Origin of the sequence: Pseudomonas sp. TKO26 (assembly GCF_003225665.1) — a bacterium.
Classification (GTDB): domain Bacteria; phylum Pseudomonadota; class Gammaproteobacteria; order Pseudomonadales; family Pseudomonadaceae; genus Aquipseudomonas; species Aquipseudomonas saponiphila.
In genome coordinates this window covers 400421-449859 of record NZ_QKLN01000002.1, presented here as the reverse complement: position 1 = coordinate 449859, position 49439 = coordinate 400421, and the positions used below count along the sequence as shown (strand labels likewise).

The following is a 49439-nucleotide window of genomic DNA, read 5'->3' as shown; positions in this document are numbered from 1 at the left end:
GCTCTGGGCCCGCTACGCGCCCCGCTGCCCGCCCTCAACGGGGCGCGTAGCGGGCCCAGAGCTCGTTGAACTCCTTGAGGTAACTGGCCACCAGTTGCGGGTGGTCGATCACCAGCAGGTTTTCCTCGTTGCCGGTGGTGGCGCTGCGGGTCCAGTTGAAGCTGCCGTTGAGCAAGGTCCGGCCATCGAACACGGCGAACTTGTGGTGCATGTGGAACGGCGTGTCGTCGATCCGCACCGGTACGCCGGCCTCGCGCAACGCAGCGATATCGCTGCCGACGTCGTACTGTTTTTCGCTGTCGCTGATCACCCGCACGGCCACGCCGCGCTGGTGGCAGGCGCGGATTTCGTCGCTCAGTTGATCGTCGGAAATGGTGAACACGCAGATATCCACCGAGCTTCGCGCCTGGCGGCACAGGTCGCGGATCTTGCGCCGGCAATCCTCGCCGGGGCTGAAGTGGGCGCTGGCCATGTCGCGCACCGGGGCGCTGTGGGTGTCCAGGGTCTTGATCACCTGCTCCAGCCATTTCAGCGCCGGCAGCACGTTGGCGCTGTCCGCCAGCGCCAGTTCGCGCACCAGATCAAAAGCGCGGTTGCGCAGGTAGCGCACCTGGTCGCTGCCCAGTTCGCTGCCCAGCTGGCGCAGTTCGTCGCGTTCTTCGTTGCTCAGTTTCAGGTCCTGCAGGCTGTCGCGCAGTTGCTGGTCCAGGTGGGCAAAATCCATGTGCTGATCCTTGGCTGTTCGCCGGCAAGCCGGCTCCTACTATTGGGGGTCCTTGAGGGTGGGCACATCGCCGTGGCTGAGCATGCGGCTCAACTCATCCACACGCGTGGCGATGTCACCGATGCGCTGGTGGCTGTGCAGGTCGACGTCGATCTTCTTGTGCATGACCTTGAGCAGCGGCAGGAAGCTGTTCTCCAGATGCTCGGAGAGGTTTTCCAGCACCTCGCGCATGCCCTGCTGCTGCGCCGGCCGGGCCAGGCCGCGCACGCCTTCCACCAGGTCGTTGAGCTGGGCCACCACCCGGGTGCCGACGTCGCTGTCACTGCCGCCCATGGAGCGGTTGCGCACGAAGTCGCGCTTGATCTGGGCCCAGCGCTCGCTCTGTTCCGGGGTCTGGTTGCCGCGCAGCTCGGCGAGCTTGAGCAGGTTTTCCTCGGCGCCGGTGGTCAGCAACTGGGATTCGCCCTGGTAGTGGTCGGCCAAGAGTTGCAGCAGCTCGGCGTCGTTCATCACCGCCGAGATCTTCTCGGCCATCTTGTTCATGTTGCGGTAGCTGCCCTGCAGCTTGAACGGCGGTTCGCTACGGTACTGGTCGGCCTGGGCGGCGCTAGCGATGTACTGCTGGTTGACCCGCAGCACCACGTCGCGCACCTGCATCAGGCGTTGCAAGGTGGTGGTGATTTCGTTGATCTCGGCGCCGCTGTAGCTGTGGCTCAGCTCGTTGCTGGAGAAGGCCTTGCCCTCGGCCTTGGCGACGAAGCGGTAGACGTCCGCCATGTCGCGGGTGGCCAATGGCGCCAGCACCGGGTTGGAAGTCAGGCCGTTCTCGATGTAGCTCAGGGCAAAGGCTTCCTGCATGCCGCCCAGGGTGTCGCCGAGGTTATAGATGTCGGCCCGGTTGGCGAGCATGTCGGGGATCTTGAACACTTCGCCGGACTCGGTGTACGGGTTGCCGGACATCACCACGCAGAACTTCTTGCCGCGCATGTCGTAGGTCTTGGTGCGGCCTTTCCATACGCCTTCGATGCGCCGGGTGCCGTCGCACAGCGAGATGAATTTCTGCAGGAATTCGGGGTGGGTATGCTGGATGTCATCGACATAGAGCATCACGTTGTTGCCCATTTCCAGGGCCAGGTTGAGCTTCTCCAGCTCCTGGCGCGAGGTGGCGTCCGGGGCCTGGGCTGGGTCCAGGGAACGGACCTGATGCCCCAGGGCCGGGCCGTTGATCTTCATGAAGATCAGGCCCAGGCGGTGCGCCACGTATTCCATCAGGGTGGTCTTGCCGTAGCCGGGTGGCGAAATCAGCATCAACAGGCCCATCAGGTCGGTGCGCTTGTTCTCGCCCACGGTGCCCATCTGCTTGGCCAGGTTGTCGCCGATAAAGCCCAGGTACACATCGTTGATCAGCTTGTTGCGCACGAACGAGCTCAGCGGCCGCGGCTTGAATTCGCTCAGGCGCAGGGCCGAGCGTTCGCGCTGAATGATGCCCTGGCGCAGGCTCTGGTAACGCTGCAGGCCGGGGAGGAATTGCTCGCGATGGGCCCGCAGACGGGCGAAGAAGCCATCCACGGTCAGGGACAGGCTGCGCTCCTGGATGCGCGGGTGTTCGCCCATCAGGTTGTCGACCTTGAAGCGCAGGTCGACTTCGGTGATGCGCTTGGCAAAGTCGTCCTGCAGCAGCGACAGCGCCACAGCCTCGGGTACGTAGTCGGCCCATGCGGCGAACTCGCCCTCGGCGCACAGGGCCGACAGCCAGTTATCGGTCAGTGCCCACTGTGCAGCGGGGCGCTCCGCCAGGCGGGCCAGGGCCTGCTGGTAGTCGTCCCACATGCGCGCGCCTTGCAGGCGCAGGGTCAGGGCTTCCTGCAGTTGCTTGGCGTACTTGCTGAAGGTGAATTCGATGCGTTCTGCGGCCAGTTCCTGAACCAGGTACTCGGCCGCCTCGGGCAAGAGTTCGGCGGCCAGGGTGAAGGCGTGCTGCTGGTGCCAGTCCTGCAAGGCCAGGAAGATTTCTTCCTGCAACTGCAACAAGCCTTCACGACGCCCAAACAGTTGCTGGATATGCCGGCTGGTGCGGGCCCGCTCGACCCACTGCTGCGGCTGCGGCTGGTGCTGCTGGCGGTCCCAGAACAGCACGGCAAAAGCCCGCGCCGCGGCGCCAAAGCGCAACAGCCCGGCACTGTCGCGCAGCGGCAGCAGTTGCAACAGAATCGCCGCCGCATCGTGATCGTGGATGCCTTTTTCGTAGCCTTCCTTGTAGCGCGGCGCGGCGAAGTCGCGGATCACCCGCGCCAGTTCATCAGGCTGGGCCAACAAGGGTTTGAGGCTGTCCAGGCTGAGGCCCTCACGGCCTTGATCAGCGGCGTCCAGCACCTGCCCGGCCAGGTATTCGGCGCGGTACAGCTGGGCCGATTCCGACTCCAGGGCCACCTGCCAGAAGTCCCGCAGGGCTTCCAGCTCGGGGTCGCGCAGGGGTTCGAGGAAATCGGTGCCGGTCAGGTGCAGGTGCAGTTCATCGCCCCGAGGCATCAGGGTCAGGTCCAGCTCCTGGGTGTTGACGCTGAAACGGTGGCGTGGCCCGAGCTTGATGACGTTGCCGCCCTCTTCGAACAGCTCGGTCTTGTCCCGCAGGGCACGCACGGCCTGATCCCGGGCGCCCTTGAGGCGCGACTCGACATCGTCGGCCTTGACGCTGTCCTTGAGCTCGCGCAGGCGCTCGGCCAGCTCTCGCAGCTTGAGGATCAGCGGGTCGGCGGCGAAGAACGCGTTGAGTTCTTCAGCCTGGGTGAACTTGGCGGTGCGCCGGCCGAGGCTGTCGAGGATACGCCGCGCCGCGTCCAGCAGGCCCTGGGCCTTGCGCTGACGCTCGTCGAGCAGCGATTGCTTGTGGGCCTCGAAGGTTTCCAACAACTCCTCGCGCTTGCCGAGGATGTCGCCAAGGAACTGTTCGTGATCGCCGAAACGGCTTTCCAGCTCCTCCAGTTGCACCAGCAGCCGCGACAGTTGCTCGTCGCAACGCTCGGGGTCCTGGGCCTGGGCCAGGGCGTTGGTGATGCCCTGGCTGAAGAGTTTGAACTGGGCACCGAACTGCGCCACGGTTTCGGTCGAACCCAGGCCCTTGCGCCGCTGTTCGGCGCGGGCCTTGGCCTGATTGAGGCGGGCGTAGATCTGCGAGATGGATTCGATGATCCGGGTGCGCTGGGTGGCGTCGTCGATCTGCAACGAGGCCATCAGGCTCGACAGCATGTCCAGGTCGCCGGCCATGGCTTGCAGGGCGCCCAGCGGCTCGTTGAGCTGGGCCACGGTTTCGGCTTTCTGCGCCTGGGCGTCGAGGGTTTCCAGCTGGCTGACGAAGGGTTGCAGGGCCTGGTCGCTGGCGAGGAAGGTCGCGGTGCCGGCGGCGGTGCGTTCCTGGGCCTTGAGCAGCTCGGCGTCCATGGCGTCGATGCGCGCCACGTCGATGTAGCGGTAGTCGCGAATGGTCAGCAGCAGGCCGCGCTGGGCGGTGATGCCGTTCAGCGCATCGACAAAGCTCTGCACCTGATCCCAGCTGTCCACCAGCAGGCTGTCGAGCAGGGTTTTCTGCTTGGCCTCGGCGGCCACCATGGCCTGGTCCGACTGGCGACGGATGCTTTCGACTTTCTCGTATTCGTCGAGCACCAGCTCCGAGGTGGACGCCACCTCGCGCAGCAGCGGCGCCAGGCCGTCCAGCTCGGCGCTGCCCAGCCAGTGGTACACATCGAACAGGCGCCGGGTGTTCTGGCACAGCAGCGAGTAGCGCTGCACCGACACCGCCGGGGTGTCGATCTCGCGGCACAGGTCGTAGAGGTCGGACACGCTGCGCACCAGTTCGGCATTGCCGATGCGCCCGAGGAAACCGCTGCGGGTCGGTTGCCGCGCGGCGTATTCCTCGGTGAAGAACGGGGTCTGCCAGACCTGCATCGGGTGCACCCGGGTCGGCTCGTCGCCTTCGGCGGCGAAGATCACCATGCGCCCGTCTTCCAGGCGCGCATAGCCGTGGCCGAACAGCGGGTTCTGCAACTGGCGGTTGATCATGTTGTAGGTCAGCAGCACCGAGCGACCCTGCTCCGGGTGGTAGAAGATGTACTGCACATCTTCACCGTTGGGCGAGCGCACCGAACGCTTGAAGCGCATGCCGTCCATGGACTGCTCGAAGGTCTTGTACTCGCCGCTTTGCAGGTAATAGCCGCCGGGGAAGATGATCCCGTGGTCTTCCGGCAGTTGCACGCAGGCCAGGCCGATGGCGTCGATGCGCTCGACCTGGCGGGTCAGGCTGTTGAACACCAGGTAGCGCCACTGCTCTTCGCGGTACGGCAGGACCTTGAGCAGGATCAGGCTGCCCAGGCGGGCGAATTCGATCTGCGAGTCGTCCAGGGATTGGGTCTTGTCCAGCACCTCTTCGCGGTAGATGCCCAGACCCGATTCAGTGTTGTTCTCGACCTTGATGGTCAAGTCGCCGCCGATGGTTTCGACGAACACCGTGTCGAGGATGTTCAGGTGCGGGAAGCGGCCTTCGACCACCATCTCGCGGGTGGCTTTCTTCCATTCGAAGTCGAAGGGCGCCGGCAGGGCAATGTCCCGTTCGCCACGGTTGTCGATGTAACGGACTTCGCGCCCGTCCACCGAGATCGACCAGCGGAACACCCGCACATCGGTGACGCGCTCGCCGATCTGGAAACTCGCCAGCAGCTTGCCGTCACGGATCGCCAGTTGCAGCAGGCGGGTGTTCTTGTAATAGGTGTAGAGCTCGTTGAAATCGTTGAGAAAGCCCTGGGCAGACAGGAAGCTGCCTTCCAGGGGCACGGGCTCGGCTTCGTAGCCTTCGCCCTCTTCCACCAGCCGGTAGAGGGAAAACACGTCGGCGACGCTGGTTTCCTTTTTCAGGCCGATGAACACGTTGTAGCCGAACAACAGGCAGTCGCCGACCTGGACGATGTCCCGGGCGATGCAGTTGTTCTCGGTACGGATGCGCACCCGCCCGACCACTTCCATGCGGCTGTTGCCGAACTCGTCGAGACGCCTCTGGTTGAGGTCGTCGGTGGTGGCCCGCAGGCGCTGGCCCTGGTCCAAGAGGCGCTTGTGCAGCACCTCATAGGCGCCGCCTTCGGCGACGGCCTTGTCCAATACGTCCTGCGGGGGAGTTGCGACTTGAGCGTCCGACATCGTGGCCTTCCTGGATCTACGGCGGTGTGCAAAAAAAGCGGGCTCCTCACACCTGGAGCCCGGTGCCCGACACAAGCCCTGTAGCCGTTACCAGCGGCTGCGACAGGCGCTTGAGGACCTCAAGGTCTTCAAGCGCTGCGCCTCCTGCGGAGTCGGTCATAGCCTTCGGCTGCGGCTACAGGGGTGCCGAGAGTGGGTCAGGCTTCGGCAGACGGTGCGTCGGCCTTGCGCGAGACGGCTGCGGCGGCCAGTTCAGCGGCAACCGCCGGGGCGCCCTTGCCATTGAGCAGGCGTGCCAGGACGTCCTGGACCACCGGGCTCTTGCCCACCACGCCCTCGATGGCCTTGCCCACCGACAGCGACTTGGCGAAGGAGTTGAAGAAGTCGCCTTCGCCGCCGACGATCTCGATCTTGGCCTTGCTGAGGGCCGCGGACAGCACTTCGGCCTGCTCCTTGGCGATGTCCTTGTTGGCGGCGATGGCGGCCATCGCTTCCTCGAAGTTCTTCTCCAGTTGCATACGGAACTCTTCGTGAGCGCGTGCGCTGTCGCTGAGGGAATCCAGGGCGCCGAACTTCTTGCCCAGGCCTTCGGCTTCGGCGTTCAGGCGTTGCAGCAGCACTTCGGCTTCGGCCGAACCCAGGTCCTTGGTGGCCTTGGCCTTGGCTGCGCCCAGTTGCTCTTCGCCACGGGCCTGAGCCCCGAGCTTCTCTTCCATGACCTTGGCTTCGGCCAGGCCGTCCTTCTCCTTGGCCGCTGCCTGGGCTTCCATGATGCGGGCGTCGGCCAGGCCTTTTTCCTGCTCGCCACGGGCCTCGGCAATCAACTGCTCGGCGCGCACGCGGGCTTGCGCCAGGCCTTCTTTTTCCTGGGCTGCGGCGGTGATTTCCAGCACGCGGGCATCGGCCAGGCCAGGCGCGGCGCGCTCGGCTTCCAGGCCTTCGGCCAGGCGCTTTTTGGCTTCGGCCTGCTTGGCCGCGGCTTCCAGCTCGGCCTGGGCCAGGTTGTTGATTTCCACCGCCTTGTGCTTGGAGCGGGTTTCGTCGGCTTCGGCCTGTTTGACCTGGCGCACCAGATCCTGCTCGGCTTCGGCCTGGGCCTGGATCACCACCACCTGCTTGAGACGCTCGGCTTCGGAAATTTCGCGCACTTTCTTGATCCGCTCTTCTTCCTGGGCCACGGTCTTCTCCACCGCGACTCGCTCACGGATCACCGTGGCGATGTTCTTGCGCTGCTCTTCCAGGGCTTTTTCTTTCTCGATGCGCTGCAGTTCCACTTCACGCTCGCGGGCCACCACTTCCAGGTCCTTGGCGCGGGTGACTTTCTCCACTTCGATGACCACCGCGCGCTGGCGGTTCTGCTGGGCCACTTCGACTTCGCGCTGATGGTTCTCGGTGCGCACGTCGATTTCCTGCTGCGACTGAATCCGTGCCTGCTCGGCCTTCAGGCGTTCTTCTTCCTTGACCTTGGCAGTCTCGGCTTCCTCGCGGGCGCGGATGGTTTCGATCTCGCGCTTCTGCCGCGCTTCGGCATCGGCCTGCTGGCGTTCCAGCGACAGCGAGGCTTCGCGAGTCTCGACGTTCTTCTTCTGGATCGCCAGTTCCTGGTTGCGCTCCAGCTCGTTGGTGATGACGTTCTGCGCCGCGGTCAGCTCGGTGATCTTGCGGATACCCTCGGCGTCGAGAATGTTGCTCGGGTCCAGGGAGTGCTTGGCGGTCTGCTCCAGGTAGTCGATGGCCACGTCTTCCAGCACATAGCCGTTGAGGTCGTTGCCGATGATCTCGATGATCCGGTCGCGGAAGTCCTGGCGGTTTTCGAACAGCTGGACGAAGTCGAACTGCTTGCCCACGGTCTTCAGCGCCTCGGAGAACTTGGCGTTGAACAGCTCGTTGACCGCCGCGCGGTCGGAAGCTCGGTCGACACCGATGGCCTTGGCCACCTTGAGCACGTCTTCCTGGGTTTCATTGACCCGCAGGTAGAAGGCCACGGTGATGTCGGCGCGCATGTTGTCGCGGCAGATCAGACCATCCTTGGCCCGACGGTCGACTTCCAGGGTGATCAGCGAGATGCGCATGAACTCCTTGAGGTGGATGACCGGGTACACCAGGGCGCCGGTGAAGTGCACCTTGGGGGTCGAGGACATGTCGTTGACGATCAGCGCCGTGCCTTGGGGGACCTTGATGTAGAAGGCCTTGAACAGGGCCAGCAGGCCGAAGACCACCAGGACGACGAGGCCGATCCCGAGCAGGATGGGCAGCAGCGACGGTAAATTCATGCAATCAATCTCCTTTGATTCTGAGGAAGCCCGGGCTCAGAGGCCGCGAAACTCGTCCTCGGTAATGACCCGATAGGCGTGTTGCGCCTCCAGATACTCCAGTAACACGACGCGATCGCCGCGTTTGAAAGCTCGTGCCTCGTCGGCACGCACACGCAGGATCAGGCCCGCGCCGCCGTTCTCCAGCACGGCTTCGCCGTGTTCCAGAGTGACTCTGCCGCTGCGTACCACAGCGGTCTGCCCCAGCACCGACTGGCTGCTGGTGGCTTCCATCTTGTGAAACAGCGGACGCAGCGGGCGGCAGATGGCCGCGCTGATGGGCGCCGCCAGAAACAGCGCAACCACGGCCAGCAGCAGGCCCAGGGGATAGCGCAGCCAGCCCAGGGGCAGGTGGCTGAGGACGTAGAGTTCGGCGAAATAGGTCAGGAACCAGCTGAAGAACATCAGCAGGGTCAGCACCAGGGTGACCGGCACCCCGTTGAGCTTGAACTTGATCAGCAACCCGGCCAGGCCTTCGCCGGCATGGGCGCTGTCGAGCAGCGAGTCGGCCTCGAAGTCCAGCAGGTCGACTTCAAGCATGCCCATGGCCACCACGGCCCAGTAGATCACGGCCAGGCAGAGCATGAAGCTGAACAGCACTGTGGGGAACGACAACACTGTCTGCAGGAAGATTTCCATTGCTTTCCTATCCCTGAAAAAGCCGGGCAAGGCCCGACGGCCCCGCCCCTACAACATCACGATGAATCAGGACTTGCTGCGGTCCTTGAGGCGCGCCAGCACGCTGTCGGCGCTGGTGCCGCCGGCGACGATCCCGGCTTCGCGCAACTTGGCGTCCAGGGCGTCGTCCGGGTTGCTGGTGCTGGCCAGTTCCGCTGCGGCTTCCATCTTCGCCGCGCGTTCGGCCTGCTTCTGCTTGATCCGCTCCAGGGACTCCACTGCGGTGTGCAGCTTGCTCTGCGAGCCGCCGTAACGCTGGGCCACGGCCTGCTGGGCCTTCTGCACGCTCTCGGTGGCCTTGACGGTATCCACCTGTTGTTTCAGATGCTTGATATTGCCTTCGGCCTGGGTCACGGCCTTGCGCAGTTGGGCCACGCTGGCGGCAAACCCATCGGCCTGCTCGCGCTCGATCGCCAGGTCGTTTTCCAGGTTGGCGATCTTCTGCGCCACTTCCTGGGCGAGCTGTTCGTTCCCCGACTCCAGGGCCTTGAGGGCATAGCTTTCATATTCGGCGACCTTGGCCGCGCTGCTGTCGGCGCGTTCGGCGGCGAGTTTCTGCCGGGCCATGATCTCGGCCAGGGCTTCCTTGGATTTGCGCAGTTCCTGATCGGCGTCGCGGATTTCCTGATCGAGAATCCTCAGGGCCTGGCTGTCCACCAGGGCCTCGCCCGCTTCGTTGGCACCACCGCGCAGGGCGGTGAGCAGCTTGCTCCATACGTTCATGTGCATTCCTCCAGGTCAGGCCTGAGCCTTCAGGTAGCCTTCGTAGGCCTCGGTAGCCCTGATCACGTTGCTGGCCAGGGTTTCGATCTCGTAGATCACGTTGGAGAGGATCGAGGTGGCGCTGAGCGCACCGAACATCATGTAGAAGCGCTCGCCGCCAAAGCGGGTTTCCAGGCCAATGCTCGACAGCGGGAACAGCTGTCGGCTGAGCAGCACTTCTTCATTGAAGGCCGGCACGTCGGTCACGTCGCTTTGCGGCCAGAGCAGGGCTTCGACCAGGATCTGCTCGCCGGACAAGGCGACGAACAACGGCAGGTCGCCGTATTCACGCATGGTCACGTGCAAGCTCGGTTCGGCGCCTTCCAGCAGTTCAACGCTGGCTTCGCCGCTGCTGAACAGCTCGGTAGCCATCAGGGCCTGGCACAGCGATCGGGCATTCCAGATCTGCGGCATGCTCATTTCTCCATCCTTTTCCACAGGAGCCAGCCCTTGGACGGGCTGACGCAGTTTGCGTTCAACCGCCAGCAACGCCTGGGCGTTCTCCGGCAGTATCCAGACTTCCTTTTTCACCAGGCCTTGATCACGCAGGCGCTGACGGAATAAACGTTGGTAATGGGCTGAGGATTTGTTTTCCATGGCGCACAGACTAGAACATCACATGTAAGACTTTCAATTCATTACATGTAAGTTTTTGATCGGGTATTTGTAACGAGATTTATCAGGCATCTCGCTCAGACAAGAGCAAAAAACCGTCACTGACATAGACCAGATTGCGTCCTTTGCAAGCGCTTTTTCTCGAAAGGCGTCATTAAACCCGTCACCAAAGGGAATGAGAAGCACAATTATCTTGGCGCGCACCTGGGAATCATCAATGAAGGCCAGTGCCGGACGCTGCCTTAATCACCAGCAATGGTCTAGGCTAGGCGGATTTTCCTGCCCAGCGGATGCCCCATGAACAGTCTCAGCAAGCCCCTCGCCGGATTGAAAGTGATCGAACTCGGCACCCTGATCGCCGGCCCCTTCGCCTCGCGCATCTGCGCCGAGTTCGGTGCCGAGGTGATCAAGGTCGAGTCTCCGGACGGCGGCGACCCGTTGCGCAAGTGGCGCAAGCTGTATGAGGGCACTTCGCTGTGGTGGTTCGTCCAGGCCCGCAACAAGAAGTCCCTGACCCTGAACCTCAAGCACCCCGAAGGCCTGGCGGTGCTCAAGCAGCTGCTGGGCGAAGCGGACATCCTGATCGAGAACTTCCGCCCCGGCGTGCTGGAAAAACTCGGCCTGGGCTGGGACGTGCTGCACGCCCTGAACCCGAAACTGGTGATGGTGCGCCTGTCCGGTTTCGGCCAGACAGGACCGATGAAGGATCAGCCGGGCTTCGGCGCGGTGGGCGAATCCATGGGCGGCCTGCGCTACATCACCGGCTTCGAGGACCGCCCGCCAGTGCGCACCGGGATCTCCATCGGCGACTCCATCGCCGCCCTGTGGGGCGTTATCGGCGCGCTGATGGCCCTGCGTCATCGCGAGGTCAACGGCGGCCAGGGGCAAGTGGTGGACGTGGCGCTGTATGAGGCGATCTTCGCCATGATGGAGAGCATGGTTCCGGAGTTCGACGTGTTCGGCTTCATCCGCGAGCGCAGCGGCAACATCATGCCCGGCATCACGCCTTCTTCGATCCACACCAGCGCCGACGGCAAGCATGTGCAGATCGGCGCCAACGGCGACGCGATCTTCAAGCGCTTCATGCACCTCATCGGCCGCGACGACCTGGCCAACGACCCGGCCCTGGCCAGCAACGACGGGCGCGACAGCCGCCGCGACGAACTCTACGGGGTGATCGACCGCTGGGTGGCGTCCCTGCCCCTGGAACGGGTGCTGGAGCAACTGAACCAGGCCGAAGTCCCGGCCAGCCGGATCTTCAGCGCTGAAGACATGTTCAACGATCCGCAATTCCTCGCCCGGGAAATGTTCCTCCAGGCCAAGCTGCCGGACGGCAAGGCCTTCAAGATGCCCGGCATCGTGCCGAAACTCTCGGAGACGCCCGGCTCCGCAGACTGGGTCGGCCCGGAACTCGGCGAACACTCCAGCGAAGTCCTGGCGAGCCTGGGCTACAGCAGCGAACAGATCGAAAACCTGCGCAACTCTGGGGCAATCTAAGCTGAAACCGCCGTCTCACACCCATACACCACCACCGGTACATCGCCGCCCGAGGCTCGCTCCTGGCCGACTGACCTGGGTCCTGGCGGCCTGCCTGCTGTGGCTGCCCTGCACGCCCGGCCACGCCGGTGAAATGCTCACCTGGCTGCTGCGCGACCTGCCACCGCTGAATATCTTCGAAGGCTCGCAGAAGGACCGTGGCGTGGTCGATCTGCTGATGCCGCAATTGATCGCCAGCCTGCCGGAGTACCAGCACGAACTGGCCCGGGTCAATCGCGCCCGAGGCATGCAGATGCTGCGCGACCCCAGCTTCACTTGCGACCCGGCGCTGATCTGGAGCAAGGAGCGCGCGCAGTGGATCGTCTTTTCCATCACCAGCTTTCGCGTATTGAGCAATGGCCTGGCGATCCGCCGCGCCGACCGCGAACAGCTCACCCGCTTCATCCATGACGGCAAGGTCGACCTGCATGGCCTGCTCGAAAGCGGCAAGGAACTGATCGGCGTGGTGGCCGAGCGCAGCTACGGACAACAGCTCGACAGCCTGTTACAGCAGGTTCCACCCGAGCAGATTCGCGCCCACTACGGCAACGATGCCCTCGGCAGCCTGCTGCAGATGCAACGCCTGGGCCGCCTGCAATTGCTCCTGGGCTACTGGCCGGAAATCCGCTACCAGGCCGAGCAACAGGGAATCGCCCCAGAGGATCTGGAGTTCTATCCGATCGAAGGCATCAGCCAGTATCAGGAAATCCACGTCGGCTGCTCCGACACCCCACAGGGCAGACAGGCCATAGCCAAGATCGACCAGACCCTGCTCAAGCTGCGCGAAGAGCGCCTGGTGGAGCTGTACGCTGCCTGGCTGGACCCCGGGATGCGCGACCAATACCGCGCTGACGCCCGCGCCTATTTCCAGGGCCTGCGGGACCACTGACGAATTCCGGGCAAAAGAAACCCCGAGAAGTGGGGAGACGACTCGGGGTTAAACGCGGTCTTTGACGACCGGTACCAGCCGGCTACAAGCACCGGAGCACAATGCCTGATCCTGCTGATACCGAGTCTGACTGATGCACGGGCGGGAAGGTTCCGTAAAAATTTGCATCAGCGGTGCTGATCGAACACCTTGCCTTGGGCGGCGTGGCGCAACGCCGCGATGACACAGGGCTCCAGCCGGCCTTCGGCGATCAGCAGGTCACGATGCAGACCGTCGACCACATCGGTGAGCAAGCGCTTGTCGGTGAGCTGGGCCTGATTGACCTCACGCTCCAGCACGATGGCGCCAGCGCTGTTCTTCAGTGTCACCAGGCATTCGCCGCGGCTGCCACAAGACATCAGCGTGACCTGGTAGGGACTCAACGACTCACTCAACAAAAGACTGATACTTTCCATCTAGATCACCACTCAATAGCTCGAATTAGAGGTTCGAAAACAAAAATGCCGGTAGCTTTCTGACATTCAAGTGACCATCGCTCAGAGAAGAAAGTTCGCCACACCTACTGCTGCCGACCTGAGTCAATCGAGCATGCACGGGTAACATGACAGATATAAAACGACCAACCAGGCGCAACCCACGCCGCCGTTGCATTGGAGCCCAAGCTTTGAAAGCAATGTCGAACAACAGAGTGCGCATCATCCTTGCCGACGACCACCCGATCTTCCTGATCGGCCTGCGTGCCGTGCTGGAGCAAAACGACAGCTTGATGATCGTCGGTGAAGCCAGCTCCCCCTCCGCCCTCGTGCAATTGCTGCAGGACACGGAATGCGATGTGCTGGTAACGGATTTCATGATGCCCGAGGAGCAACAGAACGACGGCCTGCGCCTGCTCGAACAACTGCGCCGGCATCATCCCGAGCTCCCCATCGTGGTGGTGACCATGCTCAACCACGCCGGACTGTTCCGCTCGATCCTCGATCTCGGCGTGATGGGCCTGCTGAGCAAGGCCAGCCTGGCCGATGAGTTGCCGTCCGCCATTGCCCGGGCGCGACAGCACAAACGCTATATTGCCCAGGCCATCAAGCGGGCCCTGAGCCTTGCCGGCGAAGTAGGCCCGGATCGGCTGGTATCCACCGATCAACTGTCCCCCCGGGAACTGGAAGTGATCCGCCTGCTGGCCGCCGGACATGCCGTGGGGGAAATAGCCACCCGGCTCAACCGCAGCAAACAGACCGTCAGCGCGCAGAAAGTCAGCGCCATGCGCAAACTGGGTCTTTCCAGCGAAGCGGCGCTATACATCTACGTTCAGGAACATGGGCTGTCCTAGGCACACAAACCGGCCACCTGCTCATCAGCTCCGTTGCAATCTGCCCCTGGAGTCTGCGCCAGCCATTGACGCATCTCGGCGGCGCTCATCGGTGGCGCGATAAAACAACCCTGCAGATGAACCGCCCCCAACGCCCTGGCCGCCAAACAGTCGGCCTCGCTCTCGATGCCCGTCACGACCACCGCCAGGGACATGCGCCGCGCCATGCTCGTCGCGCCAGCGACCAGTGCCAGCTTGCGTTCATCGCCAGCCATGCCTGCAACAAACACCGGAGGGATCTTCAGCTCGGTAAAAGGCAACTCCAGCAGGCGCTGCAGACTGGTACCGCCAGTACCGAAATCACCTATGGACAACTTGCAGCCCAGCATCCGCAGGCGCAACAGTGCTTCGACATGGGCGGTATCGGTTTGCAATTGGGTGGTGTCGACCAGCTCCAGGGTCAACATCCGCGCCGGGACTTCGAAGCGCCTGAGCAAGGCCTCCAACTGACGAGGGAACAGTGGCCGCTCAAGGATGCCGGTGGGAATGTTCACGGCAATCGGCAGCCAGTAGCCCAGCACCAGCTTCACTCCGGCCACCAACTCAAGTGCCTGCTCCAGCATGTGCCAGGTGAAGAGCTCTTGCAGGCCGGCGAACTCGATCAGGGGAAGAAACTCGCCAGGCATCAGCAAGCCCCGCTCGGGGTGCTGCCAGCGGGCCAGTGCCTCGACCCCCTGCAGCCCGCCCTGCGGGTGGATGACTGGCTGAAAGTGCGCCACACCGCAGCCCAGCACCGCCGCCAGCCCCTCGTCCACGGTCACGGCCTGGCGAACAAAGGGTTCAAGGCACAGCAAGTCCCGCAGCAGTGCCTGATTCAACTCGGGGCCATCAGCTCTGGCGTGCAGCTGATAGGCACACAGCAAGTCACCAATCACCGCGGCCGAAGCCGGCTTGGGCAAGCATGCGAGCACTTTCAGGCCCAACTCACGGGCCATGTCGGACGCGCCTTCGAGCACGTCCGGCTCTGCATCGCTGAGAATGATCAGGGCCTTGGCCTGCTGCCGCTGGGCCAGATCGCGGATCAGTTCCAGACCATCAGCCTGCTCCAGGTACAGATCGCAGATGGCGATATCCACCGGCCCCTTGCTGTCCAGCGAACGCCGCGCGGCTGCCACGCTCTCAGCCGCCAGCACGTTGAAAACGCCATTGGCGTTGAGCATCTGGTGCAAGGCCATCAACTGGAACGAGTTATCTTCGAGAATCAGCACGTTAAGCGTATGCATGGGGCAACCTCCGAGACGGCGCAAGTGAGAACAATCCACTAGGAGCCGACACGGTAATCAGACATATCCGAAGCACACATAGGACAAGTCTTATTCGCCCAACGCCGCCTGAATGTCGCTGCGCAACACCCTCATCACGTCCTGCAACTCCGGCCATTGGCTGGCAAGCGCTTCTGCCTGCTGCCCCTTGACCAGCTCTTCCAACGCAATACAGGCCTTGGCCAGGGGCAAGGCGTCAATCAGGCAACACACCCCCTTGAGCCGGTGCAAGGTGCCTCCCAGCCCCCTCCAATCCTGTGCCGCCAGGGCCTCCTCCAGCGCTTGCTGCTCCTGGTCAAGATTACGCAGCAACTCCTGCAACATTCGCTGCAGCACCGGTTCATCGGCCTGAGTCATCCCGCGCAAGGTCTGGATATTGAATGACAGCGCAGGCAGAAAACGGGCAAGGGACTGGGCCAGTTGATCCAGGGTCACAGGTTTGACCAACAACTGATCCATGCCGGCGCGCTCGCAGCGCTCTCGTTCGTCTTCGAAGGCATTGGCGGTACAGCCGATCACCGGACAGCGCTGGCGCCCCTCTTGCGCCTCGATCCGGCGGATGGCCTCGGTCAGTGCATAGCCACTCATCTGCGGCATGTTGCAATCGGTCATCAGCACATCAAAGGCCCCGGAGCGCCACTGCTGCAGTGCCTCCTGAGCATTGTCACAGGCCACGACCCGATGCCCGAGAAACATCAACTGCTGGCTCAGGACCATGCGATTGGCGCTCAAGTCGTCCACCACCAGCACCTCGATGCTGCGGCTTGGCGGGCGTTCGGCAGACGGTGACGCTTGCGGCTCAAGATCGTCGCTGACCCGTTCCAGATACAGCTCGATGCTGACCACGGTTCCGGCACCCGGCTCGCTCGACAGGTGAATGCGCCCGCCCATCAACTCGATCAGTTGCCGACAGATGCTCAGGCCCAACCCGGTGCCACCATAAGTCGAGGACGTCATGGCATCGGCCTGAACAAAGGGCGTGAAAATGTTCGCCTGCTGCTCGGCACTGATGCCCGGGCCGGTGTCGGCAACACTGATGCGCAGGCACTCGACACCCTGCTCGTCAGGCTGACGCTCAACCGTCACCCGCACCTCACCTTCAGCGGTGAACTTCAGGGCGTTGCTCAGCAGGTTGTGCAGGACCTGGCGCAGGCGCAATGGGTCGAAAACATAACGGCCCTGGGCGGCTGCGCTGAACAGCAACTGCAGATGCACCCCCTGGTTACGCGCCGTTACTTCGAACAACTGCCGGACACTTTCAAAAAATGGCTTGAGGGCGGTGACCTGTGGCACCAGTTGCATGTGTCCCGCTTCGATCTTGGCTAAATCCAGGCTATCCCCCATCAGGCTGATCAGCTCCTGGGCAGACTGATAAGCCACCCGCAACGCCTCGGAAAACGGCACGCCGCGAATCCTCGCCTGCTCCTTTTCCAGCTCAAGCAGGCCAACGATCGCAGTCATCGGCGTGCGGATCTCATGGCTCATGGTGGAGAGAAAAGCACTTTTCGCGGCGTTGGCCTGATCCGCCGCCTGGCGCGCATCCAGCAACTGATTCTCCAGATGCTTGCGCTCGGTAATGTCGATCCAGCCACCCAACAGGCCCTGCAGGTGCCCCTCGGCACTGTAGAACGGCACAGTCCATTGATAAGCGTGTATCAGACCGTGGCGCGTCTGCACTTGCCGGTCGGCGAACACCGATTGCTCCGAAGCGAGCAACTGCATGATCTCGGCATGTATCAGGCGCGCCGTCTCGGGGGGCAGCAGATCAAGTTCGGTCAATTGCCGCCCCCGAATCAGCTCCAGGCTCGTGCCCAATTGCTGCTCATAGCTCTTGTTGCAGGTAATCAGGCGTCCCTCCAGGTCTCGGACAAAGATCGGGTTGGGGATGCCATCGAGCAACGCGCGCATGAACGCCAACTGATCGTTGAGCCGCTTCTCGGCATTCAGGCGCTGCTGAATCTGCAGCTTGAGGCGACTGCTCCAGGCCAGGGACGCCAGTCCGAACAACAGGGCCGTGGCAACAGCCCAATACACCCAGGTCGGCACTCGCTGCCAGGCCGGCATCGGCACCGGCGTGGCCCCCAGCCATTTGAGACGGATGGCGCTGAGCTCCGCGACTGGCAGCGCCTCAAGCGACTTGTTCAAGATGCTCAGCAGTTCGGGCTGATCCTTGCGCACCGCAAACTCGTCGGCAGACCAGGTGCCTTCGACACTGCGCCCCACTCGCAGTCCGTCGTCAGCCAGGTTCAAACCCTGAACCTGAACCTCGTTCTGAATGGTCGCCCGGGCCTCACCGCTACTCACCAGGGCCCGAGCCTCTTCATAGTTGGAGACGCTGCGCAAGCGGATGTCGGGGTAGTTACGGCGGATAAAGCTTTCAAGGGTATGGCGGGCCGGCAGCGCCAGTACCTCGCCGGCCAGCTGTTCCAGGCTGCTCAGGCGTCGATCCTCGGAACGCACGACAAACACCCAGGCAGCACCGCCAAAGGCATGGGAAAAATTCAGAAACAGCCGCCGGTCCTCACTGGCGGTCAAGGTGGAGTTCATCTGCGCCTGCCCGCTCTCCAGCAACTCCAGGGTCTGTGCTGTAGAGAGGCTCTCCTTGTGCACAAAATGCAGACCGGTCATGCGCGAGATGCGGTTGAGCAAATCGATGTTCAGACCCGCCCAGCGCCCCTCCTTGTCCTTGAACACGCTGGGCGGATACTGCTGGGACGCGACCATCACATGGGGGTGCTGGAGAATCCAGGCCTGCTCCTCGGCGCTGAGCTCGATGCGCTCACCCGATATGTTCGCTCCCAGCCCGGTGGTCCAGCGGGCCTGTATTTCCCGCTGCAAGGATTCATCGATGCTCTGCAGCGCCTGCTCCAGCAGGCCTGCCAGCACGGCGTTGTCATCACGGGTGGCAAAGGCGAAGCCCGTCGGTGGCAAACGGCTTTCATCCTCAATCCGCACCGCCAGGTAAGGACGCAGGGCCTTGTAGGCACGCACGATGATCTCATTGCCGATGAAGGCGTCGGCGTCGCCCTGGTTCAAAGCTTCCAGGCCGCTGTAAAGATTGGGCGAGAGCATGATCTGACTGTTCGGGTACGCCGCATGCACTTGTTCGGCGTTGGCATAGCCGTCCAGCAGCACCAGTTTCTTGCCGGCCAGATCATCACTGGGGCTCGAGCCGTCGCGGCGTACCACCACCACGGCCCGGTCGGGCATGTAGTCACTGGTGAAGCGCAGCCCCGAGAGGCCGCGCTCATAGCCATTGGCGCTGGTCAGCACATCGATGGTGCCATTGCGCAGCGCTTCGACCGCCTGCTCGCGCTCGGAAAACCCCAGGACTTCCATCTTCACGTCCAATCGCTCGCCCACCAGACCGAGGTAATCAGCGCTGATGCCCTGATAACGATTGCGGTCCCGGGTGATATCGATGGGCTGGTAGTCATCAATGGCGATTCCCACCCTGAGACGTGGATGGGCCGCCAGCCATTGGCGCTCGGCGGGGGCCAAGGTCAGGGGTCCCAGATCGGCGAATGACGGCACCAGCTTGAAGGGCAGATTCTTCACCGTGCTGGCCAGCGCAATACTCCAGAGCAGGGCCCAACCCAGCAGGCCCGCCACCAGCAGGCCCAGGACACGCCGCCCCCTGTAAGTTTGACGAAGCATCATCCAGGCCTCCCTGCCCCTGGCGGGCCAAGCTTGCACATGAAAAAACAAAGCCCGTCAGGAGACGGGCTTCGTGGACGACAAGACCAAGGGATCAGAGTGGCTTGCCACGATTGCCGTGCTGGCTGACAAAAGCCTGCACCGCTTTCAGGTCGTTGGCCAGGACCGTGCAACGCTCTTCACGCTGGAACAGGTCGGACAGGTGCGCCGGCAGTTCCAGAGCCTTGCCGACACCGGCCTTCTCCACCGCGTCCGGGAACTTCACCGGGTGCGCGGTGCCCAGGATTACCATCGGCGTGTCCAGGCTGCGGCGGCACTCACGGGCGGCCTTGACGCCGATCGCGGTGTGCGGGTCCAGCACTTCGCCGGTCTGGGCGAAGACTTCGGCGATGGTTTCGCAGGTCTGCTCATCGTTCACCGCCAGGGAGTCGAACAGCTTGCGCGCTTCGGTCCAGCGGTCCTGCTCGACGCTGAAACCGCCACCTTGCTTGAAGCTGTCCATCAGGCCGGCCAGGGCGGCGCCATTGCGACCGTGCAGGTCGAACAGCAAGCGCTCGAAGTTCGACGAAACCATGATGTCCATGGACGGCGACAGGGTCGCGTGCAGGGTTTCCTTGACGTACTGATTGCCGCTCATGAAGCGGTGCAGGATGTCGTTGCGGTTGGTGGCGACGATCAGTTGGCTGATCGGCAGGCCCATGTTGCGCGCCAGGTAGCCGGCGAAGATGTCGCCGAAGTTGCCGGTAGGCACCGAGAACGCGATGGAGCGCGCCGGGCCGCCCAGCTGCAGGGCCGCATGGAAGTAGTAGACGATCTGGGCCATGATCCGCGCCCAGTTGATCGAGTTCACCGCCACCAGGCGCGTGCCCTTGAGGAAGCCCTGGTCGGCGAAGCTGGCCTTGACCATTTCCTGGCAGTCGTCGAAGTTGCCTTCGATGGCGATGTTGTGGATGTTCTCGCCGAGGATGGTAGTCATCTGCCGGCGCTGCACTTCCGATACACGGTTGTGCGGATGCAGGATGAAGATGTCGACGTTGTCGCAACGCTTGCAGCCTTCGATGGCCGCCGAACCGGTGTCACCGGAGGTGGCGCCAATGATCACCACGCGCTCGCCGCGCTTCTCCAGCACGTAATCCAGCAGGCGACCCAGCAATTGCAGGGCGAAGTCCTTGAACGCCAGGGTCGGGCCGTGGAACAGCTCCAGCACCCACTCGTTGCCGTTGAGCTGACGCAGCGGCGCGATGGCGTTATGGGAGAAGGCCCCGTAGGTTTCTTCGAGGATCTTCTTGAAATCGGCATCCGGAATGCTGCCGGTGACGAACGGGCGCATGACCCGGAACGCCAGCTCGTGATACGGCAGGCCGGCCCAGGAAGCGATTTCTTCCTGGGTGAAACGTGGCAGGTTCTCCGGTACGTAGAGACCGCCGTCGCTGGCCAGGCCGGCCAGCAGCACATCTTCGAAATTCAGGGCCGGTGCCTGGCCACGAGTACTGATATAGCGCATGGGGACAAACCTTCGGTTTGAGCTGCAAGTTGCAAGCTACAAGCGACAAGTCAGAGCAGTTGCGCTTCTGGCTTGCCGCTTGGCACTTGCAGCTTGCCGCTGCTTCAATTGAGATGTTCGACGCGGATGCGGACCACTGGGCCGACGACGCCCTGCAGGGCCTCCAGCGCAGTAATCGCGTCGTTGATGTGCTGCTCCAGAACGCGGTGGGTCAGCAGGATCATCGGCACCAGGCCGTCCTGCTCTTCCACTTCCTTCTGCATGATCGATTCGATGTTGATGCCGCGCTCCGAGAGGATGCTTGCCACCTGGGCCAGCACGCCCGGGTGATCCTTGGCCTGGATGCGCAGGTAGTAGGCGCTCTCGCAGGACTCGATCGGCAGGATCGGGTGATCGGACAGGGAGTCCGGCTGGAAGGCCAGGTGCGGCACGCGGTTTTCCGGGTCGCTGGTCATGGCGCGAACCACGTCCACCAGGTCGGCCACCACCGAGGAAGCGGTCGGCTCCATGCCGGCGCCAGCGCCGTAGAACAGGGTCGAACCGGCAGCGTCGCCATTGACCATGACCGCGTTCATCACGCCGTTGACGTTGGCGATCAGCCGATCGGCCGGGATCAGGGTCGGGTGCACCCGCAGCTCGATACCCGCCTCGGTGCGACGCGCCACGCCCAGGTGCTTGATGCGGTAGCCCAGGGCTTCGGCGTAGTTCACGTCGGCGGTGGTCAGCTTGGTGATGCCTTCGGTGTAGGCCTTGTCGAATTGCAGCGGGATACCAAAGGCGATGGACGCCAGGATGGTCAGCTTGTGCGCGGCGTCGATGCCTTCGACGTCGAAGGTCGGATCGGCTTCGGCGTAACCCAGGGCCTGGGCCTCGGCCAGCACGTCTTCGAAGGTGCGGCCCTTCTCGCGCATTTCCGAAAGGATGAAGTTGCCGGTGCCGTTGATGATCCCCGCCAGCCAGTTGATGCGGTTGGCCGACAGGCCTTCGCGGATCGCCTTGATCACCGGGATGCCACCGGCCACGGCAGCTTCGAAGGCCACGATCACGCCCTTCTCCTGGGCCTTGGCGAAGATCTCGTTACCGTGCACGGCGATCAGCGCCTTGTTCGCGGTGACCACGTGCTTGCCGTTCTCGATGGCCTTGAGCACCAGCTCACGAGCTACGGTGTAGCCACCCACCAGCTCGATGACGATATCGATCTCGGGATTGGTGGCCACGGCGAAGACATCGTTGGTAATCGCAATACCGGTCGTTTGGAACTGCGGCTTTGGCGTACGGGTAGCAATTTGCGCTACTTCGATTCCACGCCCGGCACGGCGGGCAATCTCCTCGGCGTTGCGCTGAAGTACGTTTAGGGTACCGCCACCGACAGTACCCAGCCCACAGATGCCTACTTTGACCGGATTCACTCTGAACTCCCCATAAAACGGCCGACTCAAGGCCGGCCGTAGAATACAGCCGCAACCTGCGCGGCTCTCTATTAATGGTCCGCAGGCTTGCGCCGGCGGACCATGATCGTCAAAGGCTAGCGTGACGATGCAGGATTATTTCGCACCCAGCGCCAGTTTGGCGATCTGCGGTGCCGGCTGGTAGCCGGGAATTACCTGACCATCGGCCAGAACGATGGCCGGCGTGCCATTGACACCGATCGACTGACCCAGGGCGAACTGCTTGGACACCGGGTTATCGCACTTGGCGGCCTTGATTTCCTTGCCGTCGACCATCTTGTCCATCGCGGCTTTCTTGTCCGCCGAGCACCAGACCGCCTGCAGCTGTTCGTCACCCGGCGAGCCCAGGCCCTGACGCGGGAATGCCACGTAGCGCACTTCCACACCCTGCTTGTTCAGCGCCGGGATTTCCGCGTGCAGCTTGTGGCAGTAAGGGCAGGTGGTGTCGGTGAATACGGTGATGTGGGTCTTGGTTTCGCCAATGGCCGGATAGACCACAGTTTCTGCGACCGGAATGCCGTTGATCAACTTGGAAATGCCCAGACGCTCGGTTTTTTCCGTGAGATTCACCGGCTTGCCGTCCTTGAGCTGGAACAAATAGCCCTGAACCACGAACTGGCCGTCGGCGCTGGCGTAGAGTACGCGACTGCCCTTGAGCTTGACCTCATACAGGCCCGCCAGGGGGCTGGCGGTGATGCTCTCCACCGGCACTTCGAGCTGCAGCGTTTCGAGGCTCTTGCGGATGGCTTTCTCGGCACTGTCATCGGCCACGGCGAAGGTGCTGAGCAACGCCAGGGAGGCGGCGGCAATAATCTGGGTCAAACGCATGGGAACTCCTGAAGGCGGGCAAATGGGCAAACGCCAAGGCTGGTCGGGATCAAACCCGGGCAAACACCCTTTTTGCAAACCGGCAAAGCCTATCACATCTGTTTGCCGGCACCGACTACGGGCGACGCAAAGCGCCACTCGGGAGCCAAATCAACCCCGCGGGTGATGCTTGGCGTGCAGATCCTGAAGGCGGGCACGGGCCACATGGGTGTAGATCTGGGTGGTGGACAGGTCGCTGTGGCCCAGCAGCATCTGCACCACCCGCAGGTCGGCACCATGATTGAGCAGGTGCGTAGCGAAGGCATGGCGCAGGGTATGGGGCGACAGCGCCTTGCCGATCCCGGCGACCTTGGCCTGGTGCTTGATCCGGTGCCAGAAGGTCTGTCGGGTCATCTGCTCGCCGCGCTGGCTGGGAAACAGCACATCGCTGGGCCGCCCGCCGAGCAACTCGGCACGGCCATCGCGCAGGTAGCGCTCGACCCAGACAATCGCTTCCTCGCCCATGGGCACCAGGCGCTCCTTGCTGCCCTTGCCCATGACCCGCAACACGCCCTGGCGCAGATTGACCTGTTCCAGGGTCAGGCTGATCAGTTCGGTGACCCGCAACCCACAGGCATAGAGCACTTCAAGCATGGCGCGGTCGCGCTGGCCGATGGCCTCGCTCAGGTCCGGGGCGGCCAACAGCGCCTCGACATCCGCTTCCGACAGCGACTTGGGCAACGGCCGCCCCAGTTGCGGCATGTCGATCCGCAGGGTCGGGTCGACCTCAATCAGCTTTTCCCTGAGCAGATAGCGGTAGAACCCGCGCAGGCCGGAAAGAAACCGCGCCGTCGAACGGGGCTTGTAAGCCTGTTCCACGCGCCAGGCGAGGTGATCGAGGATCAACTCGCGACCGGCTCGCGGCAGTTCCAGCCCCTGCTCCTGCAGCCAACCGTTGAACAGCGCCAGATCGCTGCGATAAGCGTCGCGGGTGTTGTCGGACAAACCTTTCTCCAACCACAAGGCATCGAGAAAACGGTCGATCAGGGGGTGGTCGATGGCGGGCATAAAGACTCGAAAGGCGCGACCCAGGGGGCACGGGCAAAAAAATAGTGAACTGCACAGAGGGTCGCTAGTCTTTCATAGCCAGCCATTTCAAGGAACAGGGTGCATTGATGAGCGAACAACAGATTCTGCTGGCCTTCGGCGGCATCGGCGTGGCGGCACTGTGCTGCCAGTGGCTGGCCTGGAGGCTGAAACTGCCGGCCATTCTGTTCCTGCTGCTCAGCGGCATCCTGGCCGGGCCGGTGCTGGGCTGGCTCGACCCGCAGGAAATGTTCGGCCCGCTGCTGATGCCCCTGGTGTCGCTGGCGGTAGCGCTGATCCTGTTCGAAGGCAGCCTGACCCTGCATCTCTCCGAGTGGCGCGAGATCGGTAGCGTGGTCCACCGCCTGGTCACCCTCGGCGCGCTGTCCACCTGGGCGGTGATCACCCTGGCCACCCATTGGCTGCTGGGCTTCGACTGGATGCTGGCTTTGCTGTTCGGCACCCTGACCCTGGTCACCGGACCGACGGTGATTGTGCCGATGCTGCGGGTGGTGCGCCCCAAGGCCTCGATCGCCAACATCCTGCGCTGGGAAGGCATCGTCATCGACCCGATCGGCGCCCTGCTGGCAGTGGTGGTCTACAGCTTCATCATCGCCAGCGCCGCCGGCGAGGGCCTGAGCCATAGCCTGCTGACCTTCGGCGGAGTGATTCTCTGCGGCAGCCTGTTCGGCATCGCCGGCGGCTGGGTGCTGGGCAGCATCATGCGCCGCCAGTGGCTGCCGGAATACCTGCACAACCTGGCGACCCTGGCCGCGGTGCTGGGGATATTCATTGCCTCCAACCAGGTGATGCATGAATCCGGACTGCTGGCCGTGACCCTGATGGGCATGTGGATGGCCAATATGAAAGGTGTGGATGTCCGGCACATCCTGCACTTCAAGGAAAACCTCAGTGTGCTGCTGATTTCCGGGCTGTTCATCCTGCTGGCGGCCCGCCTGGACCTCAAGGCGCTGATCGCCCTGGGCCCGCTGGTGCTGATCCTGCTGCTGGTGATCCAGTTCATCGCCCGCCCGTTGAACGTGCTGCTGTCCACCGCCGGGTCGAATCTCAACTGGCGCGAACGCGCCCTGCTGGCATGGATTGCCCCACGAGGGATTGTTGCCGCGGCGGTATCGGCGATCTTCGCCATCCGCCTGGACGAGGCCGGCCACCAGGGCGCGTTGCTGCTGGTGCCACTGACCTTCGCCGTGATCATCGGCACCGTGGTCCTGCAAAGCGCTACCGCCCGGCCCTTGGCGCGCCTGCTGAAGGTCGCGGAACCCGCCCCCAGCGGCTTCCTGATTGTCGGCGCCAACGGCCCGGCACGCACCATCGCCAAGGCTTTGCAGCAGTTGGGCAGCCGGGTGCTGCTGACCGACTCCAGCTGGGAGAACATCCGTGCAGCGCGCATGGAAGGCCTGCCCACGTATTTCGGCAATCCGGCCTCGCAGCACGCCGACGCACACCTGGATCTGGTGGGTCTGGGGCATCTGCTGGCGCTCTCGCCTTCAGGCGAACTCAACACCCTGGCTGCCATGCGTTTTCGTCATGACTTCGGCCATCAGCGCCTGTTCGCCCTGGCCAACAGCCAGGAAAGCCGACGCACCGACAAGCACCGCGCCAGCCACGAACACCGCGGCCAACTGCTGGGCAGCGAGGCCCTGACCTACACCAAGCTGGCCAGCCTGCTGGGCCAGGGCGCGGAGCTGTACAGCACACACCTGACCGAAACCTTTGACTGGGACGACTACCAGGCCTTGCACGGTGAACGCGCGACCTTGCTGTTCGCCCGCGACAGCAACGGCTGGGTGCATGTCGTCACCCCGGAAAGCGGCCTCAAGCCAGCGCCGGGCTGGACCCTGCTGGCGCTGATCCAGCCGGAGTCCCTGTAACCGAGCTCCCCTGTAGGAGCTGGCTTGCCAGCGAAACGGCCCGAGCCCCCCGTTCGCCGGCACACCGCCTGCTACGCTGCAAACCCCGGAAGCACCGGCACTGGACGCTTGTCGTCATCAATGGCGACGAAACTGAACAGGCCATGAATGGCCTTCTCCCTTCCGTCGCAGCTCATGCTTTCGACAAATACCTCGACTTCGACCTTGAGGCTGGTGTTGCCCACCGTCACCACCCGCCCGACCAACTCGACGATCGAACCCGCGGCAATCGGATGCTTGAAGTCAATGCGGTCGGTGGACACCGTCACCAGCGGCAAGCGACAGAAACGCGTGGCCGCAATGAACGAAACCTCATCCATCCAGGCCAGGGCCGTGCCGCCGAACAGGGTGTTGTGATGGTTGGTGGTGGAGGGGAATACCGCCTTGGTCACGCGGGTCACCGAAAGCTCGGTACGGCGCTGGATTTCTTGCTCGCGAGGGGACATCGGTCAACTGCCTGAAACATTGATGAGGGATAAATGACGGGCAACAAAAAAGCAGCCCGTAGGCTGCTTTTTTCTGCATCGGAAGCTGGACTTAAGCCAGTTTTTCCTTGATGCGAGCTGCTTTACCCGACAGGTCGCGCAGGTAGTACAGCTTGGCTTTACGCACGTCACCGCGACGCTTGACAGCCATGCTGTCGATCTGCGGGGAGTAGGTCTGGAAAGTACGCTCTACGCCAACGCCGTTGGAGATTTTACGTACGGTGAACGCGCTGTTCACACCGCGGTTGCGCTTGGCGATAACTACGCCTTCGAACGCCTGCAGACGGGAACGATCGCCTTCCTTCACTTTCACCTGAACGACAATGGTGTCGCCCGGGGCAAAGGCTGGGATCTCTTTGGTCATCTGCTCTGCTTCGAGTGCAAGGATGATTTTGTTGGTCATGCTGTGCTCCTAAGGTAAATCGTCGGATCTACCATCGATACGTTGTTAACTATCGTCCCGCTCGCGGAGATATTCCTCGAGCAGCTTCTTCTCTTCTCCAGAAAGCGAGCGGCTTTCCAGAAGATCGGCGCGTCGTTCATAGGTCCGACCAAGGGACTGCTGTAAACGCCAACGCCGGATGTGTGCGTGATTGCCGCTTAGCAATACGTCGGGAACACGCTGATCCGCATACACCTCCGGTCGGGTGTAGTGCGGGCAATCCAGCAGACCGTCCGTGAAGGAATCTTCCTCCGCGGAATCCACATGCCCTAAAGCTCCGGGCAGCAGTCGCGTAACCGCATCAATCAGGACCATCGCCGGCAGCTCGCCACCGGAGAGTACATAGTCGCCAATCGACCACTCTTCATCGACATGAGCTTCAATAAACCGCTCGTCAATGCCTTCATAACGACCAGCAATCAGGATCAATGCATCCTCATTCGCCAACTCGCGCACCGCCGACTGATTCAGTTGACGGCCTTGGGGCGACAGGTAGATCACCTTCGCACCCTCCCCGGCTGCGTTTCTGGCCTGAACCAGTGCATCCTCCAGGGGCTTGATCTTCATCACCATGCCAGGGCCGCCGCCAAACGGGCGATCGTCCACAGTGTGATGTCGATCCGTGGTGTAGTCTCGCGGATTCCAACAGGTCAGCTGCAACAGCCCCTGTTTCACCGCGCGGCTGGTTATGCCGTACTCACTGATGGCGGAAAACATCTCGGGAAACAGACTGATCACTTCTACGCGCAAGTTAGCCACGCTTAGAAATCCGCGTCCCATTCCACCTTCATCTCGCCCGCTGCCAGGTCGACGGCCAACACGCATTGCTCGGTATAGGGCAACAGGCGTTCGCGATCATCCAGGCTGCCAGCGCAAGGCTTGACCACCATTACATCGTTCGAGCCGGTCTCCAGCAGGTGATCGATCTGCCCGAGCAGTTGCCCGAGGGTGTCGATGACCTTGAGACCTTGCAGCTGGTACCAGTAGTACTCGCCGTCGGTCAGTTCAGGGAACAGGCTGCGCGGCACGCAGATCTCGTAACCGGCCAGAAGACGTGCTTCTTCGCGATCATCAAGACCCTTGAGCTTTGCGACCAGGAACTTGTCGTTCCCGCGTCCGCTGACCAGCTCAACCTGTTTCACGCTACCTTCGCGCTTGAGCGTCCAGGTTTTGTAGTCCAACAGGTTTTTAATCGGATCAGTAAAGGAAAAGACCTTCACTTCGCCGCGAACGCCATGAACAGAGTAGATTTTGCCGATAACGATCAAATCATCAGCAGGAGCTGGCGTCGCGTTCATAGGGTTCAGGCTGCAGCCTTAGCCGATTCCTTCAGCAACTGAGCAACGCGCTCAGAAGGCTGTGCACCCACGCTCAGCCAGTAGGCTACGCGCTCTTGGTTCACGGACAGGCGTACTTCTTGACCACGAGCGATCGGGTTGAAGAAGCCAACTTGTTCTTTGTGCGAACCGTCACGTGGGTTACGGCTGTCGGTCACGGTCAGGTGGTAAAACGGGCGCTTTTTGGAGCCGCCAAGGGCAAGACGGATTGTTAGCATGTGAACATCGTTCCTGTAGTCGGTGCTGCAAATCTAAATGCACAGCGGGCATGGGTGCCCGAAAGGCCGCATATTCTAAGGAATATCCGGACTTTTGCAAATGACTTTTTCCGGCGCCCATCGGCTGCCACTCAGATTTGCCATGAAGCCGTCGCAAGCGACAGCGAGCGGGCTCACCCCAAACGAGGGTTTACCCTGGATTCCACGTCCCCGTGGAAAAAGCGCCGACATGACTGCCGGCGCGGATTCTTCAGATCTTCGGCATGCCGCCGCCGGGCAGCATGCCGCCCATGCCGCGCATCATCTTGGCCATCCCGCCCTTGGCGGAGAACTTCTTCATCATCTTCTGCATCTGCTTGTGCTGCTTGATCAAGCGGCCGATGTCCTGCACCTGGGTACCGGAACCCATGGCGATCCGGCGCTTGCGCGAACCGCTGATCAGCTCAGGGTCGCGGCGCTCGGCCGGGGTCATGGAGTTGATGATGGCTTCCATCTGCTTGAACTGCTTTTCAGCGGCGCTCTGTGCGTTACCCATCTGCGCCAGATTGACCCCGCCGATGTTCGGCAGCTTGTCCATCAGGCCGCCCAGGCCACCCATGTTCTTCATTTGTTGCAGCTGGTCGCGAAAGTCTTCGAGGTCGAAGCCCTTGCCCTTCTTCAGCTTTTTAGCAAGCTTGTCGGCCTTTTCCTTGTCGAGGGTCTGCTCGGCCTGCTCGATCAGGCTGAGCACGTCGCCCATGCCAAGGATCCGCGAAGCGATACGCTCAGGATGGAACGGCTCCAGCGCCTCGCTCTTCTCGCCCATCCCGATGAACTTGATCGGCTTGCCAGTGATGGCCCGCACCGACAGCGCAGCACCGCCACGGGCGTCGCCGTCGACCTTGGTCAGGATCACCCCGGTCAGCGGCAGCGCGTCACCAAAGGCCTTGGCGGTGTTGGCGGCGTCCTGGCCGGTCATGGCGTCGACCACGAACAGGGTTTCCACCGGCTTGATCGCCGCGTGCAGCGCCTGGATCTCGTCCATCATCTCGCTGTCGACGTGCAGGCGACCGGCGGTGTCGACAATCACCACGTCGATGAACTTGAGCTTCGCTTCCTTTATAGCCGCTTCGGCGATGGCCACCGGCTTCTGGCTCAGATCGGACGGGAAGAAGGTCACGCCGATGTCGTTGGCCAGGGTTTCCAGCTGCTTGATCGCCGCCGGACGGTAAACGTCGGCGGACACCACCATCACGCTCTTTTTCTTGCGCTCTTTAAGAAAGCGCGCAAGCTTGCCGGCGGTGGTGGTCTTGCCCGCGCCCTGCAGACCGGCCATCAGCACCACGGCTGGCGGCACGGCACTGAGGTTGAGGTCTTCGTTGGCCGCGCCCATCAGGCTTTCCAGCTCGGCCTGGACGATCTTCACAAAGGCCTGGCCCGGGGTCAGGCTGCGGGACACTTCGGTGCCGACCGCACGCTCCTTCACCGAATTGACGAAGTCCTTGACCACCGGCAACGCGACGTCAGCTTCGAGCAGCGCCATGCGCACTTCGCGCAGGGTGTCTTTGATGTTGTCCTCGGTCAGCTTGGCCTTGCCGGTGACATGGCGCAGCGTCTGCGAGAGACGGTCGGTTAGGTTTTCAAACATGCTCGATCCTTTCAGGCCCAAGGTAGACCGGGGTAATGGCGGCCCAGAGCGTGATAAACAAGTGCTCGATGAGCCTGCGGCGTGGGCAGGTCGCGGATTATAGCGAAGACTGTGCGTGGCGGACACCTCGCCGTCTGCTTGGGTGGACTTTCAGGGCTGTGGGTTCTATGCCAAACTCAGCGACTTTCGGGCCTGCCTAACAGGATTTATGCTCCCCTTGTCACCCAGCTTGCTACCCACCCTCGCCGCCGCCGTCCTTTATGCCGCTGCGACCTTCTATCAAGGCTCTCGCCTGGCCACCGGCGCCAAGGCAAACAAGCGCCTGCTGGTTACGCTGGGCATCCTGGCCCTGCTCGCCCATGGCATCAGCCTGCTGACCCACCTGCTGACTCCGGCGGGCCTGGGCCTGGACTTCTTCAGCGCCGCCAGCCTGATCGCCGCGGCGGTCATCGCCCTGACCCTGCTGGCCTGCTGGCGGATCCCGGTGGAAAACCTGCTGGTGCTGCTGTTCCCCCTGGGCGCCCTGACGGCCCTGCTGGCGCAGTTCGTGCCAACCGGCACCGTGCCGGTGATCGATGAGGAGCCAGGGATTCTCGCCCACATCCTGTTGTCGATCCTGGCCTACGGCATGTTCACCATCGCGGTCTTCCAGTCGTTGCTGCTGCTGGTGCAGGACCACCAGTTGAAGAACAAGCACCCTTCCGGCCTGATCAGGAACTTCCCGCCGCTGCAGACCATGGAAAGCCTGCTGTTCGGCTTTCTCTGGGCCGGCTGGAGCCTGCTGTCACTGTCGCTGATCTCCGGCTGGCTGTTCGTCGAGAACCTGTTCGCCCAGCACCTGGTGCACAAGACCCTGCTGGCCTGCCTGGCCTGGGTGGTGTTCAGCGTGCTGCTGTGGGGCCGCAACCGCCTGGGCTGGCGCGGACACAAGGCGATTCGCTGGACCCTCGCGGGTTTCTGCCTGCTGATGCTGGCGTACTTCGGCAGCAAGCTGGTTCGTGAATACATCCTGCACATCTGACGACCGGCCATGACCGACTCCCTGCCCTCCGGGCCCATGCTCGCGGTAATCGCCCTGCTGATCGTCTGGTCGGGGCTGTTCACTGCCATCGACGCCGCGCAACAGCACCTGCTGACCCAACGCAACGGCTCGCGCTCCGGCGACAAGCCGACAGCGCGACTGGCCTTCCCCAAGGAAAGCCTGATTCTGTGCAATACCCTGTGCCGGGTCCTGGCAGTGATCATCAGCACCTTGCTGGCGCTGTTCTACTGGGCGGAAGAAGGCCCCTGGCTGGCCTGCCTGATCAGCACCAGCGGCTTGCTGGTGCTGGCCGAGTACCTGCCCCGCACCCTGGCTCTGCGCTATCCGGAAGGCACCCTGAGCTTTGGCAACAGCCTGCTGGCCATCCCCATGAAGCTTGTCTATCCCCTGGCCTGGCTGCTCAACGCCATCGGCCAGCTGCTGTTGCGCCCGTTCGCCGCCAAGGCCAGCGCGGTCAAGCACAGCGACGACGATCCGGCGCTGCTGGACGATGAGCCCGCCCCTCAGGAACACCACGCCCTGTCCGGCATCCACGCCCTGGACAACATCACCGTCAACGACATCCTGGTGCCCCGCAGCGAAGTGCAGGGCATCAACCTCGACGACCCGATCGAAGAGATCATTGCCCAACTGCGCCTGAACAAACGCACCCGGCTGCCGGTATTCCACAGCGATATCAATCAGGTCGAAGCGGTGCTCAGCACCCGGCAGATCCGCCACCTGCTGCCTGACGCCAGCCTGACCAAGGAAGCCCTGCTGGCCGCCTGCCACGAACCCTACTTCGTCCCGGAAAGCACCCCGCTGCAACTGCAACTGCTCAACTTCCACAAGCAGCAACGGCGCCTGGGCATGGTGGTGGACGAATACGGCGAGGTGCTGGGCATCGTCACCCTGGAAGACATTCTCGAAGAAATCGTCGGCGAGTTCGAAAGCGAGCACAGCCTGGACAACCCCCACATCCATCCACAGGCCGACGGTCGTTATGTGGTGGAAGGCGCGGCCTCGATTCGCGAACTGAACAAGAGCCTGGGCTGGCACCTGCCCAGCGACGGCCCCAAGACCCTCAACGGCCTGGTCACCGAAGCCCTGGAAACCATTCCCGACAGCGCCGTGTGCCTGAAGATCGGTCGCTACCGCCTGGAGATCCTCGAAACCGAGGAAAACCGCGTCAGCCGCGTGCTGCTCTGGCACACCAGCAGCCCTCCCGCCCGGACCTGACTCGCAGCCGATACCCCACAAGCGCTGTTGCCTGCTCCCTGGCCCTGCGCAACGGGCCCTCGGGCCTGATGCAGTCATGCAAACCCGGCAACCACCACAACCCTTGTTGGATCGTTAGCAGCCTTTCTATAATCGCGCTGCTTACCCAAGCCCCGCAGATCCGCGTGCTACCCGCATCGAAGACGATCCTGCCGGCATCACCCGCCACCGTTCGACGTCACTCCCATCCCGAGTGACGAGCGCGCCAAACCCACATCCCTGGGTGCTCGACCCTAATAATTCGCTCCACAGGAGCACTGACTGTCAGGGATATCCGCATGACGACCAGCACCACCTACGGCGCCTCCGCGCCTGCCCAACCGAGCAATTCAGCCTCTCGGGTGGCCACCGCCAGTTTTATCGGCACCGCCATCGAGTTCTACGATTTCTACGTCTATGCCACCGCCGCCGCCCTGGTGATCGGGCCGGTGTTCTTCCCCCAGAGCTCCGGCACCGCGCAGATGCTCTCGGCCTTCTTGACCTTCGGCATCGCCTTTCTCGCCCGCCCCCTGGGTTCGGCGCTGTTCGGCCATTTCGGCGACCGCATCGGGCGCAAATCGACCCTGGTCGCCTCGCTGCTGCTGATGGGGATCTGTACCACCCTGATCGGCGTGCTGCCGGGCTACGACAGCATTGGCGCCTGGGCACCGATCCTGCTCTGCGTGTTGCGTTTCGGCCAGGGCCTGGGGCTGGGTGGTGAATGGGGCGGAGCCGCCCTGCTGGCCACGGAAAACGCCCCGCCAGACAAACGCGCCTGGTTCGGCATGTTCCCGCAACTGGGCCCTTCCATCGGCTTTCTCGCTGCCAACGGCCTGTTCCTGACCCTGGCCATGGGCCTGGACGACGAACAGTTCCGCGCCTGGGGCTGGCGCATTCCGTTCCTGCTCAGCGCCGCGCTGGTGATGGTCGGGCTCTACGTGCGCCTGAAGCTGCACGAAACCCCGGTGTTCGCCAACGCCATGGCGCGCCAGGAACGGGTGAAGATGCCGCTGGTGGAGCTCTTCAGCCAATACTGGATGCCGGTGCTGCTGGGCGCCGCCTCGATGGTGGTGTGCTACGCGCTGTTCTACATCTCCACGGTGTTTTCCCTGAGCTACGGCGTCGCCACCCTGGGTTACAGCCGTGAAACCTTCCTCGGCCTGCTGTGCTTTGCCGTGCTGTTCATGGCCGCGGCCACGCCGCTGTCGGCCTGGGCCAGCGACCGTTTCGGGCGCAAGCCGGTGCTGGTGGTTGGCGGCGTGCTGGCGATTCTGTCCGGCTTCACCATGGAACCTTTACTGACCCAGGGCTCCACCACCGGCGTGGCGCTGTTCCTGTGCATCGAGCTGTTCCTGATGGGGGTGACCTTCGCCCCGATGGGCGCGCTGCTGCCAGAGCTGTTTCCGACCCACGTGCGTTATACCGGGGCATCGGCGGCCTATAACCTGGGCGGGATAGTCGGCGCCTCGGCGGCACCGTTCTTTGCTCAGAAACTGGTGGCCATGGGCGGGTTGAGCTGGGTTGGCGGGTATGTTTCGGGGGCGGCTATCTTGAGCCTGATCGCGGTGCTGTGCCTGAAGGAAACGCGGAACAACGATTTGAATCGGGTCGTTTGAGCAACCGCTTCGCGAGCAAGCTCGCTCCTACAGGTTCAATCCGGACCTTGTAGGAGCGAGCTTGCTCGCGATGCTTCTCAGAGTTCGACCACTACCGCTTGCGCAGCACGGGTCGCCTTGGCCCGGGCGGCCTCGATCGACTCATCACGAGCCAGGGCCACGCCCATGCGCCGCTGGCCGTTGACTTCCGGCTTGCCGAACAGGCGTAACGCGGTGTCCGGCTCGCTCAGGGCGGCGCCGAGATTGGCGAAGGCGGTCTGGGTGGACTTGCCTTCCACCAGGATCACCGCCGAGGCCGAAGGCCCGAACTGGCGGATCTGCGGGATCGGCAGGCCGAGAATCGCCCGCGCGTGCAGGGCGAACTGCGACAGATCCTGGGAAATCAGGGTCACCAGGCCGGTGTCGTGAGGGCGTGGCGACACTTCGCTGAACCACACCTGATCGCCCTTGATGAACAGTTCCACGCCGAACAGGCCGCGGCCGCCCAGGGCTTCGGTCACTGCCTTGGCCACGCGCTCGGATTCGGCCAGGGCTTTCGGGCTCATGGCCTGGGGCTGCCAGGATTCCTGGTAGTCGCCCTTCTCCTGGCGATGACCGACCGGCGCACAGAAGGTGGTGCCGCCCACGTGACGCACGGTCAGCAGGGTGATCTCGTAGTCGAAGTCGATAAAGCCCTCGATGATCACCCGACCCTTGCCGGCACGCCCGCCTTCCTGGGCGTAGTCCCAGGCTTTCTGCACGTCGTCGACGCTGCGCAGCAGGCTCTGGCCCTTGCCCGAGGAGCTCATCACCGGCTTGACCACGCACGGGAAGCCCAGGTCTTGCACCGCCTTGGCGTAGTCTTCGAAGGTGTCGGCGAAGTGGTACGGCGAGGTCGGCAGGTCCAGCTCTTCGGCGGCCAAGCGGCGGATGCCTTCGCGGTTCATGGTCAGCGAGGTGGCACGGGCGGTCGGGATCACGGTGAAGCCTTCAGCTTCCAGCTCCACCAGGGTCGCGGTGGCGATGGCCTCGATTTCCGGAACGATGAAGTGCGGCTTCTCGGCTTCGATCACCGCCCGCAGCGCCGTGCCATCGAGCATGTTGATCACGTGGCTGCGATGGGCCACTTGCATCGCCGGGGCGTTGGCGTAGCGGTCCACGGCAATCACCTCGACACCCAGGCGTTGCAGCTCGATCACCACTTCCTTGCCCAACTCACCACAGCCACAAAGCAAGACGCGGGTCGCGGTTGGCGACAATGGAGTTCCGATACGAGTCATCTGAAGGTCCTCAAAGGAGCGAATCATCGAGGGCCGAGCGCCAGGCGGACGACCCAAGGGGGAAAGAGCGCGGCATTTTACATGAACCGCGGCCTTTGGCTCAGCCGGCGCACGCCGCTTTGCGCAAACGCCAGGCCATGGCCAGCCAGACCACGGTGACTCCGGCGAACTTCGAGCCCAGGGCGGTGAGGATCACTCCCGGGGTCATGGCATCGATCATGCCGTAGAAGATGAAGGTATCCAGGGGAATGCTCAGCGCCGAACTGATCCACAGCCGATCATGCAGGGGCCGCTTGGTGACGCTGAACACCAGCCAATCGATGCATTCCGAGACGGCGAATGCCGTGGCGCTGGCCAGGGCGATGGTCGGGTCGGAGGTGACATAGGACAACACCAGGGCCGCCAGCATGGCGACGATGGCGCCATGACCAAAGCGCGTCTGCACCATGTCCCGCAGGACAAACACCAGCCCGCCCCAGGCCGACCAGACGATATCCAGCTGCGGCGCGACGGAAAAGGCGTAGTTGATCAGCACGACACTGCTGATATAGGTGATCAGGAAGAGCATGGGCTGAAGGGCACCTGTCGGGAAGGCGCACAGGTTACTGCAGGCCCGAGGTTGGGCCAAGAAACCCTTTCGCCAGCAAGCTGGCTGCTACACAGGATTGCAGGAACCGGCTTGCCGGCGAATGGCCGGATCAGCTCGCCGAGCGGGAGCCGATCATCCACAGCAAGCCACTGGACTTGGCCCGCTCATGGCACAGGGCCAGGACTGCGCGGCGCTCGTTGTTGTCCATGCGACTCCAGCGAGTGATTTCCTCCACCGTGCGCTGACAGCCGGTGCAGATGTCTTGCTCATCCAGGGCACAGATGCTCACGCAAGGCGAGGCGACGGGTCTTTCAGGGGCAGTCATTGTTCTTGCTCAACCAGATCTCGGGCATACCGCTGGCCATTATGAACGTAGTGGGCGGCGCTGGCTTCGAGCATTTTCTTCTGTGCCTCGGTCAGTTCGCGCACCACCTTGCCGGGCGAGCCCATGACCAGCGAGCCATCGGGGATTTCCTTGCCCTCGCCGATCAGCGCGTTGGCGCCGATGATGCAGTACTTGCCGATCTTCGCGCCATTGAGCACCACCGCATTGATGCCGATCAGACTGTAGTCACCCACGGTGCAGCCATGCAGTATGGCGTTATGGCCGATGGTCACGCCGGTGCCCAGGGTCAGTGGAAAGCCCATGTCGGTGTGCATCACGGCACCGTCCTGGACGTTGCTGTGCTTGCCGATCAGGATCAGTTCGTTGTCGCCACGCAACACGGCGTTGAACCACACACTGGCGCCTTCTTCGAGCTTGACCTTGCCCACCAGGGTAGCGTTCGGGGCCACCCAGCTCTGTGGATGGGTGTCGACTCGGGCGTCGCCCAGACGGTATTTCATCTTGTTGTCCTTATGGTTCTGGCAGCCGGGGGTTCATGCCACGCACAAAGCCATGGCTTCAGGTGTCGATAAAGGTTTTCGGCGGGTGATGCAGGCTGATATCGGCGTCGTACAGCAGGTTGACCAGTTCGACCACCATGATCGCGGTCAGACCCCAGATCTTGTACCCGCCGAAGCGGTAGCTGGGGACATACCAACTGCGGCCCTGGTAGTCGATACGGTGGGTGTGTTCGCGCGGGTCCTGGCGGAAAAAATCCAGGGGCACGCTGAAAACAGCGGCAATCTCGGCGTCGTTGGCCCGGTATTCGACGTAGTCGGGAATCACCCCGACGTAAGGCGTGACCTTGATTCCATGCAGGGAAATCAGTGGGCTCAAAGGGCCGATGACTTCCACCAGTCCCGGTGGCAGGCCGATCTCTTCTTCGGCCTCGCGCAGGGCGGTGAAGATCAGGTCCGGGTCTTCCGGATCGCGCCGGCCACCGGGGAAGGCCACTTCACCGCCATGGGTCGACAGCCCGCTGGCACGCAAGGTCAATACCAGTTCCGGTTCGTCGCTGCGGGTGATGGGCACCAGCACCGCAGCCTCGGGGAAACGTCGGTCGGTCTCCAGGGTTCGTGGCGTGTAATGGCTTACCCGATGAAGTAGCTCGTCCAGCATGAGGCATCTCGATCTGTTGGCTACCGTGCATCATGCACCAATCCAATCGGTGGCCCAACCCCCGCTCCCGGGCATGTCGCTTAACGACAACTTGCCGACAACCGGGCGGCGCGCCAAGATAGCCCCAGCCTTTGCGGATACCCCTCATGAAATTTTGCAGCCAGTGCGGCAACCCAGTGACCCAGCGCATACCCGACGGCGATTCGCGCCTGCGCTTCGTCTGCGATCACTGCCAGACCATCCACTACCAGAACCCCAACATCGTTGCCGGCTGCCTGGCGACCTGGGAAGGCAAGGTGCTGTTGTGCCGCCGCGCCATCGAACCGCGCCTGGGCTACTGGACCCTGCCGGCGGGCTTCATGGAAAACGGCGAGACGGTGGAACAGGCGGCCATCCGCGAAACCTTCGAGGAAGCCTGCGCCCGGGTGCGCAACCTGAATATCTACACCCTGATCGACGTGCCACATATCAGCCAGGTGCATGTGTTCTTTCGCGCCGAGCTTTCGGACCTGGACTTTGCCGCCGGTCCCGAGAGCCTGGAGGTGCAGCTGTTCGAGGAAGCCGATATCCCTTGGTCCGAGCTGGCTTTCCGCACCGTCGGTCGTACCTTAGAATGCTTCTTCGCTGACCGGCGGGCACAGGCTTATGCCGTGCGCTCCGAATCCATTCCGCCGCTCTCTCAGCCTGCCATCAGTTAAACAATAAAAACGTGCACGGATTCCGTGCGCGCCTGGGGAAATCGTGTCAATGCGCTGGTTGCTTGCCCTGCTGTGCTGTTCCGTCGTCACTCTGTCTCAGGCCTCCACGGTGGAAACCCTGGACGGCAAGGTCATCGAAAAGGTCCTGGTGCTCAAGTCCGCCCATCAACTGCAGTTGATCAATGGCGGCAAGCCACTGAAAACCTACCGTATTTCCCTGGGCAAGAAGCCCAAGGGGCCCAAGCTGATGGAGGGCGATAAACGCACCCCGGAAGGCCTCTACTGGCTCGACTGGCGCAAGACCAGCGACCGCTACAACCTGGCCATGCACATCTCCTACCCGAACATCACCGATGCTGCCCGCTCACGTCGCGAAGGGGTCGATCCCGGCGGCATGATCATGATCCACGGCACCCCGGACACCGAAGAGTTTCCCGAGCAGTACTTCCACACCCTGGACTGGACCGATGGCTGCATCGCCATGCGCAACGTCGACATGCGCGAGGTCTGGGGCCTGGTGAAAGACGGCACGCTGATCGAAATCCGCCCTTAACCGCCTCCCGGCAAAAAATATTTCTCCCCCCGCCGCCCTCCCCGGGCGCGCATACCACTTGGCGACCCGCTGCGGGTCGCCACCTCGACCCATGGCCTTCGCGGCCAGACCTGCCTAATACCACTTCAATCATTTATCCTGTCACGCACCCCGAAAGCGCCGGATTTACTGCACTTCAGCCCGATAGGTGGCGTTGACATGGTATTTAAGTGGTATTAGTTTTCGGCATTACCGGGCGACAACAACCTAATAACCGCATCGGAAAACCTACAGATGAATCACCTCCTGACCCTGCGTCCCGACGACTCCCAGCCAACCCCGCTGTACCTGCAACTGGCCCGCAACCTGGAAGCGGCGATCCACTCCGGCCAATGGAAAGCCGAGCAGGCACTGCCTTCGGAACGCAACCTCAGCGAACTGCTGGGCATCTCCCGGGTGACCGCGCGCAAGGCCCTGGAAGTGCTTTTCGAGCGCGGCCTGATTCGTCGCAGCCAGGGCTCGGGCACCTTCATCACTCCACGCCTGGAACAACCCCTGTCGCGCCTTTCCGGCTTCAGCGAGATGCTGCGCCTCAAAGGCTTCGTCCCCGGCTCGCAGTGGCTGGAACGCACCCTCACCCCACCGACCCATGAAGAGCTGATCCGCCTCGGCCTGTCGCCCAACGACAAGGTGGCGCGGCTCAAGCGCCTGCGCAAAGCCGACGATGCGGTCATGGCCATTGAGATGAGCACCCTGCCGGCCAGCATCATCGCCAAGCCCGAGGCGGTCGGTGATTCGCTCTACGAATACCTCGATAGCATCGGCCGCCCCGTGGTCCGGGCCCTGCAGCACATCCAGGCGATCAACGCCTCGGACGAGTTTGCCGCCCTGGTGGGCATTGCCCCCGGCACCGCCATGCTGCTGATGACCCGGGTCGGCTACCTGGAAGACAACACGCCGATCGAAGTCACCGATACCTATTGCCGCAACGACTACTACGACTTCGTCGCCGAGCTGCGACGCTGAATCCGCCCCCTGGAGCCAGAGAAACGCCCATGTCCGAAGACAACATCCTCACGCCCCAAGGCTGGGTCCGTGGCCGCCTGGTCCATGAGCACGGCAAGGTCGTCGCCATCCAAGGCAGCCCCTGCGACCCGGCGGACAATGACCTGCCCTACCTGCTGCCGGGCTTTATCGACCTGCATGTCCACGGCGGTGGCGGCCAGGACATCATGCAGGGCCGCCCGGCCTTCGAAACCATCACCCGTACCCATGTGCGTTTCGGCACTACCTCGCTGCTGGCCACCACCATGACCGCCCCCAGCGCGGAAATCAGCCAGGTCCTGGGCGAGCTCGGGATCTTCGCCGAACAGCGCCCCGAGGGCTGTGCCCGGGTGCTCGGCGTGCACCTGGAAGGCCCCTACATCAACCCTGGCAAGCTCGGCGCCCAACCCAACTTCGCCCACACCGCACTCATGGCCGAAGTGGAGAAGTACCTGCAACTGGCGCCCATCCGGGTGATCACCATCGCCCCGGAAATCGCCGGCCACGACGCGCTGATCCGTGAACTCAGCGCCCGCGGCGTGCGCATGCAGATCGGCCACACCCTGGGCAGCTACGAAGAGGGCGTGGCCGCCCTGGCCGCCGGCGCCACCAGCTTCACTCACCTTTACAACGCCATGAGCCCCCTGCATCACCGCGAGCCGGGCATCGTCGGCGCCGCCCTGGCCCACGCCCAGTACGCCGAACTGATCCCCGACCTGCTGCACGTGCACCCCGGCGCCATGCGCGTGGCGTTGCGCTCGATCCCGTGCCTGTACTGCGTCACCGACTCCACCGCCGCCGCCGGCATGCCCGACGGCGAATACCAGCTGGGCAGCCACACCGTGACCAAATGCCTGGGCGGCGTGCGCTTGGCGGACGGCACCCTGGCCGGCAGCACCCTGACCATGGATCAGGCTCTGCGCAATCTGGTGAAGATCGGCCTGCCCCTGGCCGAAGCCTCCCAGCGCCTGTCGCAATTTCCCGCCGACTACCTCGGCATCCCTGAACGCGGCCGCCTGCAACCCGGCAGCTGGGCCGACAGCGTGCGCCTGGATCGCGCACTCACACTGACCGCCGTCATGGTCGAAGGAGAAGACATTGACTTCAAAAATGCTTGAAGAGGCGCAGTCCTCGCACATCGCCGTCAGCAGCCAGCTGCAGCACCTGGACCCTTCCCTGATCGAGGTTGCCGGCCGCCTGCGACGCCAGCCGCCACAAGTGGCCATGACCGTGGCCCGGGGCAGCTCCGACCATGCCGCCAGCTACTTCGCCTACCTGGCCATGCAACAAGTGGGCATCCCGGTGGCCTCGCTGCCGATGTCGGTGGTGACCATGCAGCAAGCGCCCTTGCGGGTCAGCGGCCAGGCGGTGTTCGCCTTCTCGCAATCGGGCCAGAGCCCGGACCTGGTGAACAGCGTGCGCCTGCTGCGCAAGCGCGGGGCCCTCAGCGTGGCCATGGTCAATGCGCAAAACAGCCCCCTGGAGGCCGCCAGCGAATTCTCCCTGCCGCTCTACGCCGGCACCGAGCAGAGCGTGGCCGCGACCAAGAGCTTTATCGCCACCCTCAGCGCCAGCGCCCGGCTGATCGCTCACTGGAACGAGGACAGCCACCTGCTGGAGGCCGGCCTGGCTCTGCCCGAAGGTCTGCAACAGGCCGCGACCCAGGACTGGAACCTGGCGGTCAACGCCCTGCGCGATTACCAGCGCCTGATGGTGATCGGCCGTGGCGCCGGCTTCGCCATCGCCCAGGAAGCGGCGCTCAAGCTCAAGGAAACGTCGGCGATCCAGGCCGAAGCCTTCAGCAGTGCCGAGGTGCGCCATGGCCCGATGGCCCTGATCGACCACGACTACCCATTGCTGGTGTTCGCTCCCAGAGGCGCCGAACAGGGCGGCCTGCTGAGCCTGGCCGCCGACATGCGCCAGCGCGGCGCCAAGGTGCTGCTGGCAGCGCCGGATGACATCGGCGAGCGCGACCTGACCCTGAGCCGCGCGGAACACCCGGTGCTGGACCCGATCCTGGCGATCCAGAGCTTCTATGTGATGGCCGCCGGCCTGGCCGAAGCCCGCAGCATGGACCCGGACCAGCCGCGTCACCTGAGCAAAGTGACCCGCACGCACTAAGCCCCTTTGATCGATGAGTACTGCGCCATGCACAACAACAATAACGACCTGACGCTCAGTGCCCCCCTCAGCGGGCCTGTCCTGCCGCTGCACAGCGTCCCCGACCCGGTGTTCGCCAGTGGCGCCATGGGTGACGGGGTTGCCATCGACCCGCTCAACGACACGCTGCACGCGCCCTGCGCCGGGCAAGTGATACAGATCGCACGCACCGGTCACGCGGTGACGCTGCGGGCCGCCAACGGTGCCGAATGGCTGCTGCACCTGGGCCTGGACACCGTCGAACTGCAAGGCGAAGGCTTTGCCCTGCTGGTGGAACAAGGCCAGCAGGTCAGCGCCGGCCAGCCCCTGCTGCGGGTCGACCTGGACCATGTGGCGCAGCACTGCCGGAGCCTGATCAGCCTGATGATCCTGACCAACGGCGAACACTTCGACCTGCGTCACTTGAACCTGTCCTCGGTCAAGGTCGGCGAGCCGTTGCTGCATGTCAGCCGCCGCACGGATGCCCCCAGGCCCGAGCTTTCCCGGGCCGATTCCAGCGAACAGGCCAGCGCCCTGATCAGGGTCGCCCACCGCGGCGGGCTGCACGCTCGTCCAGCCGCGCTGGTGCGGCAGGCCGCGGCGGCATTCAACAGCCACTCACAGCTGACCTTCAACGACAAAAGCGCTCCCTGCACCAGCCTGATCGCCCTGATGGGCCTGGGCATCGGCGAACAGGATGAAGTACGGGTCAGTTGCCAGGGCGATGATTGCCAGGCCGCCTTGCAGGCGCTGCTCAAGACCCTCGGCAGCGCCCTGGCGGACGATGCCCACGCCCCTGCGCCGGCCGCGCTCCAAGTGCCGCGCCCGGCCAGCGAGGATGGCGTGTTGCAGGGTGTCTGCGCGGCACCCGGGCTGGTTTGCGGCCCCCTGGTGCGCCTCAGCGCCATGGAGCTGCCCGAGGACAGCGGCCAGCATCAACCCGAGTCACAACGCCTGGCGCTGAGCACGGCCCTGGAGCAAGTGCGCGGGGACATCCTGCGCACCCTGGAACAGGCCCGGCAACGCCGGGATCAGCAGGAACAGGACATCTTCAACGCCCATCTGGGATTGCTGGAAGACCCGACCCTGCTGGACGCCGCCGACGCAGCCATCGCCCTGGGACGCGCCGCCACCCATGCCTGGAGCGCAGCGATTGCCGAGCAGTGCCAGATACTGCAACAACTGGGCAATCCGCTTTTGGCCGAGCGCGCCAACGACCTGCGGGACCTGCAACAACGGGTGCTGCGGGCCTTGCTCGGCGAAGCCTGGCAATACCAACTGCCCCCGGGGGCCCTGGTCGCCACCCAGGAGCTGACCCCGTCCGACCTGCTGCAACTGAGCGCCCAGGGCGTGGGCGGCCTGTGCATGGCCGCCGGCGGCGCCACCTCCCACGTGGCCATCCTCGCCCGCAGCAAGGGCCTGCCGTGTGTGGTGGCCCTGGGCCCGGAGCTGCTTGAACTGGACCACCTCCCGGCAGTGGTGCTCGACGCCGATGGCGCGCGCCTGGAACTGGCACCGGATCCGCAACGCATCGCCCAGGTGCAAGAGGCCGTTGCGGCCCGCAGACAGCGCCGCGAGCAGCAACGCCAGCAAGCCCGTGACCCGGCCCTGACCCGGGACGGCCAGCCGATCGAGGTGGCGGCCAACGTCGCCTCCAGCGCCGAAGCCCGGGACGCGCACCAGGGGGGCGCCGATGGCGTCGGCCTGCTGCGTACCGAGTTCCTGTTCGTCGATCGGCAGACCGCCCCGGATGAAGCCGAACAACGCCAGGCCTATCAGGCAGTACTGGACGCCATGGGCGACAAGCCGGTGATCATCCGCACCATCGATGTCGGCGGCGACAAGCAACTGGATTACCTGCCATTGCCGGTGGAAGCCAACCCGGTGCTGGGCCTGCGCGGCATCCGCCTGGCTCAGGCAAGGCCGGAACTGCTGGACCAGCAATTGCGCGCGCTGCTACAGGTCAGCCCGGTGCAACGCTGCCGGGTGATGCTGCCGATGGTCACCGAAGTGGCCGAGTTGCTGCACATCCGTCAGCGCCTGAATCAGCTCGCCACCGAACTGGGCCTGACCCAGCAGCCGGAGCTGGGGGTGATGATCGAAGTGCCGGCCGCGGCGCTGATGGCCGAGCACCTGGCGAAGCACGCCGACTTCCTGTCCATCGGCACCAACGACCTGTCCCAGTACACCCTGGCCATGGACCGTGATCATGCCGGACTGGCGGCACGGGTCGACGCTCTGCACCCGGCCCTGCTGCGCCTGATCGCCCAGACCTGCAGCGGCGCCGAGCGCCATGGACGCTGGGTCGGGGTTTGCGGCGCCCTGGCTTCCGATCCACTGGCCACCCCAGTGCTGATCGGCCTGGGCGTGCGCGAACTGTCGGTGAGCCCGCCGCAGGTGGGGGAAATCAAGGACCGGGTGCGCCAGCTGGATGCCGCCGAATGCCGCCGGCTGAGCCAGCCGCTGCTCGACCTCCCGGGTGCCGTCGCGGTGCGAGAAGCCTGCGCCCGGCACTGGCCTCTGAACCCATAACAAGAACTCCAGGAGAGACGCCATGTACCAGTACTTCATCGAGGGCCTGCAACGCCTCGGCCGCGCCCTGATGCTGCCCATCGCCATCCTGCCGATCGCCGGCCTGCTGCTGCGCCTGGGCGACACCGACCTGCTGAACATCGCCATCATCCACGATGCCGGGCAATCGATCTTCGGCAACCTGGCGCTGATCTTCGCCATCGGCATCGCCGTGGGGTTTGCCAAAGACAACAACGGCACCGCCGGGCTGGCCGGGGCCATCGGCTACCTGGTAATGATCTCGACCCTCAAGGTGCTGGACGCCAGCATCAACATGGGCATGCTCGCCGGGATCATCAGTGGCCTGATGGCCGGTGCGCTGTACAACCGCTTCAAGGACATCAAGCTGCCGGAATACCTGGCGTTCTTCGGCGGCCGGCGCTTCGTGCCCATCGCCACCGGCTTCAGCGCCGTGGGCCTGGGGCTGGCGTTCGGCCTGATCTGGCCGCCGATCCAGCATGGCATCAACAGCTTCGGCCAGTTGCTGCTGGAAAGCGGCAGCTTCGGCGCCTTCGTCTTCGGCGTGTTCAACCGCCTGCTGATCGTCACCGGCCTGCACCACATCCTCAACAACATGGCCTGGTTCATCTTTGGCAGCTTCACCGACCCGAGCACCGGCGCCGTGGTCACCGGCGACCTGACCCGCTACTTCGCCGGGGACCCGAAAGGCGGCCAGTTCATGACCGGGATGTTCCCGATGATGCTGTTCGGCCTGCCCGCCGCCTGCCTGGCGATGTACCGCAACACCCTGCCGGAACGGCGCAAGGTGATGGGCGGGATCTTCCTGTCCATGGCCCTGACCTCGTTCCTCACCGGGGTCACCGAACCCATCGAATTCGCCTTCATGTTCCTCGCCCCGCTGCTGTATCTGGTGCACGCGCTGCTCACCGGCCTGGCCATGGCCCTGACCAACCTGCTGAACATCCACCTGGGGTTCACCTTCTCCGGCGGCGCCATCGACATGGCCCTGGGCTGGGGACGTTCCACCAATGGCTGGAAAGTGTTTCCGGTGGGGCTGCTGTACGCGGTGGTGTACTACCTGGTGTTCGACTTCTGTATCCGCCGCTTCAACCTCAAGACCCCGGGGCGCGAAGACAGTCCGTCCGGGGACAAGAGCGAACTCAATGCCGATCAACGCGCCGCCGCCTATATCAAGGCCCTGGGCGGTGCGGCCAACCTGATCACGGTCGGCGCTTGCACCACGCGCCTGCGCCTGGAGCTGGCGGACCGCAACCTGGCCACTGATGCCGAATTGAAAGCCCTGGGCGCCCTGGCCGTGGTGCGCCCCGGCAAGGGCGGCAGCTTGCAGGTGGTGGTGGGACCGATGGCCGACAATATCGCCGACCAGATTCGCCTGGCGCTGCCGGCGGCCCAGGTCGCGGCACCAGCGGCAGCTGTCGAGGCGCCCCAGTCGATTGAAGTCTCCACCCAGGAAGCCCAGCAGTGGCTCAATGCCCTGGGCGGTCGGGACAATCTGTTGCAGGCCGATTGCGTCGCCCTGACCCGGTTGCGGGTGCAACTGAGCGATAGCCGCAGCCTCTCGGAGTCGGCACTCAATGTCCTGGGCTGCCAGGGAACCCGGCGGCTGGAGGGGGATGTCTGGCATGTATTGATCGGCGAGAAGGCCGGGGGCTTGCAGGCTGCTCTGCAAGCGCTGCTGCACAAGAAAGTGGGGGCGAGAGTCTGAAGACGCCTTCGCCGGCAAGTCGGCTCCTGCAGGCGAAGGTCCACAAAAAAACCCGCTGACCGTCTCCGGTGCAGCGGGCTTTTTATCGGTGGATAACCTCAGAACGCTTCGAGGCGCCAGACTTCATAAGCCGGCGTCTCGTAAGGGTGGCTCTGCTTGAGGGCCGCCACCGCATGGGCGATCAGTTCATCGGCCACCACCAGCTCGACTTTCCATTCCTCCACCTGCTCGACCTGGCCGGTCTGCCCGAGAAACGGCTGACTGCCGTCCAACGGGCGAAACTGGCCCTGGCCAAGCACCTGCCAGGCGCATTGGTCATAGGCGCCGATACGTCCGCCACCGGCGGCGAATACGGCGCTCTTGACCTGCTCCACATGGCTGGGAGGCACGAAGAAGCTGAGCTTGTACATCAGCCTCAGTTCACCCAGGCACGCGCGTTGCGGAACATGCGCATCCACGCCGCGTCTTCGTTCCAGTCGTCCGGACGCCAGGAGTTCTGCACGGCACGGAACACCCGCTCAGGGTGCGGCATCATGATGGTGACGCGACCGTCGCGGCTGGTCAGGCCGGTGATCCCGCGCGGCGAGCCGTTCGGGTTGGCCGGGTAACGCTCGGTGACCTTGCCGTGGTTGTCGACGAAACGCAGGGCCACGCAGCCAGACAGATCGGCTTCCAGCAGGGCTTCTTCACTTTCGAATTCCGCATGGCCTTCACCGTGGGCGATGGCGATCGGCATCCGCGAACCGGCCATGCCCTGCAGGAAGATCGAGTTCGACTCCTGGACCTGGACCATGGCCACACGGGCTTCGAACTGCTCGGAACGGTTGCGCACGAAGTGCGGCCAGTATTCGCTGCCCGGGATCAGCTCGTGCAGGTTGGACATCATCTGGCAACCGTTGCACACACCCAGGGTGAAGCTGTCGGTCCGCTCGAAGAAGCCCTGGAAGGCATCCCGCGCGCGGCTGTTGAACAGCGCCGACTTGGCCCAGCCTTCACCGGCGCCCAGTACGTCGCCGTAGGAGAAGCCGCCGCAGGCAACCATGCCCTTGAAGTCGTTGAGGTCGACACGACCGGCGAGGATGTCGCTCATGTGCACGTCGATGGCGTTGAAGCCGGCGCGGTCGAAAGCCGCGGCCATTTCCACCTGGCCATTGACGCCCTGCTCACGCAGCACCGCCACCTGGGGACGCACGCCCTTCTTGATGTAAGGCGCGGCGATGTCCTGGTTGACGTCGAAGCCCAGCTTGACGCTCAGGCCCGGGTTGTCTTCTTCCAGCAGGACGTCGAATTCCTGTTCGGCGCAATCGGCGTTGTCCCGCAGGCGCTGGATCTGGTAGCTGGTTTCTGCCCACTGACGCTGCAGCAGGCGGCGCTGGCCGGTGAATACGCTTTCGCCGTTGTAGGAGATGGTCACTTCACCGTTGTTGATCGGCTGACCGATCACCGCCACGCAGTCGCCCAGGCCGGCAGCGCTGAACTGGGCCAGCACGTCCGGGGTCGCGTCCTGACGCACCTGGATCACCGCACCCAGTTCTTCGTTGAACAGGATGGCGGCGATTTCCGCGGCGTTCTCCGCCACGGCGTCGAGGGTCAGGTTCAGGCCGCAGTGACCGGCGAAAGCCATTTCCACGGCGGTAACCAGCAGGCCACCATCGGAACGGTCGTGGTAGGCCAGCAGGTGGCCGTCGGCGTTGAGGCCCTGGATCACCGCGAAGAAGGCTTTCAGGTCTTCGGCGTCATCGACGTCCGGAGCCTGCTTGCCGAGCTTGCCGTGGGTCTGGGCGAGGATCGAGGCGCCCATGCGGTTCTGTCCACGACCGAGATCGATCAGGATCAGGTCGGTGGTGCCCTTGTCCATGCGCAGTTGCGGGGTCAGGGTCTGGCGGATGTCCGTCACCGGTGCAAAGCCGGTGACGATCAGCGACAGCGGCGAGGTGACGCTCTTGTCCACGCCCTCTTCATTCCAGCGAGTGGCCATGGACATGGAGTCCTTGCCCACCGGGATGGTGATGCCCAGCTCGGGGCACAGTTCCATGCCCACAGCCTTGACCGTGTCGTACAGACGCGCGTCTTCGCCCGGGTGGCCGGCGGCCGACATCCAGTTGGCGGAGAGCTTGATGTCGCTGATCTTGTTGATCCGCGAGGCCGCGATGTTGGTCAGGGTTTCGCCGATCGCCATGCGCCCGGACGCCGGGGCATCCAGCAGGGCCAGCGGCGTGCGCTCGCCCATGGCCATGGCTTCACCGGTGTAGACGTCGAAGCTGGTGGCGGTCACGGCCACGTCGGCCACCGGCACCTGCCATGGACCGACCATCTGGTCACGCGCCACGAGGCCGGTGATGGTGCGGTCGCCGATGGTGATCAGGAAGCTCTTGCTGGCCACGGCCGGGTGGTGCAGGACGCGCTCGATGCTCTCGGCGATGTCCAGGGTGCTTGGATCGAAATCGTCACCCAGCTCGGCTTCCCGCACGGCCGAACGGTGCATGCGCGGGGCCTTGCCCAGCAGCACTTCCAGGGGCATGTCCACCGGGCTGTTGCCGAAGTGGCTGTCGGTCACGGTCAGTTGCGGCTCGGCGGTGGCTTCGCCGACCACCGCGAACGGGCAGCGCTCGCGCTCGCAGATGGCCTTGAAGCGTTCGAAATCCGCCGCGCCCACTGCCAGGACATAACGCTCCTGGGATTCGTTGGACCAGATTTCGTGCGGGGCCATGCCCGGCTCGTCGTTGGGAATGTTACGCAGTTCGAAGCGACCGCCACGGCCGCCATCGTTGACCAGTTCCGGGAAGGCGTTGGACAGGCCGCCGGCGCCGACGTCGTGGATGAAGCTGATGGGGTTGTTGTCCCCCAGCTGCCAGCAACGGTCGATGACTTCCTGGCAACGGCGTTCCATCTCGGGGTTTTCACGCTGTACCGAGGCAAAGTCCAGGTCCGCCGAGCTGGTGCCGGTGGCCATGGAGGAAGCAGCGCCGCCGCCCAGGCCGATGAGCATCGCCGGGCCGCCGAGGACGATCAGCTTGGAGCCGACGGTGATCTCGCCTTTCTGTACGTGCTCGTCACGGATGTTGCCCATGCCGCCCGCCAGCATGATCGGCTTGTGGTAACCACGAACTTCATCGCCACGGGGGGTGTTGATGGACTGTTCGAAGGTACGGAAGTAACCGGTCAGGGCCGGACGGCCGAATTCGTTGTTGAACGCGGCGCCGCCCAACGGGCCTTCGATCATGATGTCGAGGGCGTTGACGATGCGCTCGGGCTTGCCGTAAGGCACTTCCCACGGCTGTTCGAAGCCCGGGATCTGCAGGTTGGACACGGTGAAGCCGGTGAGGCCGGCTTTCGGCTTGGCGCCACGGCCGGTGGCGCCCTCGTCGCGGATCTCGCCGCCGGAACCGGTGGAAGCCCCCGGGAACGGCGCGATGGCGGTCGGGTGGTTGTGGGTCTCGACCTTCATCAGAATGTGCACCGGCTCCTGCACCGCGCCGTACTGGCGGGTTTCAGGGTTCGGGTAGAAGCGCCCGGCAACGGAACCGACGATCACCGCGGCGTTGTCCTTGTAGGCCGACAACACACCTTCGCTGTGCATCTGATAGGTGTTCTTGATCATGCCGAACAGGCTTTTTTCCTGGCTCTGGCCGTCGATGTCCCAACTGGCGTT

40 protein-coding genes (1 of these 40 cut by a window edge) are annotated in these 49439 nt (G+C 63.6%); 14 read left to right on the top strand and 26 right to left on the bottom strand.

Features of this window, described 5'->3' with window-relative positions; translation table 11 throughout:
* Positions 1-34 precede the first annotated feature (34 nt).
* From DNK59_RS05275 to DNK59_RS05250, 6 genes are all read right to left on the bottom strand, one after another.
* Entirely contained in the window at positions 35-724 is a 690-nt protein-coding gene (locus DNK59_RS05275) for a phospholipase D-like domain-containing protein (RefSeq protein ID WP_110722489.1), read from the bottom strand.
* A gap of 39 nt (positions 725-763) precedes the next feature.
* A complete protein-coding gene (locus tag DNK59_RS05270) occupies positions 764-5908 on the bottom strand; it encodes a DNA repair ATPase (RefSeq protein ID WP_110722488.1) in 5145 nt (1714 codons plus the stop codon).
* A 197-nt stretch (positions 5909-6105) separates the two neighbouring features.
* Complete coding sequence (locus tag DNK59_RS05265) at positions 6106-8181, bottom strand: flotillin family protein (RefSeq protein WP_110722487.1); 2076 nt, start codon at positions 8179-8181, stop codon at positions 6106-6108.
* Positions 8182-8217: 36 nt separating this feature from the next.
* Positions 8218-8859, bottom strand: coding sequence for an OB-fold-containig protein (locus DNK59_RS05260; RefSeq protein ID WP_060837702.1), 642 nt, complete (start codon positions 8857-8859; stop codon positions 8218-8220).
* Positions 8860-8925: 66 nt separating this feature from the next.
* Positions 8926-9621 carry a PspA/IM30 family protein gene (locus tag DNK59_RS05255; RefSeq protein WP_092319912.1) on the bottom strand — a complete coding sequence of 232 codons (696 nt, stop codon included), beginning with the start codon at positions 9619-9621 and terminating at the stop codon, positions 8926-8928.
* 15 nt (positions 9622-9636) lie between these two features.
* On the bottom strand, positions 9637-10257 hold the full coding sequence (locus DNK59_RS05250) for a YjfI family protein (RefSeq protein ID WP_110722486.1): 621 nt from the start codon (positions 10255-10257) through the stop codon (positions 9637-9639).
* A gap of 315 nt (positions 10258-10572) precedes the next feature.
* On the opposite strand from DNK59_RS05250, the gene DNK59_RS05245 reads away from it, so the two are divergent.
* Positions 10573-11772: a CaiB/BaiF CoA-transferase family protein gene (locus DNK59_RS05245; protein WP_110722485.1), complete on the top strand. Its 1200-nt coding sequence runs from the start codon at positions 10573-10575 to the stop codon at positions 11770-11772.
* A 70-nt stretch (positions 11773-11842) separates the two neighbouring features.
* Positions 11843-12700 carry a TIGR02285 family protein gene (locus tag DNK59_RS05240; protein ID WP_371920253.1) on the top strand — a complete coding sequence of 286 codons (858 nt, stop codon included), beginning with the start codon at positions 11843-11845 and terminating at the stop codon, positions 12698-12700.
* A gap of 167 nt (positions 12701-12867) precedes the next feature.
* Here the strand turns inward: DNK59_RS05240 and DNK59_RS05235 are convergent, their stop codons facing one another.
* A complete protein-coding gene (locus DNK59_RS05235) occupies positions 12868-13155 on the bottom strand; it encodes a DUF3509 domain-containing protein (protein ID WP_110722483.1) in 288 nt (95 codons plus the stop codon).
* 218 nt (positions 13156-13373) lie between these two features.
* Here DNK59_RS05235 and DNK59_RS05230 point away from each other — a divergent pair, with 218 nt between their 5' ends.
* A complete protein-coding gene (locus tag DNK59_RS05230) occupies positions 13374-14027 on the top strand; it encodes a response regulator transcription factor (protein WP_177431204.1) in 654 nt (217 codons plus the stop codon).
* Here the strand turns inward: DNK59_RS05230 and DNK59_RS05225 are convergent.
* The 6 genes from DNK59_RS05225 to xerD form a co-directional block, all read right to left on the bottom strand.
* Entirely contained in the window at positions 14024-15289 is a 1266-nt protein-coding gene (locus tag DNK59_RS05225) for an EAL domain-containing protein (protein WP_110722482.1), read from the bottom strand. The two genes, DNK59_RS05230 and DNK59_RS05225, sit on opposite strands and share 4 nt — an antisense overlap.
* Positions 15290-15379: 90 nt before the next feature.
* Complete coding sequence (locus DNK59_RS05220) at positions 15380-18988, bottom strand: ATP-binding protein (RefSeq protein ID WP_110722481.1); 3609 nt, start codon at positions 18986-18988, stop codon at positions 15380-15382.
* A gap of 91 nt (positions 18989-19079) precedes the next feature.
* Positions 19080-20489 carry a threonine synthase gene (gene thrC / locus DNK59_RS05215; RefSeq protein ID WP_092319898.1) on the bottom strand — a complete coding sequence of 470 codons (1410 nt, stop codon included), beginning with the start codon at positions 20487-20489 and terminating at the stop codon, positions 19080-19082.
* A 104-nt stretch (positions 20490-20593) separates the two neighbouring features.
* Positions 20594-21898, bottom strand: a complete 1305-nt coding sequence (locus tag DNK59_RS05210) for a homoserine dehydrogenase (protein ID WP_060842565.1) — start codon at positions 21896-21898, stop codon at positions 20594-20596.
* A 135-nt stretch (positions 21899-22033) separates the two neighbouring features.
* A complete protein-coding gene (locus tag DNK59_RS05205) occupies positions 22034-22765 on the bottom strand; it encodes a thioredoxin fold domain-containing protein (RefSeq protein ID WP_060837693.1) in 732 nt (243 codons plus the stop codon).
* A gap of 150 nt (positions 22766-22915) precedes the next feature.
* Positions 22916-23812 (bottom strand): site-specific tyrosine recombinase XerD, encoded by an 897-nt coding sequence (xerD, locus tag DNK59_RS05200; RefSeq protein WP_016967523.1) that lies wholly within the window; start codon positions 23810-23812, stop codon positions 22916-22918.
* A gap of 107 nt (positions 23813-23919) precedes the next feature.
* Between xerD and DNK59_RS05195 the strand changes: the two genes are divergently transcribed.
* A complete protein-coding gene (locus DNK59_RS05195; RefSeq protein WP_110722480.1) occupies positions 23920-25722 on the top strand; it encodes a sodium:proton antiporter in 1803 nt (600 codons plus the stop codon).
* 71 nt (positions 25723-25793) lie between these two features.
* Here DNK59_RS05195 and DNK59_RS05190 read toward each other — a convergent pair whose 3' ends face one another.
* From DNK59_RS05190 to ffh, 6 genes are all read right to left on the bottom strand, one after another.
* The gene (locus DNK59_RS05190; RefSeq protein WP_016967525.1) at positions 25794-26207 is read right to left on the bottom strand and encodes an acyl-CoA thioesterase; all 414 of its coding nucleotides are present in this window, start codon (positions 26205-26207) and stop codon (positions 25794-25796) included.
* Between the two features lie 91 nt (positions 26208-26298).
* Positions 26299-26649: a 50S ribosomal protein L19 gene (gene rplS / locus DNK59_RS05185; RefSeq protein WP_009047143.1), complete on the bottom strand. Its 351-nt coding sequence runs from the start codon at positions 26647-26649 to the stop codon at positions 26299-26301.
* Positions 26650-26694: 45 nt separating this feature from the next.
* Positions 26695-27468 (bottom strand): tRNA (guanosine(37)-N1)-methyltransferase TrmD, encoded by a 774-nt coding sequence (gene trmD / locus DNK59_RS05180; RefSeq protein WP_016967526.1) that lies wholly within the window; start codon positions 27466-27468, stop codon positions 26695-26697.
* Entirely contained in the window at positions 27450-27986 is a 537-nt protein-coding gene (rimM, locus tag DNK59_RS05175) for a ribosome maturation factor RimM (RefSeq protein ID WP_016967527.1), read from the bottom strand. The genes trmD and rimM overlap by 19 nt, the downstream gene beginning before the upstream one ends.
* A gap of 5 nt (positions 27987-27991) precedes the next feature.
* Positions 27992-28243 carry a 30S ribosomal protein S16 gene (gene rpsP / locus DNK59_RS05170; RefSeq protein ID WP_007927680.1) on the bottom strand — a complete coding sequence of 84 codons (252 nt, stop codon included), beginning with the start codon at positions 28241-28243 and terminating at the stop codon, positions 27992-27994.
* Between the two features lie 250 nt (positions 28244-28493).
* The gene (ffh, locus tag DNK59_RS05165) at positions 28494-29870 is read right to left on the bottom strand and encodes a signal recognition particle protein (RefSeq protein ID WP_047301950.1); all 1377 of its coding nucleotides are present in this window, start codon (positions 29868-29870) and stop codon (positions 28494-28496) included.
* A gap of 208 nt (positions 29871-30078) precedes the next feature.
* Here ffh and DNK59_RS05160 point away from each other — a divergent pair, with 208 nt between their 5' ends.
* The 3 genes from DNK59_RS05160 (at position 30079) to DNK59_RS05150 (ending at position 33764) form a co-directional block, all read left to right on the top strand.
* Entirely contained in the window at positions 30079-30891 is an 813-nt protein-coding gene (locus DNK59_RS05160) for an inner membrane protein YpjD (RefSeq protein WP_092319892.1), read from the top strand.
* A gap of 9 nt (positions 30892-30900) precedes the next feature.
* On the top strand, positions 30901-32130 hold the full coding sequence (locus tag DNK59_RS05155) for an HlyC/CorC family transporter (protein WP_110722479.1): 1230 nt from the start codon (positions 30901-30903) through the stop codon (positions 32128-32130).
* Positions 32131-32447: 317 nt separating this feature from the next.
* A complete protein-coding gene (locus DNK59_RS05150; protein ID WP_110722478.1) occupies positions 32448-33764 on the top strand; it encodes an MFS transporter in 1317 nt (438 codons plus the stop codon).
* Positions 33765-33841: 77 nt separating this feature from the next.
* Here DNK59_RS05150 and purT read toward each other — a convergent pair whose 3' ends face one another.
* The 5 genes from purT to DNK59_RS05125 form a co-directional block, all read right to left on the bottom strand.
* Positions 33842-35023, bottom strand: a complete 1182-nt coding sequence (gene purT, locus DNK59_RS05145) for a formate-dependent phosphoribosylglycinamide formyltransferase (RefSeq protein ID WP_110722477.1) — start codon at positions 35021-35023, stop codon at positions 33842-33844.
* A 100-nt stretch (positions 35024-35123) separates the two neighbouring features.
* Positions 35124-35591 carry a VUT family protein gene (locus DNK59_RS05140; protein WP_092319884.1) on the bottom strand — a complete coding sequence of 156 codons (468 nt, stop codon included), beginning with the start codon at positions 35589-35591 and terminating at the stop codon, positions 35124-35126.
* Positions 35592-35721: 130 nt separating this feature from the next.
* Complete coding sequence (locus DNK59_RS05135; RefSeq protein WP_092319882.1) at positions 35722-35937, bottom strand: DUF1289 domain-containing protein; 216 nt, start codon at positions 35935-35937, stop codon at positions 35722-35724.
* Complete coding sequence (locus DNK59_RS05130) at positions 35934-36458, bottom strand: gamma carbonic anhydrase family protein (protein ID WP_110722476.1); 525 nt, start codon at positions 36456-36458, stop codon at positions 35934-35936. The genes DNK59_RS05135 and DNK59_RS05130 overlap by 4 nt, the downstream gene beginning before the upstream one ends.
* A gap of 58 nt (positions 36459-36516) precedes the next feature.
* Positions 36517-37116, bottom strand: a complete 600-nt coding sequence (locus DNK59_RS05125; protein WP_092319880.1) for a CoA pyrophosphatase — start codon at positions 37114-37116, stop codon at positions 36517-36519.
* Positions 37117-37262: 146 nt separating this feature from the next.
* On the opposite strand from DNK59_RS05125, the gene DNK59_RS05120 reads away from it, so the two are divergent.
* The 7 genes from DNK59_RS05120 (at position 37263) to nagE (ending at position 45787) form a co-directional block, all read left to right on the top strand.
* Positions 37263-37814 (top strand): NUDIX hydrolase, encoded by a 552-nt coding sequence (locus DNK59_RS05120; protein WP_092319878.1) that lies wholly within the window; start codon positions 37263-37265, stop codon positions 37812-37814.
* A 49-nt stretch (positions 37815-37863) separates the two neighbouring features.
* Complete coding sequence (locus DNK59_RS05115) at positions 37864-38367, top strand: murein L,D-transpeptidase family protein (protein WP_092319876.1); 504 nt, start codon at positions 37864-37866, stop codon at positions 38365-38367.
* A 273-nt stretch (positions 38368-38640) separates the two neighbouring features.
* Positions 38641-39372, top strand: coding sequence for a GntR family transcriptional regulator (locus tag DNK59_RS05110; RefSeq protein WP_092319874.1), 732 nt, complete (start codon positions 38641-38643; stop codon positions 39370-39372).
* Between the two features lie 29 nt (positions 39373-39401).
* A complete protein-coding gene (gene nagA, locus DNK59_RS05105; protein WP_092319872.1) occupies positions 39402-40508 on the top strand; it encodes an N-acetylglucosamine-6-phosphate deacetylase in 1107 nt (368 codons plus the stop codon).
* On the top strand, positions 40489-41511 hold the full coding sequence (locus tag DNK59_RS05100) for an SIS domain-containing protein (protein WP_110722475.1): 1023 nt from the start codon (positions 40489-40491) through the stop codon (positions 41509-41511). Before nagA ends, DNK59_RS05100 begins: the two co-directional genes overlap by 20 nt.
* Positions 41512-41538: 27 nt before the next feature.
* The gene (gene ptsP / locus DNK59_RS05095; RefSeq protein ID WP_110722474.1) at positions 41539-44061 is read left to right on the top strand and encodes a phosphoenolpyruvate--protein phosphotransferase; all 2523 of its coding nucleotides are present in this window, start codon (positions 41539-41541) and stop codon (positions 44059-44061) included.
* A gap of 22 nt (positions 44062-44083) precedes the next feature.
* Positions 44084-45787: an N-acetylglucosamine-specific PTS transporter subunit IIBC gene (gene nagE, locus DNK59_RS05090; RefSeq protein ID WP_110722473.1), complete on the top strand. Its 1704-nt coding sequence runs from the start codon at positions 44084-44086 to the stop codon at positions 45785-45787.
* Positions 45788-45885: 98 nt separating this feature from the next.
* Here nagE and DNK59_RS05085 read toward each other — a convergent pair whose 3' ends face one another.
* Complete coding sequence (locus tag DNK59_RS05085) at positions 45886-46197, bottom strand: YqfO family protein (RefSeq protein WP_092319864.1); 312 nt, start codon at positions 46195-46197, stop codon at positions 45886-45888.
* A 5-nt stretch (positions 46198-46202) separates the two neighbouring features.
* On the bottom strand, positions 46203-49439 hold the 3' portion of the coding sequence (purL, locus tag DNK59_RS05080) for a phosphoribosylformylglycinamidine synthase (RefSeq protein ID WP_110722472.1). 660 nt of this gene lie beyond the right edge of the window; only the last 3237 of its 3897 coding nucleotides appear in the window; the start codon falls outside the window, past its right edge; it ends in the stop codon at positions 46203-46205.

Bases quoted from the DNA above. Each gene is read 5' to 3' on its own strand.
- DNK59_RS05195 (WP_110722480.1), top strand. From the start codon at position 23,920: ATGAGCGAACAACAGATTCTGCTGGCCTTCGGCGGCATCGGCGTGGCG.
- DNK59_RS05110 (WP_092319874.1), top strand. From the start codon at position 38,641: ATGAATCACCTCCTGACCCTGCGTCCCGACGACTCCCAGCCAACCCCG.
- DNK59_RS05160 (WP_092319892.1), top strand. From the start codon at position 30,079: ATGCTCCCCTTGTCACCCAGCTTGCTACCCACCCTCGCCGCCGCCGTC.
- DNK59_RS05085 (WP_092319864.1), bottom strand. From the start codon at position 46,197: ATGTACAAGCTCAGCTTCTTCGTGCCTCCCAGCCATGTGGAGCAGGTC.
- DNK59_RS05190 (WP_016967525.1), bottom strand. From the start codon at position 26,207: ATGTCCCCTCGCGAGCAAGAAATCCAGCGCCGTACCGAGCTTTCGGTG.
- DNK59_RS05230 (WP_177431204.1), top strand. From the start codon at position 13,374: ATGTCGAACAACAGAGTGCGCATCATCCTTGCCGACGACCACCCGATC.
- DNK59_RS05270 (WP_110722488.1), bottom strand. From the start codon at position 5,908: ATGTCGGACGCTCAAGTCGCAACTCCCCCGCAGGACGTATTGGACAAG.
- ffh (WP_047301950.1), bottom strand. From the start codon at position 29,870: ATGTTTGAAAACCTAACCGACCGTCTCTCGCAGACGCTGCGCCATGTC.
- purT (WP_110722477.1), bottom strand. From the start codon at position 35,023: ATGACTCGTATCGGAACTCCATTGTCGCCAACCGCGACCCGCGTCTTG.
- DNK59_RS05115 (WP_092319876.1), top strand. From the start codon at position 37,864: ATGCGCTGGTTGCTTGCCCTGCTGTGCTGTTCCGTCGTCACTCTGTCT.
- DNK59_RS05245 (WP_110722485.1), top strand. From the start codon at position 10,573: ATGAACAGTCTCAGCAAGCCCCTCGCCGGATTGAAAGTGATCGAACTC.
- nagE (WP_110722473.1), top strand. From the start codon at position 44,084: ATGTACCAGTACTTCATCGAGGGCCTGCAACGCCTCGGCCGCGCCCTG.
- DNK59_RS05265 (WP_110722487.1), bottom strand. From the start codon at position 8,181: ATGAATTTACCGTCGCTGCTGCCCATCCTGCTCGGGATCGGCCTCGTC.
- DNK59_RS05225 (WP_110722482.1), bottom strand. From the start codon at position 15,289: ATGCATACGCTTAACGTGCTGATTCTCGAAGATAACTCGTTCCAGTTG.
- rimM (WP_016967527.1), bottom strand. From the start codon at position 27,986: ATGAACGCGACGCCAGCTCCTGCTGATGATTTGATCGTTATCGGCAAA.
- DNK59_RS05275 (WP_110722489.1), bottom strand. From the start codon at position 724: ATGGATTTTGCCCACCTGGACCAGCAACTGCGCGACAGCCTGCAGGAC.
- DNK59_RS05260 (WP_060837702.1), bottom strand. From the start codon at position 8,859: ATGGAAATCTTCCTGCAGACAGTGTTGTCGTTCCCCACAGTGCTGTTC.
- rpsP (WP_007927680.1), bottom strand. From the start codon at position 28,243: ATGCTAACAATCCGTCTTGCCCTTGGCGGCTCCAAAAAGCGCCCGTTT.
- DNK59_RS05155 (WP_110722479.1), top strand. From the start codon at position 30,901: ATGACCGACTCCCTGCCCTCCGGGCCCATGCTCGCGGTAATCGCCCTG.
- DNK59_RS05255 (WP_092319912.1), bottom strand. From the start codon at position 9,621: ATGAACGTATGGAGCAAGCTGCTCACCGCCCTGCGCGGTGGTGCCAAC.
- nagA (WP_092319872.1), top strand. From the start codon at position 39,402: ATGTCCGAAGACAACATCCTCACGCCCCAAGGCTGGGTCCGTGGCCGC.
- DNK59_RS05150 (WP_110722478.1), top strand. From the start codon at position 32,448: ATGACGACCAGCACCACCTACGGCGCCTCCGCGCCTGCCCAACCGAGC.
- DNK59_RS05205 (WP_060837693.1), bottom strand. From the start codon at position 22,765: ATGCGTTTGACCCAGATTATTGCCGCCGCCTCCCTGGCGTTGCTCAGC.
- DNK59_RS05220 (WP_110722481.1), bottom strand. From the start codon at position 18,988: ATGATGCTTCGTCAAACTTACAGGGGGCGGCGTGTCCTGGGCCTGCTG.
- DNK59_RS05140 (WP_092319884.1), bottom strand. From the start codon at position 35,591: ATGCTCTTCCTGATCACCTATATCAGCAGTGTCGTGCTGATCAACTAC.
- DNK59_RS05135 (WP_092319882.1), bottom strand. From the start codon at position 35,937: ATGACTGCCCCTGAAAGACCCGTCGCCTCGCCTTGCGTGAGCATCTGT.
- DNK59_RS05235 (WP_110722483.1), bottom strand. From the start codon at position 13,155: ATGGAAAGTATCAGTCTTTTGTTGAGTGAGTCGTTGAGTCCCTACCAG.
- rplS (WP_009047143.1), bottom strand. From the start codon at position 26,649: ATGACCAACAAAATCATCCTTGCACTCGAAGCAGAGCAGATGACCAAA.
- trmD (WP_016967526.1), bottom strand. From the start codon at position 27,468: ATGGGACGCGGATTTCTAAGCGTGGCTAACTTGCGCGTAGAAGTGATC.
- DNK59_RS05250 (WP_110722486.1), bottom strand. From the start codon at position 10,257: ATGGAAAACAAATCCTCAGCCCATTACCAACGTTTATTCCGTCAGCGC.
- thrC (WP_092319898.1), bottom strand. From the start codon at position 20,489: ATGCGCTATATCAGTACTCGTGGCCAGGCACCGGCCCTGAATTTCGAA.
- xerD (WP_016967523.1), bottom strand. From the start codon at position 23,812: ATGCCCGCCATCGACCACCCCCTGATCGACCGTTTTCTCGATGCCTTG.
- DNK59_RS05125 (WP_092319880.1), bottom strand. From the start codon at position 37,116: ATGCTGGACGAGCTACTTCATCGGGTAAGCCATTACACGCCACGAACC.
- DNK59_RS05120 (WP_092319878.1), top strand. From the start codon at position 37,263: ATGAAATTTTGCAGCCAGTGCGGCAACCCAGTGACCCAGCGCATACCC.
- ptsP (WP_110722474.1), top strand. From the start codon at position 41,539: ATGCACAACAACAATAACGACCTGACGCTCAGTGCCCCCCTCAGCGGG.
- DNK59_RS05130 (WP_110722476.1), bottom strand. From the start codon at position 36,458: ATGAAATACCGTCTGGGCGACGCCCGAGTCGACACCCATCCACAGAGC.